We start from the raw sequence: 57671 nt of genomic DNA on the forward strand, positions 1-57671 counted from the left end.
GAGCAGGATGACGGCGGGGTTTCCTGGATTGCGTGCGCTCCATTCGCCTTCGCAACGCAGGTAATCGATAGCTTCCTGGCCGTCGCGCGCCACGATCACTTCGTTGGCAAGCTGGCTTTTGCCGAGCGCCACGAGGGTCAGTTCGAGATCGCTGGGATTGTCTTCGACAAGCAAAATGGGTTTCAGCATGGTCCGGGATGACGGGGTGAAATAAAAGGCCGCGAGATCAGTCACTCGGCGACCAGTTGGTGAAACGCTGGGTCAGCAGTCAAGCATGGCACATTCAGTTCCGAGGTGACGGCGTCCCCGGCTTACGCAGTTTGCTGACGCCGGTTTCGGTGGCGGCGGACTCGGTCCTGAACACCTTGGGCAGGGAAAAGTGGAACGCGGCGCCCTCGCCTTCGCGGCCTTCGGCCCAGGTCCTGCCGTCGTGCCGCTCGATAATGCGACGCACGTTCGCCAGGCCAATGCCGGTGCCGTCGAACTCCTCCGCGCGATGCAGCCGCTGGAACACGCCGAACAACTTGTTCACGTACTTCATGTTGAAACCGACGCCATTATCCCGCACGCTGATTATGTACTCATCGGCTGTCGAATTTACCAATAACTCGATTTTCGCCGTGTCCCGTGTACGCGTATATTTCACCGCGTTCGAGAACAGGTTACGCAACGCGATCTGCAGGAACGCCGGATCGCCGGTCACCGTCGGCAGTTCCGGAATAATCCATTCCACCTTTCGGTTCGCTGTCTCGACGCTGAATTCCTGCGCGACTGATCGCACCAACTGATTCAAGTCGACGCTCACCGGGCGCAATGCGGCACGGCCCATTTGCGAAAACGTCAGCAAGTCGTCGACAAGGACGCCGGCGAAACGCGCCGACTCGAGCATGTTGTTCAGGAAGCGCTTGCTGCGCTCGGACAGCGTCTCGCCTTCGCTTTCCCGCAGCAAATCCCCATACCCGGCAATATGGCGCAGAGGCGCGCGCAAGTCGTGCGAAACGGAATACGAGAACGCCTCGAGCTCCTTGTTCGCACGGCGCAATTCATCCGCGAGTCCCGCCAGTTCTTCAGCACGGCGCAGCACGATGTTGAGCATGCCCAAGCGGAATTCGCCCGCAATTTCGAGTTCCACCGGATGCCAGCGCAGCGACCGGTTGCGCACGGTTTCGAGCCACGGCGCAAAGTCCTTTCGCGGCGCAATGCTGCCGCCCTGATCCGACACGCGTTTGACCGGCTCGCCCGCCCACGTGATCGTGCGCGTGGTTTCTGGACGGAACCAGATCACGTAGTTGCGAAAAATCTGCGAGATAGGCACGGTCAGGATGCCGCTCGCGGTGTTCGTGTGACGAGACGCCCGCGGCCATGCTTGCGAAAGTGAATCGGTGGCGTAGACGCCCGACGTGCTCGACGCGAGCCATTGCGCGAGCGCGAGCACGGTTTCTGTGTCCGGCGTGGAACCCACCAGCGTAGCCTTGCCATCCACCACGATCGCGGCACCGGTCGAGCCGGCGAAACACAGCAAATCGTCCGGCGCCGATTTGAGAACCGACAGATAGTCGTCCTGCTCCGCCAGCGCGGCCATGAGCTGCGACATCGTGCGTCGAAGGCTCAGCAGATAGGCCGTCTCCGCGCGTTCTTCCTTCGCCTCGATCTGCAGCGACAGGAGCTGCCCAAGATGCTCGATCGCGACACGCACCTCGAAGGGCACGAGGCGTGCGTCGTGGTCGTGGCAGGAAATCAGGCCCCAGAGCCGTCCGCGCACGACCAGCGACACCGACATCGATGCATGCGTACCCATGTTGCGCATGTACTCGAGATGGATCGGCGAGAAGCTGCGCAGCGCCGCATAAGTGAGGTCGGTCGCGCGGCCAGTCGCGGGGTTCACAGGCGGCACGAGCCGCGCGGCTTTCGCGTCCACGTTCGCCACGAGCCGCACGCGCTGTTTCACATATAACGCGCGTGCCTGACTCGGAATGTCCGAGGCGGGAAACAGCTGGTTCAGGAACGACGTGTAGCCGTCCTCGATGTGCTCCGCCAGCACGTGGCTGCGGCCCTCGTCATCGAATTTGTAGATCAGCACGCGGCCGAAACCTGTCATCGCGCGCACTTCGCGCACGGCAAGGTCCACGAGTTCGGTCAAGGTCGCCACGTCCTGCAAGCTGCGCGTGAAGGTGCGCACCAGCGGATACATCGATGCAAACACGTCCGCAGTCGGATGGCGCGCCACTTCGAGTTCGACGATCAGGTTGCCGTCGTGCCGGTGCATCGTGATGTCGAGTTCAGGACCGTCCGTTGCCGTGGACAGGTGCTCCCGTGCGGCTTCACGCGGACTGAAGAGCGGGTTGTCGATCACGCCGAGATAGAGCGGCGCTTCGTCGAGCATCGCCGTGGCGGCAGCATGGGCGACCCGCGCCGCAGCAGCCGCGCCAATGACCACGTCCAGCGGCTCCCCCAGCAGTTGCTCCACTGGACTGCCCACGAGCGCCGCGACATTCTCGCTGGCCTGCACGATGGCAAGCGCGCTGGAGAGGCACAGCAGATAACCGTGCGGCTGAATACCGCCAGGAATGTGGATGGGTTCGGCGTCGCACTGCGCATTCGTCGCGCCCGCGCTCTCTGCCGTGAGTGTCCGGTAGGCCGGCTCTGCGCCGGATATCGCTTCCCCATCCGCAGGCGTGGTTCCGTCCAAACCCGGACTCGACACGTCGCGATCATCCTGCACGCGCATGGCCGCCGTATCCGGCGACACTGGCTTTGGCCCACTGCTCATGCCGTTGCCCCCGATTGCGTGCGGACCTCGCCGAGCCAGACGTGCAACCCGTCGAACGTGACGATCGCGGCATTCACCGCCTCGTCGTACTGCTCAGGCGGCACGTTCGCACTCGCAGTTTCGCGAAACGCATTCCACATGCTGCCCGTGCGCAATCCATAACCTTCGAAATAAGCGTTGCCAAAGCCGCTTCGCAGACCGAACAAAGTCGCGACGTGCGGCGCGATGAAACGCCCTCCGAGCGAAGAGCCTTCCATCACGTACATGGAGCCGAACATGCGGCCGATACTGTCCATCGAAGGCAGCAGTTCGATCTTCGTCACGCTGTTCGCGCGGTTGTTATCGCCGGTCAGGAGCGCCAGGTCCGACGCAAGCAGCGACGCCTTGCGACGCCCTTCGAAAAAGTCGCACAGATGCGCGGGCATGGAGGCCGCCGCCGCATCCTCCCACGGTGCGACGTATCCGTAAAAGCCTTCGAGCAAGGCCACATAGCTCTCTCGAGGCCAGTCGAGGCGCATCAGGTCCAGTGCGTTTTCCAGCCTCGCATGACACTCGGCAGTTTCGTTTTTCAGACGGGACAGGAGATCGTATTGCATGATCCATTCAATAGGTTTGCCGCAGGTTTGCCGCGATGTTGACCCGGATGCCAGATACCGGATGCCGGGTAACCATCGTGGACCCGGCGTGCGGTGTTGCGGCAGTTCAGGTGCTACGGCGTGGACCGGCATGTGAGCGTCGCCGGCGCGGAATGGAACGCTCCTGGCCCGCCGCCTTGCGCTCCGCACCGGTTCGGCATCGATTACCGACACGCAGGTCGGCGCGTAGGCAAAAATGGTAGAAACAACTGCAGTAGGTAGGGGTGAATGCCAATCCCAGCTTGGCTCGCACGACGCCGTGCAAGTTCTCCGATATCGCGCGCCCATTCTACGCAAGAGGCGCTTTGTTGACCACGGGCAGCGACCGGCGGCACCGCATCACCGCTTGCGCTTGCTGCCCTGCTCCGTGTGCGCACCGGTTTGCGTGCGCTCCTGATACTCCGTGCCGCCGCGGCGATCCGTGTCCTGCAAGCCGCGCTCCAGATCCTCGTGCGCCTGCTCGCCAACCTCACGCGGTTCATCTTCCTGCTGCGACGCAGGACTCTGATCGCTCTCATGCGGCAGCGGCGCGACCGCGCCGTCATCGCGTTTTTGCTGCGTCGGATGCTTGCTTTCCAGTTCACGTCCGTCCTGCGCCGGACCTTGGCGCGTGGCGTTGGCGGCGGCGTCGTGCGATGTCTTGCCGTGTTGAGTCATTGCAACCTCGTCATGGTGATCTTTCCCTTCGTTCACTTGATATCGAGCCGCTTCTTCATGGAAGCGGTGATGCGTTGCCGTGTTTTCGCGTACTGGCTCCACGGATCTGTCTTGAGTGCGCGCAGGCGCTCATGCAAGTTGCCGATATTCCATTGATTGCCGCTCGTGGTGGCATCAAGTTCATCCCAGCCGATAGGAACCGACGCCCCCATGCCCGGCCGCGCGCGCAGCGAGAACGCCGCGACCGTGCTCGACCCCCGGTTGTTGCGCAAGTAGTCGACAAATATCTTGTCCCGGCGATTCTGCTTGCCCATTTTCGCGGAGAAATACTTCGGCAGCGTGCTGGCCATATGCTGCGCAACCGCTTGTGAGAACTCCTTTACTTCGTCCCAGCCAGCCTGTGGTGTAAGCGGGACGACCACATGGAAGCCCTTGCCGCCGCTCGTCTTGCAAAACGATTCAAGACCGAGTTCCGTCAGCAACTCATGCGTCAGGCGTGCGGCCTCCTGCATCCGGTCCCAGCTAAGGCCTTCGCCCGGATCAAGATCGAAGACCATCCGGTCGGGCTTCTCAAGCCTGGCCGCGAGCGCGTTCCAGGTGTGCATCTCGATCGTGCCCATTTGCGCCGCGCCCACCAGCGCGCCAACGTTCTCTATCGTGATGAGCGCCGGATGACCTGGATCGATGCCTGGATGCTGCTTGACGTTCGGGATGGTCAGCTTCTCGCTGTGTTTCTGAAAGAACAACTCGCCGCCGATATCCTCGGGCGCACGCACCAGCGACACCGGCCGGTCCTTGAGATGCGGCAGCATCCAGGCCGCCACGGACTCGTAGTAGAGGGCGAGATCGAGCTTCCGCGTGCCCGCCGATGGATCGATCACCCGATCGGGATGGCTGATCTTCACGCCTGCAACAAGCTCGCTACCAACGGGACTGCGGGCGGTTTTTTTAGCGGCTGTTTTCGTTGCGCTCTTGGCTGAAGCCGTCGTGGATTTGGTGGTCGGTTTCGCTGTATCGGTGGTCTTCGCCGAGGTTTTTTTCGTCGGCGCTTTTCCCGCACGAGTCGCTTTGGCTACGCTCTTGGCCGCTGTTTTCTTTGCGGGCTTTTTTTCCTCATCGTTGTCATCGTCCAACGCAACCTCCTTCGTCGATTTCGGCACTTCCTTGACGATCTCACGCGCCGCCTTGTCATCCCTCAGGCTGACAAACGATGCTTGCCGCACGATCCGCTCCGATGTCCATTCAGCGAAATTGCATTCAGCGACCAGTTCCGGCTTGACCCAATGCACCGGTGTGCGGCTGCGCTCTTTCGGCGCGCTGACGAACGGCATGGTCTTGACCTCACGCGCATCGAGTTGCTTTTTGACGGCGCGCAGAGTCGATGCGTCGAAGCCGCTGCCCACCCGCCCCGCGTATTGCAGCTTGCCGTTCGTGTCATAAACGCCGAGCAATAACGCGCCGAACTGCCCGCGGCTGCCCGTCGGCTCCGAATACCCGCCGATCACAAACTCCTGCCGGCGCCGGCATTTGAGCTTGATCCATGCGTTGCTTCGCCCCGACGTATAAGTGCTGTCGCGCCGCTTGCCGATAATCCCCTCCAGCGCCATGTCGCAAGCGCTCTTGAGCAGATCATCGACGCTGAATTCGAAGTCAGCGGAGAAGCGTAGCGCGTCGTCATCGACCGGTTCCAGCAGCGCCTTCAGGATCGCTCGCCGCTGCACCAGCGGCACGCCACGCAGGTCGTAACCGTTCAGGTAGGGGAGATCGAAGAAATAGACGGCGATATCTTGCGGACGATTCGCGTCGAAGGCGTTCTGCAGTTTCTGGAAGCTGGGCAGGTCGTTGTCGTCGAGCACGACCGCCTCGCCGTCGAGCCACGCGCTGTCCACATCGAGCTGGCCAAGTGCCTTGACCTGACGGCTGAACTTGTCGGTCCAGTCGTGACCGTTGCGCGTGAAGATCTGCGTGGATTTCGCTTTCGATGCAGCCTCGCGATCGATGCGCACGAGGACACGATAACCATCAAATTTGATTTCATAGGACCAGTCGTCGCTCGATGGTGCGGTGTCCACGAGGGTCGCGAGTTGCGGCTTCAAGGTTGCAGGGAGCTTCGCGCGTATTGCGTCCTGGATCGCTGGATTGTCGGCGAGCGTGCGCAGCGATTCCCCGCTCCGGTTCGCCACGATATCCGGCCGCGGCCGCTCCGGGCTCTTGCCTTGATCCTTCACGGCAGGCCGCTTCGGCGGTGGTGCGGGCTTCGTGGTCTTGCTGGTCTTGGCAGCCGTCTTACGCTCGGTCCGTTCGCGCACTTCACCGCTTTTCGAACGTGCGCCGAGCGAGTCGCTCATCACGCTGCCGGGCTGTTTGAGCAGCACGTCATAGTCGGCCTCGTTGCGGGCTTCGTCGTCGCGTTCCTTGATCAGCAGCCATTGCTCTTTGTCGCTATTGCCGCGCATGTTGCTGCGTACGAGCGTCCAGCCGCCGTGCAGCTTTTCGCCGTGCAGAACGAACTTGAGCTTGCCCTTCGCGTACGTTTCACGAGCTTCGTCGATGCTGCCAGCCTGCGGCTCCCACGTCCCGCGGTCCCACACGATCACACTGCCCGCGCCGTAATTTCCCTCTGGGATATCGCCTTCGAACGAGCCGTAATCGATCGGATGATCTTCCACATGCACGGCCAGCCGTTTCACCGATGGATCGAGACTCGGCCCTTTCGGTACGGCCCAGGACTTCAACGTGCCGTCGAGTTCGAGACGAAAATCGTAATGAAGACGCCGGGCATCGTGCTCCTGGATGACGAACGAAAGCGCGCTCGCCTGAGCCTTTTTCGACGCACGCCTGGCCTTGGCCTTGTCAGCCGCCTGACCGGATGGCTCTGGCGTCTGGTTGAAACGCCTCATGCGCTGATAGGTTTCCAGTTTATCGGCCATTGGCGGATCGCTTTTCGTGGTGCGTGTAGATGGATGGTCTAACGCGTAACTAAACGCATGACTCGGCGCGCGACAACGGACTTACCGCGCGCGTTCAAGCGCGTTTGCGGCGCGTGGTTGTCTTGCGTGCGGGTTTAGCCGCCGGTTCCGCTGCTTCAGCATCAGCCGTGTCGTCCTCGGTGCTGCCGGCACTTTTAGCTCCGCGTCTCGCCGGCTTCTCCTTCTTCAAACTGCGCTTCAACAGCTCGGACAAGTCGAGGATCTCCGCGGACGCCTTGCTCGGCGCGCCCTCTTCGACCTCCGACACCTCCTCCGTCTTCCCTTCCTTAACCTTCTTGTTGACGAGCGCCATGATGTCTTCGCGGAACGTGTCGTGATAGTCCTGCGGGTTCCACGTATCGCTCATGTCATCGATTAATCGCTGCGCCATCTCCAGTTCTTTCGGCGATACGCCCGCCTTCTTCGAGTTTTCGTCCGGGAACTTGAAGTCATCGAATTCGCGCACTTCATCCGCCCAGCGCAACGTGTTAAGCGCCAGCGCAGGACCCACCGGGATCAGCGCGGCCAGATGCTGCTTGTTGTGCAGCACCACGTTCGCTATCCCGACTTTTCCCGACGCCTTCAAGGCGTCGCGCAGCAACGCATACACCTTCTCGCCCTTGCGATCGGGAGCGAGGTAGTAAGGGGTGTCGAGGGAGAGAAACGAGATTTCAGGGGCTTCGACGAATGCGAGGATGTCCACGGTCTGCGTCGATTCCGGATTGGCCGAGCGAATCTCTGCGTCGCTCATCACGACGTATTTGCCCTTCTCATACTCAAAGCCGCGCACGATGTTGTCACGCGTGACGTCCTTACCCGTGTTCTTGTTGAACTGCTTATAGCCGATGGGGTCCATCGAGCGCTTGTCGAGCAGGTTGAAGCCGACCTTCTCCGACTGCGTCGCCGGATAAAGCTGCACGGGGACGTGGACCAGCCCGAAGCTGATTGCGCCTTTCCAGATCATGTGTGGCATCGCGAATGGCCTTTCCGAAAGCCGCTCTGACGGCGTGACGGGATGAACGCGCTTGAAAACGCTAACAACGATTAACACGCGCCGATAGACGCATGGCAGTTATCGCGTTGCAGAAAACGTGCCAGATGGGAAACCGATGGAATAAGCGCTCGCCGGCTTGGGCGCGTTCGATCAACTCAGCCAGCGCGGTCTCGACCGTGAAGTAGGAAACGCCTGGCCCGCGCGGCGAGAAGCTACTTGCGGCTCGCGCTGATCGTGAGTTTGGTGCCGTCGCTAAGCGTGATGTTCTTGTCGGTGCCGCCGGTGGGCATCGTGAAATGGACTAGCTGGCTGAAGAAGTTATCGGTGGGACATTGAAGCTTCTTGCCGCCCACGGTAACGGCGGCGGCCGGTCGCGGCGCATGGCCCTGGAAGCCCAACTGGACGTCGGCGTCCCCGCTATTCGCGACCACCGCGGCGAAACGGATCTTCACCTGACGCACCGTGGTGCCGCTTGCGTTGCGGATGGAGTCCACGTCCGGACATGCATCGGGAATGTTCTGCGAACCGCCGGCAGGCTTGCTTTGCCAGGTGAAGTCATCGGTCTGGCCCGAGCGGATCGTTCGCGTTTCCTGCGCGCTGCCCCAGTTCTTCGACGCCATCTTCACCGTATATTTGATCGGTCCGTCGTAAGCAACTTCCGACAGCACCTTGATGCTGGGCGTCGCATGAGCTGCCGGTTCAACCACGCAAGCCAGCAGCGCCAACACAGCGCCTGCAATCACACGACGTGGCGAAGACCCGCCAAGCTGAACAAAACCCGAACGATCGATCATGCGAAAACCCCTCCGTGTGCAGCCGTCACGCCGGGCAAACTGCAACGGCGCCGGGGTGGCCGCGCCGCGCGTGTGGCGCGATCAGTCTAGCGCGACGCGCGCCACGGGCTTCTCATGGGAAACCCGGGGCACGCGTGCAGCGTGCAACGAATTGGCTGATACAAACACCGGGTGAATCAGAAGCCCGTCAACACCAGTTTGCCGATCGCTCGGCCTTCTTCCAGAAGGCGGTGCGCTTCGCGCAGATTCGCCGCGTTGATCTTGCCGAGGTCTCGGCCAAGCGTCGTCTTGATCGTGCCTGCGTCGATCAGTCGCGCCACTTCGGTCAGCAGCTTGTGTTGTTCGAGCATGTCCGGCGTGCCGAACATCGAACGCGTGAACATGAACTCCCAATGAAACGCGGCGCTTTTCGCCTTCAGCAATTCGACCGCAATCGGCTTGCTGTTTTCGACGATCGTGCAGATGCCCCCTTGCGGTGCAATGACGGCGGCAGCGGCCGCGAAATGTTTGTCCGTGTCATTGAAGATCAGCACGTAGTCGACTTGCTCGAAACCCGCGTCCTTCAATTGTTTCGGCATGTCGCCGAAATGATCGACGATATGATCCGCGCCCAGTTCGGTCGCCCACTTCGCCGATTCCGGCCGCGACGCAGTCGCGATCACCTGCAGCTTCGCCACTTTCTTGGCGAGCTGGATGCCGATCGAACCCACGCCGCCGGCGCCGCCCACGATCAACACGGACTTGCCGGCGTCATGTCCTTCTGCCGATACCCCCAGCCGGTCGAACAGGGCTTCCCATGCGGTGATCGTCGTGAGCGGCAATGCCGCTGCGTGCGAGAAATCGAGCGAGGCAGGCTTCACGCCAACGATGCGTTCATCGACCAGATGGAACTCGCTGTTCGTACCCGGCCGGGTAATGCTGCCGGCATAAAAGACGGGGTCACCCACCTTGAACAGCGTCACGTCCGGGCCGACCGCTTCGACCACGCCCGATGCGTCCCAGCCGAGGACGCGCGGCGTTTCTTCGACCTTGTCCTTCGGCGCGCGCACTTTCGTATCGACGGGGTTCACGCCGATCGCTTCGACCTTCACCAGCAGGTCACGGCCGGCTGGCGCGGGTTTGTCGATCTCCACGTCCATCAAGGATTCCGGGTTGGAAATCGGCAGGTAATGGGTCAGGGCAATGGCTTTCATGAAAGAACTCCTTAAGGGGTTTCAAGCGTCGGATGTGCAATGCATGGACCCGATGTTAAGGGCTTTCAGCTTCTCGTGAAACCGTCATAATGGCTAAAACATTTTATTGATAATCAAGAAAATGACGATGATCAATTTGCAGGGTGAATTGCCGCAGAAAGCGCAGCTCGATTTGCTGGACGTCGCGCTTTTTGTCCGGGCGGCGGCTTTATCAAATCTGTCGGCGGCGGGGCGGGAATTCGGCTTGTCGGCCGCCGTCGCGAGCGCCCGACTCGCCCAGCTCGAACGCCAGCTTGGCACGCGGCTTTTACATCGGACGACGCGGCGCATCAGCGTTACGCAGGAAGGCGAAATTTTCGCCGAGCGTGCCCGCGCGTTACTCGACGCCGCCGATGCCGCGCGCGCCTCGGTCGGACGCGCGTTCGAACAACCGCAAGGGCGCTTGCGTGTGACCATGCCGTCCTCGCTCGGGCGTCAGCATGTCTCGCCGGTCATTCCTGAATTCCTGCGCCGCTATCCCGGCGTGAGCCTCGACTTGCGCCTGACCGACCAGATAGTCGATCTCGTCGATAAAGGTATTGATCTGGCGGTGCGTATTGGCGCGTTAAAGGATTCGACGCTCGTCGCGAGAAAACTTGCCAGCAATCGGCGGGTGCTGTGTGCATCGCCGGCTTATCTCGCTGAGCACGGCACGCCGCGCCACCCCGCCGATCTCGCGCAGCACGAGTGCGCGATTCTGTCAGGCCAACGAGACTGGGCGTTCGTCACGCCGAGCGGGACCATCGACGTGCGCGTGTCCGGCCGGCTCGAGACGGACAACGGGGAAGTCATTCGCGACGCGTTACTTGCCGGGTTCGGCATCGGGTTGAAATCGACGTGGAGCGTGGCGCCGTTTCTGCACAGTGGCGAATTGGTGACCGTGCTCGATAGCTATCCGCTCGCGGAAACGGTAGCCATCTGGGCGGTGTACCCGAGCCGAGCATTCGTGCCGCCGAAAACGACGGCATTCATCGATTTCCTGACCGGGCATTTCGGTGATCCGCCTTACTGGGACGTGGATCCGCAGAGAGTGATGCGGTAGTCGTCATCCCGTAAATGGAAATAGGAATTTACGTATTCTTAAATTTTTGTTGCGGCGGGAGTATCGAAATGCAATGACGAATTCGAGTCGGCGCGCTCAGTCATATGCATCCTTCGGCAAGTCAACTTGCTGTCCCTGAGTTGGCTGTTTTCCAGCCAACAACGCTTATAAATTTTGGGTGTACAAATAATCCTTGTACTCACTGTTTTTTGGGGGTACATTATTCATGGGCATTGCGTATAACGTCCAAAAGAGTGAAGCAAATATCCAGGAACGAGGCTTATCGTTCGAGGCAGTTCGCGACTTTGTCATGTCGAGTGCATTGATCGTCGAGGATTGTCGCAACATATATCTCGAACGCAGGTTTCAAGCCCTCGGTTTCATAGCCGATCGGCTACACATGCTGGTATTCACACCACGTGGCGACAAGATTCACGTTATTAGTTTACGGAAGGCGAACCTTCGCGAGGTAAAGCGGTATGAGCAAGAAGAACAAGGACGAAATTCTGGACGAGAACCCCGAATGGGGTGAGGCCGAATTCGCGCGGGCGCGACCTGCAGCAGAAGTTTTGCCGGAGCTTTACGGGCAGGAGCGAGCAACGGAAATCCTGCGCCCGCGCGGACGGCCGAAGCTCGAAAACCCGAAGTTGCCGATCAAATTGCGCATCGACCCGGACGTGGTCGACGCTTATAAAGCGCAAGGCGACGGCTGGCAAACGCGAATGAATGCCGCGTTGCGCGATTACGCAAAATCGCACGGATTGATGCTTTGAATCATGGGAGAGCAAGGGCGCGCCATTCAGGGCGCCCTCACCCCACTCTCACAGGCGCCTTCACAAATCCCCGAAACCGCGCCCGGGACGCGCGTACTGGCTCCCCCGCGAGTCCGTAATCCGGGAACCGCGCAATGAACCGCCCGATTGCAATTCGCGCCTCCAGCCGAGCCAGCGACAACCCCGCGCACTGGTGAATTCCGAACCCAAAAGCAAGATGCCGATTCGGCTCACGAGCGATATCGAACTGATCCGCCGCCTCGAACTGCTCCGGGTCCCGATTCGCCGCCCCGATGCACAGCGTCACCGGCGTCCCACTTGCCACCGGTATCCCGGCAATATGCGTATCCGCCGTCGTGATCCGGTTGCCAAGCTGATTCGAGCTTTCGTAGCGCAAACACTCCTCGACTGCACTGTCGATCAACGCCGGATCGGCCAGTAACCGCGCGCGCTGCTCCGGCCATTGAGCCAGCAGCACGATGCCGTTGCCGATCAGATTCGTAGTCGTCTCGTGCCCCGCGTTCAGGATGAAAATACAGTTGTGCAGCAGTTCGGCTTCGTCCAGGCGCTCACCGTCTGCTTCGCTTTGAATCAGCCGCGTCAGCACGTCATGCTGCGGATCGCCCGGATGCACCCGACGGCGGGCCACGAGCGTCACCAGATAATCGATGAAATCCGCTACCGCCCGATTACCCCGCGCTTCCTGCTCCGGGTTGAGCGCAGGTTCCAGTGCGCCGAGAATCGCGAGCGACCAGTCACGCAAGGGTGCGCGTTCATCGTGCGGCACATCGAGCAGATTGCCGATCACTTCAACCGGAATCGCCGAAGCGAAATCATCGATTAAATCGATCTCACCGCGTGTTGCAGCCTGATCGAGGAGATCGTCGATGAGATGCACCAGACCGGGTTCCATCGCCGCGATCGCACGCGCGGTCAGCGCCCCCGCGATCAGTTTGCGCACGCGCGTGTGGCGTGGCGGATCGTTGAAGACGAGGCTCGTCGTGTGATGCGCGAACAACGCAGTATGAGCGCCATACTTCGGGCCGAATTCCACCGTCTTGTCCGAACTGAAGATTTTCGGATCGCGATACACGGCTTGCACGTCCCTGTATCGCGTGAGAAACAGCGAGCCATCGGGCATTGCCTTGATCGGCTCCGTGGTGCGCAGCGCGCCGTAGACCGGATACGGATCAGCGTAAAACGCGGCGTCGAGCTTGCGCAGATCGAAGGCGAGCGCGCGTTCGGTCGGGGTCATGCGGATCTCCGTCGTTTTATCGGCAGCCATCATAGCGGCGCGGCACGCACGTCCGCCATCGGTCCGGACCATTACAATGACGGATCTCGATTGTTCCCACCGCTATTTTTCTCGCACATCGTCCGTCATGAACCTTGTCATCCAAAGCCTCGATCCAATCGCCGATACCCATCTGAAACCGCTCACCGCCCTCGCCCGCGCGCAGCATGCCGAACGCGCCGACGCCGGCCGGGTGTTGCGGCTGCGCGGCGCCGATCCTCTGCAGCGCCCGGATATCGATGCGTATTGCGGCGCGCATCGGCTGGATTACGCGTTCATCGACCCCTCCCTGCGCCTGAGCAATTTCGGCCTCGTGGCAATGGACATGGATTCGACGCTGATCACTATCGAGTGTATTGACGAGATCGCCGATTTTTGCGGGTTGAAGGCAGAGGTTGCGGCCATCACTGAAGCGTCGATGCGCGGTGAGATCAAGGACTTCAACGAGAGCCTGACGCGGCGTGTCGCGCTGCTAAAGGGCCTCGACGCAAGCGCGCTGGAACGGGTTTATGAGGAACGGCTGCGCTTGTCGCCGGGCGCGGAAATCATGCTCGCGGGTGCGAAGGCGGCGGGACTGAAAACCCTGCTGGTATCGGGCGGTTTCACGTTCTTCACCGAGAAGCTGAAGGCACGGTTAGGGCTTGATTTCACGCACGCAAATACGCTTGAAATAGTCGATGGCAAACTGACCGGGAAGGTCACCGGCGAGATCGTCAATGCCGACGTCAAAGCGCGCACGTTGCGTGAAACCTGCGCGCAACTCGGCATTGATCCAAAGCGCTCGATCGCCATGGGCGACGGTTCGAACGACCTGAAGATGATGGCGGAAGCGGGGTTGTCGGTGGCGTTTCGCGCGAAGCCGGTGGTGCGCGAAGCGGCCGGACTGGCGTTGAACTTCGTGGGACTGGACGGGTTGCTGCGGCTGTTTTGAGTAGGCGCGTATCGCTGCAAGAAGGGCTGAGCCACAGACCCAGCCCTTCTTGTATCAATCAATCGACGTCTTCAGGCTTCCAACCCCGCCAGCGCCCGTTCCAGATCCGCCCGCAGATCCGCCTCATCTTCCAGCCCGATATAAAACCGCACCAGCACGCCCTCATGCGGCCACACACCGGCCGTGCGCATCGACTTGATGTCGTACGGCATGGCGAGGCTATTCGCACCGCCCCAACTCCAGCCGATCGCGAAATATTCCAGCGCCTCGACGAAGGTATCGATTTGCGCCGGGCTGTAGCGTTTGTCGAAGACCGCGGAGAACAGTCCACCCGCTCCCGTGAAATCGCGTTTGAAGAATTCATGGCCCGGGCAATCCGCCAACGCCGGATGGAGCACCGCCGAAATTTCCGGTCGCGTCTTCAGCCAGTGAGCCAGGGAAAGCGCCGTCCGGTCGTGAGCGTCGAAACGAACTTGCATGGTGGGCAAACTGCGCAGCACGAGCGAACAGTCGTCCGAAGACACGCCAATTCCCATACGCATCCGCGCACTCTTCAATTTCATGTGGATGGCTTTGTCGGCGGTAATCGTCGCGCCCATCAGGATATCGCTCGCGCCGGACTGGTACTTCGTCAGCGCCTGCACCGAGATATCGACGCCATGCTCGAACGGCTTGAATGCGAGACCAGCCGAATAGGTATTGTCGATAGCCGTCAGGATCTTGTGCGCCCGCGCGACCTTCGTGATCGCCGGCACGTCCTGCACTTCCATGGTCACCGAACCCGGCGCTTCGAGCCAGATCAGCCTGGTGTTCGGCCGGATCAGCGCTTCAATGCCCGCACCGATCAGCGGATCGTAGTACGTCACTTCCAGTCCGAAATCCGCCACAAGCCAGTCGGCATGGTCGCGGTTCGGTGAATACGCGTTGTCGGGAATCATCACGTGATCGCCGGTCTTCACCAAACCAAAGTACACGTTCGATATGGACGATAAACCCGAAGGCTGCAGCAACGCATGCTTGCCACCCTCGATCACCGCCAGCCGCTGCGCCAGCGCAAGCGACGTCGGCGTTGCATGAAGGCCGTATCGCCATTGACTGTCGTCGCTCCAGACGAGCGCGCGCATGGTGGCGAGATCCGGAAATACCACGGTCGACGCCCGTGTAACCGGCATCGAGAACGAATCAAAACCGGGGGTAAGCTGATCCTCCGGATGAACGATGCGGGTCTGCAAGCTGCGCGCGCTGGACGAGTTGCTGGAATCGGTCATGAGTGCCCTGCTTGTTCGAGGCTATAAGAAAAAAGCGTCATCGCCCGAAGCCGATGACGCCGTGTTACATCGGACGGCGCGATCGTGTGACATCGCGTGAAATCGCGTAAGACCCCGTTTCACTCGCCGATAGTCACGTTGCTGGTCCCGCCCAACGCGTGGCCCGTAGCCGGAGGAGCGGGTTCCAGCGAAGGCGCAGCCGATTGTGGCGCTTTCGGCGCGACCGTACCTGCGGCAGGCGCAGGGGCCGCACCCGATACGGACCCAACCGGCTTGAGCTCAAAGGGCACTGGATTGGAATCGTCGGCATTCATGCGTTCACCAGACACGCTGCCATCGGCTGCAAACTTCCCAACCCAGTTGCCTGTGATGTGCGTGCCGTCATTCGACTCTTCGATCTCGAGCGTATCGCCGTCACGGTCCCCCGCAACCAGAATTACCGTCGACGCCCCCGCGATCCGATATTCGCCGTGCACGCCCGTGCGCTCATCCGTTTTTGCGCCAAGCTTCATTTCGATCTGCTTATCGCCGAGCGTTCCGACATAAGTCGGGAAACGCGCATACGCCGGATTCGGCGTCAGCGGTTTGGCGGGCGGAAGCGCCAGCGTTTCAATGGCTTCGGCGGTACCCGGCGCTTGCAGGCCCAGATCGCCTGGCGTGGCCGCTGCGCGTGCCGCCGACACGGCCCGGGAACCGTCGGGCGACATGGCCGAATTGCAGCCGGCGAGCAACAATGCTGCCGCCACCGCCGCCACTTTCATTTGCGTCATCGAATAGATTCCTGTCCTTGCGCGGCTCATACGCGTTCAAAAATTGCCGCAATGCCCTGCCCGCCGCCAATGCACATTGTCACCAGCGCATAACGCCCGCCCACGCGCTGCAGTTCGTACAACGCCTTCACGGTAATCAACGCGCCGGTTGCGCCAATCGGATGGCCAAGCGAGATGCCCGAACCGTTCGGATTGACCTTCGCGGGGTCCAGCTCCAGTTCCTTCGATACCGCGCACGCCTGCGCCGCAAACGCTTCATTGGCTTCGATCACATCGAGATCGCCAACGCTTAAGCCCGCGCGCTCCAACGCCTTTCGCGTGGCCGGAATCGGACCAATGCCCATGTATTTGGGATCGACGCCCGCGTGCGCATACGAGACCAACCGCGCGAGCGGCTTCAGGCCACGCGCTTCGGCCGCGCCGCGTTCCATCAGCACGACGGCGGCGGCCGCGTCGTTGATGCCCGACGCATTGCCCGCGGTTACCGTCCCGTTTTCCTTGGCAAACACGGGCTTGAGCTTCGAAAAATCCTGGAGCGTGGCGTTCAGACGGACGTGCTCGTCGGTATCGAAGACGATGTCGCCCTTCTTCGATGCTTGCGTGACTGCAAGAATCTGTTCCTTAAAATATCCCGCTTCCATAGCCCGCGCCGCACGCCGATGCGATTCAAGGGCAAGTTCGTCCTGCATCTCGCGCGAAATACCGTATTTGGCGGCGACGTTTTCCGCCGTGACGCCCATGTGGATCGTATCGAAGGGATCGTGCAGCGCACCGAGCATCATGTCGATGAGACGCGCGTCGCCCATGCGTTGTCCGAAGCGCACCGATGGCGCTAGATACGGCGCGCGGCTCATGCTTTCCGCGCCTGCGCCGATGGCGACATCGGTGTCACCAAGCAGAATGGATTGAGCGGCCGAGATGATTGCCTGCAGGCCAGAACCGCACAGGCGGTTGACGGTCAGCGCGGGCGCGTGCTGCGCGACGCCGCCGTTCAACGCGGCGACTCGCGCCAGATACATGTCCTTGGGTTCGGTCTGGATTACGTTGCCGAACACCACATGGCCGACATCCTCGCCCGACACGTTCGCTCGCGACAAAACCTCCCGCACTACGCGCGCGCCGAGATCCGTCGGGCTGAAGTCCTTCAGCGCACCGCCGAAATCGCCAATTGCGGTCCGCACGCCGCTGACCACCACCACTTCACGTTGTGCCATGAAAGCTCCTTCGTCTCGAGTTGTTTTGTGCTTCGTGTAAACCGTCGCGCCGAGAGTGAAATCACAACCAGACGCTCAGACTTCGCCCCACAGGTCGTGACCATCGGCGCCGGTGATTTTCACCGACACGAAATCGCCCGCCTTGTAACGCTTCGATGCCTTCTTTGCCGGCTCGATATACACCACGCCGTCGATCTCCGGCGCATCTGCCGCGGTCCGGCCGACACCGCCTTCGTTGCTCAGTTCATCGACGAGCACTTTCAGCGTCTTGCCGACCTTGCGTTTCATGCGTTCCGCCGACAGTTCTTCGGCCAGTTCCATGAAACGTGCGCGACGGTCCTCGCGCACTTCATCCGGCAGCGCGCCGTCGAGTTCGTTCGCCGTTGCGCCTTCGACAGGCGAATAAGCGAAACATCCGACCCGATCCAGATCGGCTATGCGAATGAAATCCAGCAGCGTCTGGAACTGCTCTTCCGTTTCACCCGGGAAGCCCGCAATAAACGTGCTCCGGATCGTCAGGTCCGGGCACATCGCGCGCCATTTCTGTACGCGTTCGAGCACCTTCTCGGCGTTCGCCGGGCGCTTCATGCGCTTGAGCACTTCGGGATGCGCGTGCTGGAACGGCACATCCAGATACGGCAGCACGTGGCCCTTCAACGGACCTTCGGCCATCATCGGAATGACTTCGTCCACGCTCGGGTAGGGATACACGTAATGCAAGCGGACCCACGCGCCGTATTGCACGGCGAGTTCACCTAACGCGCCGACCAAATCCGTCATGCGCGTCTTCACCGGCTTGCCGTTCCAGAAACCGGTGCGATATTTCACATCGACGCCATACGCGCTCGTGTCCTGCGAAATCACGAGCAGTTCCTTGACGCCGGATTTGAACAGGTTCTCGGCTTCTAGCATCACGTCGGCCACGGGCCTCGACACCAGGTCGCCGCGCATGGACGGGATGATGCAGAACGTGCACCGGTGATTACAGCCTTCCGATATCTTCAGATACGCGTAATGGCGCGGCGTCAGCTTGATGCCGGCAGGCGGCACGAGATCGATGAACGGATCGTGCGGTTTGGGCAAATGCAGATGCACGTGGCTCATGACTTCAGCGGTCGCGTGCGGGCCGGTCACGGCCAGTACCTTCGGATGTACCTCCTCGATAAGCCCCGTTCCGCTCGCGCTTTTCTTCGCACCGAGACAACCGGTCACAATCACCTTACCGTTCTCGTGGAGCGCCTCGCCGATGGCGTCGAGACTTTCCTGCACGGCTTCATCGATGAAACCGCAGGTGTTGACCACAACGAGATCGGCGCCGTCGTAGGAGCCGGAGATCTCGTAACCTTCCGCGCGCAGTTGGGTGATGATCTGCTCGGAATCGACGAGCGCTTTCGGACATCCGAGGCTTACGAACCCGACTTTGGGGGCCGAAAGGGTCGGCACGGCGGGGGAAATGGTCTGCGACATAGGGTGAGTCCGGCGTATAGCGGTGACGATGGCGACAAATGGGGACGGTGCGGCAAGGCCAGGGGATCCGATGTCCATAAGGACCACAGCCCGGACAGCGCCCTGCGCACGCAACCGTTTATTGTACCGCGCTGGCGACAGTGCAGCCGGTCAAGCGGCGAGGCGTTGCCGGGACGAGCGGGACGAGGGTCGCGCGATGGCGTTCCGGCATCAGGCTGTTGAATGCCGGAGCGCGCTCGATCACTTCAAGAATTTCGCTCGGATCATGCAGGCGCCGGATGGCTGCATGGAGTTCGGCAGCCTCCGGCCAGGTCCGCTTAAGATAGCTGAGCCACATTTTGACGCGTCCATGTTCATGACGGGACGCGACACGGAGTTGCAGCTTTGTCAGGTAATCGGCAAGTTGACCCAGCACGGCCGACCATTCCTCGCCCGAAGGCGTCGGGTCCATCAGTCCGCGGATGCGTAAAGCCAGGAACGGGTCCGAGACGGCGCCGCGCCCGATCATCACGTCCGCGCAGCCGCTGACCGCCCGGCACCGCTCCCAATCGGCCACTGTCCAGACTTCTCCGTTGGCCACGACCGGCACGTCCACGGCAGCGTCGATACGCGCGATCCACTCCCAGTGGGCCGGCGGCCGGTAGCCATGGTCACGCGTCCTGGCATGCACGACAAGGGAGGCGGCGCCGCCTTCCGCCAGCGCCGTGGCGCAGTCGATCGCGAGCGAAGTATCGGACACGCCAAGCCGCATTTTTGCGGTCACGGGGATGCCGGCAGGCACCGCTGCACGAACGGACGAAACGATCCGGTTCAGCTGTTCAGGGTGCGCCAGTAGCATCGCGCCGCCGCCGTGCCGGTTGACGACTTTGGCGGGGCAGCCGAAATTCAGATCGATGCCATGCGGCGACAGACTGGCGGCCTGGGCTGCGTTGAGCGCCATCCATTCGGGATCGCTGCCGAGCAGTTGGATCACCATCGGCGTACCGCCGGGTGTATGGCCTCCGTAAAGGACTTCGGGCGTGTCCCTCTCGTAGGCACTTCGGGGAAGCACAGAGCCCGTCACCCGGACAAATTCGGACACGCAGCCGTCGAATCCGCCTGTGCTGGTCAGCACGTCGCGCAGCACGTAGTCCGCAAGCCCTTCCATGGGCGCAAGAAACAACTGGCTCATGCGAGAACGGCGCCTAAGCTGCTTTTGCGGATTTTTCGGTTATCGGAGCGAAACAAAGCCGACTTTCGATGTGGCCGGCGTAGTGATGTAGGTCATGTTGTGGTCTGCGATGTGAGTGCCGGGCGGCGAATCAAGATATTGTACCGTGCGCCACGCGCGAGATTGCCCTGCGCCAAAGCCTCAACCGGGACGGGTTTGGAGCCGCCACTTGCCCTGTAAGGCTTGCGGGGCGCAAAACTGCGCGCAGGAGCCCTGCTTACGCGCAATTCCCGACTTATGCTCTTCGAGCAGCGCTTACTTGTTGGCTCGGAAAGGTTCTCGAATCAACACCTCGGCTGGAATATGCAACCCCTCGTGCAAGCGCCGAATCATTGCCAGGCTCAATGCGCGTTTGCCCGCCAAGACCTCATACACGCGGTTTGCTCCGCCAATGTACTCCTGCATATCTGCAATCGACAGTTGCTCCTGCTCCATCCGAAACTTGATTGCTTCGATCGGATCGGGACGCTCCAGCGGGAAATGCTCATCCTCGTAACGTCCGACAAGGACCCCGAGTACCTCCAGACGATCGCCTTCCGGCGTGTTGGCTTCAGGATCAATGTCGACGAGTGCCGACACTTCCGCCAACGCGGCTCGATAATCTTCCTCATTGTGTAGCAGTCGAATATCCATATTATTTACTCCGTTTCCACAGTTTCCGCGTCGACCTTGTCGTATTCAGCGTGCGTTCCGATGAACTTGATGTAGACCGCGCCAATCCTGTACGCGACCGCCACGATTAATCGATACTCGTTGCCCTTCAGGTTGAACACCACTCGATTTCGACCGACGAAGCTCGCAGAGGCGTAACGGTTCTTGATGTCCTGCGTGTTCGTCCACTTGGCTTTCGCCACTTCATCGTGCCACGTTAGGGCTTGCTGTTTTGCCGAGGGGTGCTTTTGGCAGAACGTCAGGATGGTTCGTCTGGCGAGAATTTGCATAACCAAGCATAGTCCCAATTTGGGACTATGTAAAGACGCAAGCAATCGTTACGTTACGTCGGGCGCGACGGCGCCTGACCAGCAATACAAGCGTTGCCGCTTGCACAAAGGAATGGATAAGGAAATGGAGCAATTCCAAGCGGACTTGTTGAAATCTGTCCGCGATATGAAATCTGGACGTGCTGGACGCACCACCAAAGTTGCGCCTACAACCGCGTCATTGGCCCGCGCTAAGGTAGGACTTTCGCAGAGCGCATTTGCCGCTCTGCTCGGTGTATCGACGCGTACATTGCAAGATTGGGAGCAAGGTCGACGGGAACCGACCGGGGCCGCACAAACCCTGCTGCGTGTCGCCGCTCTTCATCCGGACGCACTGCGAGACCTGCAAACGATGTGATGCGGAAATACGGAGCCGGGTCGGCTTAAAAGCCAGGACACCGATATATCGGCGTTTCCTTCGGATATCCGAAGGAAACAAAGCTGTCCTTCCACGCGCCTGGATACCGCGCGACCTTCCAGGCCGTCGCAAGTGTGGTTCAAACCAAACCCCGCGTGATCCCCGCTTACTTCTTCTCCGGCGTGCCGCCCGGCGGAGTCGTAGCCGTAGTAGCAGTCGGCGTCCCGGCCGCAGCCGTAGCCGTAGCCCCAGCCGTCCCCGGCGTAGGGAACGGGAACGTGTTGAACATTGACTTCGCCTGGGTCTGCATCTGCTCCTGCATCTGCACGAACATGTTCTTCGATTGCTCGATATAGCTCGTCATCATCCCCTGCATCATGGGCGCCTGCATGTTCATGAACTGCGACCAGACTTCAGGATTGAGCGGCACCGCATTACCGTCGATCAGCCCTTTCGACTGGTCGGTGAGCTTGTGCTGGATGTCGATGAACGCCTGGATATTCTTCTCCAGATACGTGCCCATCATGCCCTGCATCGCGTTGCCGTAGAAGCGGATGATCTGCGAAAGCATGACCGATGAAAACATCGGCAGGCCGCCGCTCTCTTCTTCCAGAATGATCTGCAGCAAGATACTGCGCGTCAGGTCCTCGGCGGACTTGGCGTCCATCACCTTGAACTCTTCCTGGTCGAGCACAAGCTGTTTGACGTCGGAAAGCGTGATGTAGGTGCTGGTTTCGGTATCGTAGAGCCGGCGATTCGGATATTTTTTTATGAGTCGTTCGGCGGATTTCTTTGTAGTGGTCATGTAACGCCTTTAAACGCAAAACTCAAACTGTGCCGACGGACTCCGCGTAATTGAAAGCGACGCAAGCCGCCGGTTCGTAGTCGGTGCCGGCGAACCGGCATCCAGTCGTAACGCCCCGCTCCGACGCGGGACGCGCGGCGCGCACAACCTGATGGCGCGCCGCTTGAAACACCCTCACCCCATGTGCAAGCCGCCATTCAGCGAGAAGTCAGCACCCGTGGAAAAGCCCGATTCCTCCGATGCCAGCCACGCCACGATCGAACCAATTTCCTCCGGCCGCCCAAGCCGGCGAACCGGAATGGTCGCGACAATCTTCTCGAGCACGTCCGGGCGAATCGACTTCACCATATCCGTCCCGATGTACCCCGGCGAAATGGTGTTGACCGTCACGCCCTTGGTCGCCACTTCCTGCGCGAGCGCCATCGTGAAGCCGTGAATGCCGGCCTTCGCAGTGGAATAGTTGGTCTGGCCGAACTGCCCTTTCTGACCATTCACCGACGAAATATTGATCACACGCCCGAAACCACGCTCGACCATGCCGTCGATCACCTGCTTCGTCACGTTGAACAGGCTCGTCAGGTTGGTATCGATGACCGCGGTCCAGTCTTCGTGCGTCATCTTCCGGAACACGACGTCGCGCGTGATACCCGCGTTGTTCACCAGGATATCGACTTCGCCGACTTCGGCCTTGACCTTGTCGAAGGCAAGCTTGGTCGACTCCCAGTCGCCCACGTTGCCTTCAGAAGCAATGACGTCATACCCCAGCGCCTTTTGCTCTTCGAGCCATTTGACCCGGCGCGGCGAATTCGGCCCACAGCCCGCGACGACCGTGTAGCCGTCCTTATGCAGCCGCTGGCAGATACTCGTACCAATGCCGCCCATGCCGCCCGTCACATACGCTACTCGTTTCGTCATTGCTCGCTCCATTTATCGTTATGCGCGCTCGCGGCGTGCCGGGCGTACTGCCGACCCGAACCGCGGCGCGCGGTGCTTGTCGCACACTGTCTCCCTACGGCCGCTCGACAGCGAGCGCCACGCCCATACCGCCGCCGATGCACAGCGACGCCAGTCCCTTCTTCGCATCGCGTTTCTGCATTTCATGCAGCAGCGTGACCAGAATCCGGCAGCCGGACGCACCAATCGGATGACCGATCGCGATTGCCCCGCCGTTCACGTTGATCTTCGACGTGTCCCAGCCCATCTGCTGATGCACGGCCAGCGCCTGCGCTGCAAATGCTTCGTTGATTTCCATCAGGTCGAGGTCCGACGCGGACCAGCCGGCGCGTTCCAGGCAGCGCTTCGATGCCGGGACCGGACCTATGCCCATCACTTTCGGATCGACGCCCGCGTTCGCGTACGCCTTGATGCGCGCGATCGGCGTGAGACCCAGCGCCTCGGCTTTTTTCGCCGACATCACGATTACGCCCGCGGCGCCATCGTTAAGACCCGAGGCGTTTGCCGCAGTCACGGTGCCTTCCTTCGAGAACGCCGGCTTAAGGCCGGACAGCGATTCGGCTGTCACGCCATGGCGCACGAATTCGTCGGTGGCAAAACGCAGCGGCTCGCCTTTGCGCTGGGGAATTTCAACGGGCACGATTTCATCGTTGAAACGGCCCGACTTCTGCGCCGCTTCTGCCTTGTTTTGCGACAGCGCCGCGAATTCATCCTGCGCGGCGCGCGTGATGCCGTATTCCTTCGCGACGTTTTCCGCCGTAATGCCCATGTGGATCGAGTTGAACGCGTCCCACAAGCCGTCCACGATCATCGAATCGATCAGCTTTGCGTCGCCCATGCGGAAACCGTCGCGTGAGCCCGGCAACACGTGCGGGGCCGCGCTCATGTTTTCCTGGCCGCCCGCGATCACGATGTCGGCATCGCCCGCGATAATCGCGTTTGCCGCCAGCATCACGGCCTTCAGGCCCGATCCGCATACCTTGTTGATGGTCATGCCCGGCACCGAGCTGGGCAAGCCTGCCTTGATCAGCGACTGGCGTGCCGGATTCTGTCCCGAACCCGCCGTCAAAACCTGACCGAGGATCACTTCGCTGATCTGCTCAGGCTTCAGGTTCGAACGCTCGAGCAAAGCCCGAATCACGATTGCGCCCAGATCGGGCGCGGCAATCTTCGCCAGCGACCCGCCGAATTTGCCGACGGCCGTCCGTGCGGCCGATACGATCACTACGTCTGTCATTTCAGTTTCCTTTGAGAATCGAAAGTGCTAGCCCGGTTTTAGCCGGCTGACTGCATGGCCGGCTGGATGCGTATTCGCGCTTGCCCCTTGTTTGCCTGCGCCGTTTTCAAAAGGTGCAGGTGACGCTCTCAACAGCGCTGGCTCATGATTACAACAGCGGTTACATCAGCTTTATCAGGGTTTAGCAGCTGCAATAAAACGCTAAGTTAAAACGCTAAGTCAACACGCTAAGTAAGCGATACGTCGGTTACTGTCGACCGGTCACGCGTGAAATGCAATCGGGTCCGTTCCGCATGACCCGCCCTGGCCGTCACTCAAAAGTCATTAGGTCGTGCGGATCACGCAGAATATATTACTGGTCCCGCTGCAGGACATAACGTCCCGGCGCCGGCTCGATCACCGGAAAATCCTCAGACCCCAGGGTTGCCTTTGGCTTCACTTTCTTGCCGGCGTGACCATCGAGCCAATTCGTCCACGTCGGCCACCAGCTACCCGGATGTTCGGTCGCGCCTTCGAACCATGCATCGGGATCTTCGGGCAGGGTTTTATCGGCGTTATCGAGCAGCCAGAAACTGCGCTTGTTCTTCGATGGCGGATTGATCACGCCCGCAATGTGTCCCGATGCCCCGAGCACAAACGTCTGCGGCCCGGTCAGCAAAGGTGCGGACGCATACGCCGCCGTCCACGGCACGATGTGATCGTCGCGCGAACCATACAAAAACGTCGGCACATCGATCTTCGACAAATCCACCGGCTCACCACACACAGTCAGTTCGCCCGGATTGCGCAGGCGATTCTCCAGATACGTGTTTCGGATATACCAGACGAACATCGGGCCTGGCAGATTGGTCGAATCGCTGTTCCAGTAAAGCAGATCGAACGCCTGCGGCGTACGGCCCTTCAGGTAGTTGTCCACCACGTAGTTCCACACCAGATCGTTCGGGCGCAGATACGAGAACGTGTTGGCGAACTCGACACCGCGCATCAGCGCAGGCGCTTTGCCGCCTTTCCCGCCAATGGTCTGCTCGCGCATCTGCACGTGCTGCTCATCGATAAACACATCGAGCACGCCCGTGTCGGAAAAGTCGAGCATGGCGGTCAGCAACGTCATGGATGCAACGGGATGTTCACCCCGCGCGGCCAGCACGGCCAGAGCGCTTGCGAGCATCGTGCCGCCGACGCAAAAGCCCAGCGTGTTGATCTGTTCGCGCCCACTGATCTGTTTGACTATATCGATAGGCGTGAGCACGCCTTCCTCGATGTAATTGTCCCAGGTCTTGTGCGCGATCGATGCGTCCGCATTGCGCCACGAGATCATGAAAACCTGATGGCCGGCGTCGAGCGCATGGGCGACCAGCGAGCCTTCCGGTTGCAGGTCAAGAATGTAGAACTTGTTGATGCACGGTGGCACGATCAACAGCGGCCGCTCTCTCACGGTCGCCGTGCGCGGCGTGTACTGGATCAGTTGCAGCAGATCGTTCTCGAACACGACCGAGCCTTGCGTGGTCGCAATATTTTTGCCGACCAGGAAACCCGATTCATCGCTTTGCTGGATCTTGCCGCGCTGCATGTCGGCGAGCAGGTTCAGCATGCCTTTTTGCAGACTCTCGCCACGGCTTTCGATCAGCGCCTTCTGCGCATCCGGATTCAACGCAATGTAATTGCTCGGCGATGCCGCTGCCGCCCACTGCTGTACGGCGAACCTGATTCGCTCGCGGGTCTTGTGATCGCCTTCGACAGATTCTGCAAGCTCCTGCAGATAACGCGCGTTCAGCACGTACCAGGCAGCGGCGAATGCGAAACCGGGCGCGGATTGCCACGCGGCGCCGCTGAACCGGCGGTCTTTCAGCGTCGCCAGGTCGATGCTTTGCTCACCGGCCTGCTTGATGAGTTCCATGGCGTCGCGCGAGAAACTGGACTGCAGTTCCTGCAAGCGCTGGGGCGCGATAGCGGCAGTCGGAATATTCGGCATCGCGGACATCGCAAACGGCAACTGGCTGCTAGCGCTGCTACCGCCATTGCCACCACCAATCCCCGGAAATCCAGGAAACCCCGGGAAACCGCCCAGCGCCGCAAACGGATTAGCCGATGCTGATCCAACCGATTCCGCCTGTGCCGGATTCGCCTGGGCGGCAAGCTTTTGCCACTCGGCCGGGTCGGCTACCGCACGCCATGTGTTGAGCCACTGTTCGAACAGCTTTTGCACTGCCGCTGGATCTGCAGAAGGCATTCCAGCAAGCATCCCGGAAGGTATTCCAAAAGGCGCACCCGGTGCGCCAGGCGTTGCCTTGGCATCGGATGGAGGTGATGAACCGGGTGACGATAAAGATGAAGATCTGGAGGCAGCCATATCCGCGTTTGACCTAAGCGTCCCGAGAGACTGAGTTGCTGATGCAGGCGTGACGTGGGCCGCGTCGTCGTGATCGTCGCGCCGGGCTGCTAGACACCCGACCGCGATGATGTGACCTTGCCACGCCGTGCGCTTTTGTGAAACATTCTTGCTCCACGGTGCAAGGCGTGTCAATGCGTCGCCATGATTTTGACGCAGTGCGATATTTTTTTCATCATCGTTTTCCCGATGTGACGGGGTGATGAATGTCAGAAATTGTTGCGCAACATAAACGGCAATTGGCGCGGCCAGCCACGTTTTAGTCACGCAGCAAAAAACGTGCGCCGATCGCATAGGCGAACATCAGGTCATATGCGGTTTGAGTGGCGTCTATGCCGGTCTGGTACGGGTTTAGTCCGCCAGCCAGATCATCGCGGCCATGCGCCCTGTTGTCCGGTCCCGTCGATACGAATAGAACCGCTCCGCGTCAGTCATCGTGCAAAACGTTCCGCCTTGGACATTCCCGGACGGCACACCAGCCCGTTCCAGGCGCAAACGGGCGAGCGCATAGAGATTGGCGAGGTATTTGTGTTTCTCTTCACGCTTGGCGAAAGCGGCAACGGTCACATCGCGAAGTGCGGGATCAGCCGCAGCGACGAACGCGTCGAGCACATCCTCACCCACTTCGAACGCTGCCGGGCCAATCGCCGGACCAAGCCACGCGTGCAACGTGCCGGCCGGGGCGCCAGCAAGATGCGCGACCCGCTCCGCCGTCTTTTCCACGATTCCAGCCGCCAGTCCACGCCAGCCCGCGTGCGCTGCGCCGACGGCCCGCCCGGCCGCATCGCAGAAAAGTACCGGCAAGCAGTCCGCAATCATCACAACGCACACGACTCCCGCGCGATCCGTCACCGCTGCGTCCGCCTTGGTCACCGATGTGGGAGAACCGGCGCAGCGGTCGATCACCGCACCTGCATCCTCGATCTCGGCGCCATGCACCTGCTCGAGCCAGGCAACTGGAGCGCCAGTGAGTTCCACCACGCGCCGGCGGTTTTCCATCACTGCGTCGGGTACATCGCCGGTATGCAGGCCGAGGTTGAGGCCGCCACGGCTGTTCGCACCGCCATACGGCGCGGCGCTGACGCCGCCATTGCGCGTGGTTGCGAACGCTTTCACGCGAGGCGAAACCGCATCGGGACGGCTGGCCCAGCCGGGCCACAGGCAATCGTCGCTGCGAAACGGCTGATAACCCGCAAATTTCGTGGCGAAGTCAGCCTCGAATTCGGGCCCGGATGGCGTCACCATTGGCGTCATTCCTCGTCGTCATCCTCGTCATATTCGATTGGCTGCGACTCGTCCCAGCCGCCGCGCACCTGAGCGCCCCCATCGTCTTCATCGATGAAATCCGCATCCTCCGGATCGAGATCCGTCGCTTCGTCGCGACCCAGTCCCAGCTCCGCCGCGAGGGCTTCAATATCCTCCGGCACATCCGCGCGCCAGCTGATCTCGCGGCCCGTGGTCGGATGAATCAGCCCTAGCCGCCAAGCATGCAGCGCCTGTCGATTGAACCCATCGGGCAGCGGCTGCACCGAACGTTTGCCACGTGCATGGCCGTAGATGGGGTCCCCCAGCAACGGATGGCGGATATGCGCGCAATGCACGCGGATCTGGTGTGTGCGGCCGGTATCGAGATCGCAGTGAACCGCGGACACCGGCTGGTTGTTCCACATCGCGCGGTCGATGGTGCGGTAGTGCGTACGCGCGTATTTCCCCGATGCGCTCTCCACCACCGCCATGCGCGTGCGGTCGCGCGGATCGCGGCCAATGGGGGCGTCGATAGTGCCTTCGTCCGGCATCGTCCCCCACACCAGCGCGACATAGCGGCGCTTCACCGTGCGTGCCTGCAACTGCCGCGTCAGGACCGTCTGCGCTTCGAGCGTGCGTGCAACCACCATCAACCCGGACGTCTCCTTGTCCAGCCGATGCACGATACCCGCACGCGGCAAGCCGGCGGCGGCATCGCCGTACCGGTACAGCAAGCCGTTGAGCAGCGTGCCGCTCCAGTTGCCCGCGGCCGGATGCACGACCATGCCCGCAGGCTTGTTGATGACCACGAGCGCATCGTCTTCATAGACGATCTCAAGCGGCACCGGTTCCGGCGTGAACGCAAGCTGTTCCGGCAGCAAATCGGGAATCAGCGTAATGGTCGCTCCGAGCGGCACCGGCTGCCGGATCTTCGCGGGCGCGCCGTCCACCACCACGCGTTGCGCATCAATCCAGGTCTGCAGGCGGCTGCGCGAAAACTCGGGAAACAAGCGCGCCATGACCTTGTCGAGGCGCTCGCCGGCATACTCGTCGGGCACGAGGATCGTGCGTGGCGTTTCGGCGTCGGCGCGGCGCTCGTGCAGGTTGGTGGGCACGGGTTTGCCGTGAATCTCGCCTGCCGCGTCCGGCGCAGCGGCCGGTTCGGTCAAATCGTCCGGACGTGCGTCGTCGGCCGATGCGCTTGGGCTATAATCTTTGCTGCGATCTTTGGTACGACTTGTACTTGAGCGGGTCATTAGACTGAAAAGCTGGGAATTAGCCAGAAAGGCATGAGCTAGAAAATGCAAGCACTGATGCGAGCCGTGAATCAAGCTTTGAGAACCGTTTTGAACCCTGTCCGTCAACTGGTCCGACTATCGTCGAACACGTCTGTCAAGGTCATGGCGCTGGCTGCGAGTGCCGTCATTGTTGCGGGCTGTCATGGTTTGCCCGAGAAAACCGACGAAACGGCAACGTGGAATAACGGCAAATTATACTCGGAGGCGCAGGATGCGCTGACCGGCGGTGACTTCGGTAAATGTGCGAAGTATTTCGAGAACCTTGAAGGTCGCGACCCGTTCGGTCATTTTGCGCAACAAGCGCAGATCAATGTGGCCTACTGCAACTGGAAGGACAGTGAAACCGCTTCCGCAGATTCGGCCATCGACCGGTTCATCAAGCTGCACCCGGATCACCCGGACATTGCCTACGCGTACTACCTGAAAGGCATGATCCACTTCAACGACGATCTTGGTCTGTTCGGCCGCTTCTCCGGCCAGGACATGAGCGAGCGCGATCCTGTCTCGCTGCGCGAATCGTACGACGCATTCAAGGTCGTGGTCGACAAATATCCGCAAAGCAAGTATGCCCCCGATGCCGCGCAACGCATGCGCTACATTGTGAACGCGCTGGCTTCGCACGAGGTGCACGCAGCAGATTATTACTATCGGCGTGGCGCTTATGTGGCGGCCATCAACCGTGCGCAGCTCGCGATCCGTGAATACCGGAACGCGCCTGCAACGGAAGACGCGTTGCATATCATGATGCTGTCGTACGGCAAGCTTGATCAGCCACAACTGGAAGGTGATACGAAGCGCGTGCTGGCCGCTACGTTCCCTGACAGCCCGTACGTCACCGGCAAGTCGCGCCCGGGTAAGGAAAATAAATCGTGGTGGCAAATCTGGTAAGCGGTTTTTCACGCTGACCATTGCGACGAAACACCCGTTGGAAACCATCAAGCAATTCGGTTAAGTCTATAAAAATGCCGCGCTCATTCGGAGCGCGGCATTTTTTTCGGACTCCATTCTCGCAGGCCAGGCCGGGTTCCAGTCGTGCCAATTTCCCCCTCAAAGAGATGCCGCATTGAGCTTCATGATGTGAAGGGGAAGTGTGCTCGACCGGCAATTACACTCGGGTGACCGCGGGACATTACACACTGTTTGCGGGTGCGACCGAAACCTCTGTCATGTCCCGTTACACAAACAAGGAAAAATGTCCGCGGAATTCATACAATTATGAATAGCCGGTCCTGATTCGGGACAGCCTGCCCTGTGCAAGATCCGGCCAGGCGAATCAAATCTGAAATTGCACGGACAGTTGAGGTGATCATCATGAACGGGCGTAGAGCGTGCCAGCTATTGCTGGTGTTGGCGGCCCTGGGCGCAAGCGGCGCAGCCACGGCCGGGGGCTACTATCACGGTGGTTGCTGCGGCGGCGGATCAGTCGGGATCTATTTTGGCCCGGGGTTCGTCGGTGGCTACCCGTACCCCTACTACTCAGGATATTACCCAGGTTACTACCCGGGCTACTACCCTTATGGGCCTGTGCCGGTCGGTGACCCCGCATTGCCGGCGCAGTATGTCGAGCAAGGGCAAACGGAAACAGCCGGCGGCGGTGGCGGCGCATCGCAAACGGGCTACTGGTATTACTGCGGGAGGCCTGAAGGTTATTACCCGTACGTCAAGAACTGCCCCGCAGGTTGGCAGAAGGTGCCGGCCCAACCGCCCGGCAGCTGATCGCGCAGCGCAGCGTGCTCATTCGTCTTCCTGATCCACCACCGCTTGCCGGTCGGAGAAGAAAGCGCGCACCACTTCCAGTTCACGCGTGCGCGTGAACGGCGGCAGGCTTTGCCAGATGCGCCGGCCGTAGGGTTTATCGACGAGACGGGTATCGCAGATCATCAGCACGCCACGATCCGTTTCCGCGCGTATCAACCGGCCCGCGCCCTGCTTGAGCGTAATCACCGCCTGCGGCAACTGATGCACGGCGAACGGGCTCAAGCCCTTCTTGGTCAACGCATCCAGTCTTGCCGATAACACCGGGTCATCGGGCGGCGCAAACGGCAACTTGTCGATCACCACCAGCGACAGCGCATCACCCCGCACGTCCACGCCTTCCCAGAAGCTCTGGCTGCCCACGAGTATCGCGTTGCCATGGGAACGGAAACGGTCGAGCAACTCGGTGCGGCTGGCATCGCCCTGTACCAGCAACGGATAATCCCAGCCGCGCTGCTCGATCGTGTCACGCAGTCGCATCGCAATCCGATCCACCGCGCGCAACGTCGTGCAAAGGAAAAACACGCCGCCCTTCGATGCCTCGATCACAGGCAGCGCGCCATCGAACACGGCGTCGGTGAAATTCGGCGACGACGGTTGCGGCAAGTTACGCGGCACGTACAACAAGCCTTGCGTCGGGTAATCGAAGGGACTGGGCAGCGTCATTGAACGACGCGCGTTCAGGCCCATTTGCGCCGCGTAATGCGTGAAATCCCCCCGCACCGACAAGGTTGCCGATGTGAAGATCCACGCCCGCGGCACACCGGCGCGCTGCTTCGAGAAAATCGGCGCGACGGAAAGCGGCGTCTCGTGTAACTGCACCGTATGCGAAAACACTTCTATCCAACGGACCATCTCGTTGGGATCGGCTTTCGCCGCCGCTTCAGTTTCCTGCGCTACCGCCTTTTCGACAGAGGTCGGCGGCGCCGTCCAGCCACCCAGCAAGCCCTGCAATTCGCGCGCACGGCGCAACAGCACCCCAAGTGACTCGGCCCGCTCAGCGTGCTCGCCAAGCGCCTTGGTGAGTGCGTCGAGATGCTCTTCAAGCGTATCAAGCGCGTCGAATAGCGGATGGTCGTCGGCAAGCTGACCAAGCGACATACGCACCGATTCTTCTTTAAATGCCAGCCGCACGTCGCGCGCCGCACGTTCCAGTGCAGCGCCGAGTTTCGTCCAGTCCGAGAAATCGCGGGCGTGGCTCAAACCTTCTGCTACAGCGTCGCGAGCCAGTTCGAGAAACTGCGTGGTGGATACCGTTTCACCGAAAAACAGCGTCGCGGTTTCGGGCAACTGATGCGCTTCGTCGAAGATGACGGTGTTCGCCGTCGGCAGCAACTCGGCCATGCCGGTGTCGCGCAACATGACATCGGCGAAAAACAGGTGGTGATTCACCACGACGATATCCGCCTGCTGCGCCTCGCGCCGCGCCTGCATCACGAAACACTCTTTGTACTGTGGGCATTCCTGCCCGAGGCAGTTGTCACGTGTGGACGTGACCATCGGCCAGACGGGCGAATTCTCGGGCACGCTCGCGAGTTCGGCTTTGTCGCCGGTGCGCGTGATCTTGGCGAAACGGATGATTTCCTGCAGATGCGACGTGTCCTGACGCGTGGGCAAACGGCCGCTGTCGGCCGTGCGCTGCAGGTAGTAGTGACACAGGTAATTCGCGCGCCCTTTGAGCATGGCGACCGATACCGGCACGGCGAGCGCGTCGCGCACGGTAGGAATGTCGCGCTGGAATAGCTGGTCCTGCAAGTGCTTCGTGCCGGTCGAGACGATCACCTTGCCGCCCCACAGCATGGCCGGCACGAGATACGCGAAGGTCTTGCCCGTCCCCGTACCCGCTTCCACGATCAGCGTGTTCTCGCCGCCGTCGATTCCCGTCGATACCATCGCCACACCCAGCTCGTCCGTACCTTCCTCATGAACGACAGGCGCATCCGATGGCCCGAGCTTGCGCGCGGGACGGCGTTGCGTGTCGAACATCGCGGGTTCCGGCATGGCACGCCCGGACGCCTCCATGGCAGCCGCAACGGCGCGCGCCATGTCGACTTGAGAAGCGCGCGAGCGATAACCATCGATTTGCCGCGCCAGCAGACCCTCTGCGGCAAAAATCGCATCGAGTTCAGTGCGGCGCTTCGGTGCCAGCGTGAGCGAAAGCGTGGTGTCGGCGACACCCGCCTTCGCGGCCGGCTTCAGCACGGCTTCCGCGTTTTCTGTGGGGGCATTGTCGGGCGAATTCAAAGGGACGTTCCTGCTTGTGTTCCGGCTTATGTTCCGGCTTGTGGCCCGATCTATGACTCGGGTCATGACTTGGGTCAATAAGCGAGACTTGTTCTACCCTTGCCAACGAGGCGTCAAGGGCGGCTGGCGTAAAGTTTTTCCGGGCCGCGCGTGCATCGAATGTGCATCATGTGCACGTCAAGGATTCAAGCGCATGTCCGGTTCCAACTGCAATTGCAGCAGGATGATTGTGTCCTTGACCTTGAGCTTGCGCTTCTTGAGGCGCCTGATCTCGAGGTCGTTGATGCCGGGAACCTCAGCCATCTTGCCGATAAGACAATCCAGGCCGTGATGCTCCGCTTCCAGCTGCCCGATCCGTTCCCGGATCGTGCCTGTGTCGACTGCTGCTGCAGGATATGCATGCATATTCGCCTCCCCTGGTCGCGGCGGACCGCTTCAGATTGCCGGCGGCATCGCCCGAGGTTGCTGTACGGCCCCGGCTTACTTGGATTGCTGCTGTTGTTGCTGCTGCTGTTGCTTGAGTTCTGCCTGATGCGCCTGGTCTGCCGCGTCCTGCTGTGCACGCTGTTGCTGCTTGGCGGCCGCTTCCTTCTGCCGGGACTGGACTTCCGTCTGATGCTCGGCAGCGTCACGTTGCTTGGCCGCAAAGCGCTCCGCCTTGTCCTCGCGGTCTTTTGCGTCCTGCACACCGCGCGCGGCGGCATCGGCCAGTTTTTTCTGGTAATCCGCCTGCTTGCGATCGTAATCGGCCTGGTTCGCCGCACGCTGCGGCGCTTCCGCGTTTCGCTGCGCCGCCGACAACTCGTTCTGGCGCTGCTTCTCTGCAAACGATTCTTCGCTCGCCTTCTCGGTCGCCGCGCGCTGCGGCGCCTCGGACACGTACTGCGCGCGTTTGATCGCCGTTTGCTGGTCACGCTGCTGCGCGTGTTGCAGACGCTGTTCGTCGTCGAGCGCCAGTTGTTCCTTGCGAATTTGCTGAGCTACCGCACGCTTGGCGTCACGCGCTTTGTCCAGGCAGTGATTGACGAAGAAATCGCTGTAGCAATCGTGCTGCTTGACCCCATAGCGATAGTTGTTCTCCGCGCTGCGAACGTCCAACGCCTTTTGTCGAGCGGAGAAACCATTTGGATCGGCAGTGTCTTGCGCTTCGCCGGCATCGATTGCACCATTTGCGCCGATCTGACCCGACGCCCGGCTTGCCGGCACGCCCGATGCCGCTTGCGCAGCAGTGCCTTGCGCGCCGCTTTCATCGAGCGGCGTTTGCGTGACCGAGGTACCCGGATTGATGGGCTTAGGTGTCTGCGCCATTGCAGCCGTGCCGACACCCGCGCAAGCTAGCGCGAACAATAATGCCGCAACGGGCCGCGCGAACTGCAAGGCCTGCCGCGACAATCCAGCCAGCGGAACGACCGACAGCACGGCTGGTCGCGCGATGGCAACACCGCCGCCCGATGCGGCCTGACCGGTCGAGGCGAACGAATCGACTGGAGCAGTCGGCAAAGCGGGCGAAAGGCGGGAAGTCGGCAACGTGATAGCCAGCGTGAAGGACAAGAAAACGGACAAGGAGACTAACAATGGCGTGAAAAAGCATCTTCTACGATGCCGAAATTCTATCACCGCGCGCCGGGGCCCTCCGGCATTTATGGCAAAATGCCCCGCTTCACCAACCCGGCAAACGTGTTCGCGCGGCTTACAGTGAAATGCGAGTGAAATTCGAGTGAAGCGCACGGTACGAAAAGCCCTTGATGAGCCAGCAGGCTGACGCAGACCCCCATGACGGAAACCGTAGCACTCAAGATTGTCCAGCGCATCGCCTCCGAGTTGAATGTGCAGCCGCGGCAGGTCGCCGCGACCGTGCAGCTTCTCGATGAAGGCGCAACAGTTCCGTTTATCGCCCGATATAGAAAGGAAATCACGGGCAATCTCGACGACACGCAATTGCGCAATCTCGAGGAACGGCTCATCTATATTCGCGAGCTGGAAGACCGGCGCGCGACGATTGTCCAGAGCATCGAAGAGCAGGGCAAGCTCACGCCCGAGCTGCGCGCAGCCGTCGAAGGCGCCGACAGCAAACAGGTGCTTGAAGACCTGTATCTCCCTTACAAACCGAAGCGCCGCACACGTGCGCAGATCGCCCGTGAAGCCGGCCTGCAGCCGCTCGCGGATGCCCTCCTCGCCGATCCGACGCTCGATCCGCAAACGCAAGCCGCGCATTACATCGACGCCGAAAAAGGAGTCGCCGATATCAAGGCCGCGCTCGATGGCGCCCGCGACATCCTCTCGGAGCAGTTCGGCGAAACGGCGGAAATTCTGGGTAAGGTTCGCGATTACCTGTTCAAGCAAGGCAGCGTGATTTCGACCGTCGTGCTGGGCAAAGAAACCGAGGAAGGCGAGAAATTCCGCGACTACTACGACTACTCGGAAACCATCCGTACGGTCCCGTCGCACCGGGCGTTAGCTCTTTTTCGCGGGCGCAATGCCGGCGTATTGATGGTCAAACTGGGCCTGGGCGAAGAGCTCGACGCACAAGTGCCGCATCCTGGCGAAGCGCTGATCGCTCGCCACGTGGGTATCGCGAATCAGGGCCGGCCAGCCGATAAATGGCTCTCGGACGTGTGCCGCTGGTGCTGGCGCGTGAAGGTGCAACCGAATATCGAAAATGACCTGCTGACGAATTTGCGCGAAGAAGCCGAAGCCGAGGCCATTCGGGTATTTGCACGCAACCTGAAGGACCTTTTGCTCGCCGCTCCGGCAGGTCCGAAAGCCGTGATCGGCCTCGATCCCGGCATGCGTACCGGTGTAAAAGTGGCCGTGGTCGATCGCACCGGCAAGCTGCTCGCCACCGATGTGATCTATCCGCACGAACCACGTCGCGACTGGGACGGTTCGCTCGCCAAGCTCGCGCGGATCGCCGCGCAGACGCAGGCCGAGTTGATCAGTATTGGCAATGGCACGGCGTCGCGCGAGACCGACAAGCTCGCGAGCGAATTGATCGCGAAACATCCGGAACTGAAGCTGCAGAAGATCGTGGTGTCCGAAGCCGGAGCATCGATTTATTCGGCGTCCGAACTGGCATCGAAGGAATTTCCTGATCTCGATGTCACGCTGCGTGGGGCAGTATCCATCGCGCGGCGGCTGCAGGATCCGCTCGCGGAACTCGTCAAGATCGATCCGAAAGCGATCGGTGTGGGCCAGTATCAGCACGACGTCAATCAACGCGATCTCGCGCGGTCGCTCGACGCAGTGGTGGAAGATTGCGTGAACGCGGTCGGCGTGGACGCGAACACCGCATCGGTTGCGCTGCTTGCACGCGTGTCGGGATTGAACGCTACATTGGCGCGCAATATCGTCGATTTCCGTGATGCCAACGGCCCGTTTGCATCACGTGATCAATTGAAGAAAGTGCCCCGTCTCGGCGATAAAACCTTCGAGCAAGCCGCCGGATTCCTGCGCATCAACAACGGTGTGAATCCGCTGGACCGCTCGTCGGTGCACCCGGAAGCGTATCCGGTCGTCGAACGTATCCTGGCGAAGATCAAGAAGCACGCCGCCGATGTCATGGGCAAGCGCGAAGCGTTGGCGGGCCTCTCGCCGGCCGAATTCGTAGATGAACGGTTCGGTCTGCCGACTGTGCGCGACATCCTCGCTGAACTCGAAAAGCCGGGCCGCGATCCGCGTCCGGAGTTCAAGACGGCCACGTTCCGCGATGGCGTCGAGAAGCTCTCCGACCTCACGCCGGGCATGATCCTGGAAGGCGTGGTCACGAATGTGGCGGCGTTTGGTGCGTTCGTGGATATCGGCGTGCATCAGGATGGACTGGTGCATGTATCGGCGATGTCGACGAAGTTCATCAAGGACCCGCACGAGGTCGTGAAAGCGGGTCAGGTGGTGAAAGTGAAAGTGGTGGAGACGGACGTGAAGCGCCAGCGGATCGCGCTGACCATGCGTCTGGACGATGACTTCGCCGCTGACGGCGCGGCACCACAACAACAGCAACGCGGCGCGCAAGACCGCCGTGGTGGCTCGGGCGGCGGCGGCAGTGCCCGCGATGTCCGGGGTAATAGCGGCGGCAAGCGTGAACCGGAGGCGGGCAGCGCGATGGCGGCGGCGTTTGCCAAGCTGAAGAAGTAAACGAGCGATATGGCTCGATGAAAACGAAAACGGCCCGTCGCAAGAACGGGCCGTTTTCCTTGTAGCTGCTGTAACTCATCAAATCGGGCAGCGTGTGCGTCATCCTCTCAGACACGCACACCCGCGGTCAAATCTCGATCTTCGTCCCCAACTCGACCACCCGGTTCGCGGGAATACTAAAGAAGTCGGTCGGCTTGGCGGCATTCTGATGCATCCACGCAAACACCCGTTCGCGCCATACCGACATGCCCGGCAACTGCGTCGGCACCACCGTTTCCCGCGCCATGAAGAACGACGTATCCATGAGTTCGAACGTCATGTCGTGGGTGCGCCCAATCTCGTTCAACACCGCCTTCACGTCGGGGGTTTCGTTGAACCCATACTGCGCTTTCACGAGAAAGAGCCCACCGCCCGCGTCCTTCACTTCCACACGCTTGTCGTCATCGACATAAGGCACATCGCGCGTAACAAAATTCAGAAAGATCGTCCGTTCATGCAGGACCTTGTTGTGCTTCAGGTTGTGCAACAGGCTAACGGGCACGAGCGTGTCATTACCGGTCAGATAGATTGCGGTGCCCGACACGCGATGCGGCGGGTGCGCGAGCAGTCCCTTCAGGAACGGCATCAACGGAATACCGTCGGCGGCGGTCCGGTCCTTCACGATCATGCGGCCCTTGAACCACGTCATCAGCAGGAAAAACAGCACGCCGCCAATACCCAGCGGCAGCCAGCCGCCCTGCTCGATCTTGAGCAAGCTGGCGCCAAAGAACCCGACATCGACGATAAAAAACACGCTGATGATCGCGCCCACCAGAAACTTGTTCCAGCCCCACAGCTTGGTCATCACGACCGACGCGAGAATGGTCGTGACAAGCATGGTCGCGGTGACGGCAAGCCCGTATGCGGCCGCGAGATTCTCGGAGCTTTTGAAGCCGATCACGATGCACAGGATCACGAACAGCAACAGCCAGTTCACGACCGGAATATAGATCTGCCCGATCGCCAGATCCGACGTATGCAGGATCTTCATGCGTGGCACGTAGCCAAGCTGGATTGCCTGGCTCGTCAGCGAATACGCGCCCGAAATGACGGCCTGGGATGCAATCACTGTCGCTACAGTCGACAGGATCACCAGAGGCAAGAGCGCCCATTCAGGCGCCAGGAGAAAGAACGGACTTTCGGCGGCTTCCGGCGAGTGCATCAGCAACGCACCCTGGCCGAAATAATTGAGCACCAGCGACGGCATGACGAGCCCGTACCACGCGTAGCGAATGGGCTTGGCGCCGAAGTGCCCCATATCGGCGTACAGCGCTTCTGCACCGGTCAGCACCAGCACGACCGACCCGAGCACGATATACGCCTGCAGCACGTGGGCAGCCATGAACGAAAACGCGTAATACGGATTCAACGCGATCAGCACGCGAGGCATTTGCACAATGTGATAAAGCCCAAGCACGGCCAGTGTCAGGAACCACAGCACCATGATCGGGCCGAAGAGCTTGCCGACCACCGACGTACCGCGGCGCTGGATCCAGAACAGCAACACGAGAATGACGATGGTGATGGGGATCACCCCTTCAGCAAGCGCCGGCGAGACAATCTCCAGCCCTTCCACTGCGGATATCACCGACATGGCCGGTGTTATCACAGCGTCGCCGTAAAACATGCATGCGCCGAAAATGCCGAGCATCATCAGCACGCCGGTTGCACGTCCAGACCCCTTCAATGTGCGTAACGCAAGCGTCATCAGCGCGAGAACGCCGCCTTCGCCGTTGTTGTCGGCGCGCATCACGAAGAGCACGTATTTGATGGAGACCACGATCATGATCGCCCAGAACAACAGCGAGATGACCCCGAGGATGGAGGCTTCGCTCAGTTCAATGCCGTGCGATTTGCTGAAGGCCTCTTTCAACGCATACAGTGGGCTGGTGCCGATATCGCCGAACACTACGCCGATTGCGGCAAGTGCCAGGGCAGGTAGCGGCTGTTTGCGCTCGTGCGCGTGAGTCATTGTGTTCATAAACGCGGGAAGCCGTCCGAAGCGGAAAAAACGAACGCCATTCTAACGTTGCGTGCGGCGCCCGACCGGCCTGTTGTGATACTGCTACGACCGGAGCGAGACGGCAGTTTAGCATTGCGGCAAGACCGCGAAGGTGCATGTAAGGTGCTTTCCGGCTTTAACCGGCGATAAGCAAAAAAACGCCGTTCAATCGCACCGGATAGGCGAATTGAACGGCGTTTCGTTTCAGTTTGGTTCTAGTGCGTGACTACTTGCGGCTCACGCGCCCGACTTGAACACGCTCAGGATTTGAATCAGCTGCGCTCGTCCTGGACACCGCGCTTGATCCACGCACCGAGGTTGTGCGGCCGGACCGTGTCCCATTCTTCGAATGGCTGATGAATCCACGGGTTCGTTTCGAGAAACTGCACATGGTAGTCGGGCTTCACTTTGGAGCAGCCCTTGTACCAAAGCACGGCGGAACGCACCCACGTGACCGCAGGATAACGGTCTTTCAGGTGCTGCTGCACGCGCGAAAGCGTCACGCCGGAGTCGACCAGGTCATCCACGAGCAGCACGTTGCCGGACAGCTCGCCGCGCGTCATGGTGATGTATTGCCCGATATCGAGCGTGCCCTGCTCCGTGCCGGCCGCCTCGCGATACGAGCTCGTCGCCAGGATGGCAAGCGGCAAGTCATAGATGCGCGAAAGCTGGTCGCCGACCCGCAGGCCGCCGCGTGCGAGGCACAGGATATTGTCGAACTTCCAGCCCGAGTCATGCACGGCGAGCGCGAGCAGTTCGATCAGCCGGTGATATTCGTCCCAGCCTACCCACAGGTTCCGGTCGTCGTTGCGCGGATCTTTCATCGCGATCATGGTGAAACTCTTTTCAATATGTACAGCTATGTACGTCTGTTGAATATGCAAAAGTGGCCGCTGATTCGCGGCCACTCTGGTCGATGCTACCCGTTTAGGTTACTTAAACCTTGAACGGATGACGCAGCAGGATGGTTTCGTCGCGATCCGGACCGGTCGACACCATGTCGATAGGTACGCCCGCCACTTCCTGGATACGCGAGAGATAGTCGCGCGCATTGGCCGGCAAGCTGTCCCATTGCGTGATGCCGATGGTGCTTTCCTTCCAGCCGCCGAACGTTTCGTACACCGGCTCGCAACGCGCGACTTCCGACGCACCGCGCGGCAGGATATCGACATCCTTGCCATCGAGCTTGTAGCCCACGCACAGCTTCACCTCTTCCAGACCGTCGAGCACGTCGAGCTTCGTCATGCACAAGCCCGAGATGCCGTTGATCTGGATCGAGCGGCGCAGCGCGGCGGCGTCAAGCCAGCCGGTGCGGCGCGGACGGCCGGTCACCGAACCGAATTCCTTGCCGACGGTCGCGAGCGTCAGGCCAACCTGCTCCTGGCGACTGGCGTTATCGGCGTCATACAACTCGCTCGGGAACGGACCTGCGCCCACGCGCGTGCAATACGCTTTCGTGATACCGAGGATGTAGTTGAGCTTTTGCGGACCCACGCCCGCACCGGCCGTTGCCGCGCCAGCGACGCAATTGCTCGACGTAACGTACGGGTAGGTGCCGTGATCGACGTCCAGCAGCGTGCCTTGCGCACCTTCAAACAGCAGGTTGCGGCCAGCGTGGTTTTCGTCGTAAAGACGGCGCGAGACGTCGGTCACCATGGGCGCGAGGCGCTCGGCGTAGCCGAACATGGTGTCGAGCGTTTCCTGGTAGTCCACCGCAGCGGCGCCCAGATAACCGGTCAGCACGAAATTGTGGAAATCGAGGGTTTCGCGCAGACGCTCAGCGAACACTTCGCGGTCGTACAGGTCCTGTACGCGCAAGCCGCGGCGGCCAACCTTGTCTTCATACGCCGGGCCGATGCCGCGTCCGGTCGTACCGATCTTCGCCGCGCCGCGCCGCGCTTCGCGGGCCTGGTCGATAGCGATGTGATACGGAAGGATCAGGTTGGCGGCTTCGGAGATGAACAGACGCTTCTGGACGTCGACACCCGCCGATTCCAGTTCGCCGATTTCCTTGAACAGCGCTTCCGGCGACAACACGACGCCATTGCCAATGTAGCAAGCGGTGCCGGCGCGCATGATGCCCGACGGAATCAGTCGAAGGATGGTTTTCTTGCCGCCGATAATCAGCGTGTGGCCGGCGTTGTGGCCGCCCTGGAAGCGCACGACGCCCTGGGCGTGGTCCGTCAACCAGTCGACGATCTTGCCCTTGCCTTCATCACCCCACTGGGTGCCGACCACGACGACGTTGCGCCCCGGGTTCACATTCACTGCGCTGGCAGACATGTCAATTTGATAGCTGGTTAAAAAAGCATTTTACCTATGTTCGCGAAAGGTTCCGAGTTTTTCCCGGTATTTGCGAACGCGTATCGATTTTGCATCGATCGGATCTGCCCGAAGTTTTCCGCAAAACCGCTAGGAACGGGCCTCTACAACCCACTTTCCATCCCGTTCGACCAGTACCCGATCGAACGCGAACTCGTCGAGATCATGGTCGTGGCCGGGCAACGCCTGAATCACCACTTCGCCCGCATCGCGCAATTGCGCGACTGCCTTGAGCAGCGGTTCGTCATGCTTCCAGGGGGCAAGGACCGCGCTGCCGCGGGCATCGACGGGAGAGATACGGGCGACTTCGCGCAGGTCGAGCGAAAAACCCGTCGCCGGGCGCGCACGGCCGTAGGCTTGGCCGACATCGTCGTAACGACCGCCTCGCGCCACCGCGTTCGGCACGCCGTCAACGTACGCCGAGAACATCACGCCGCTGTGGTACGCGTAACCGCGCAGATCGGCGAGATCGATCATCAGCTCGGCGCCGTTCGCCTGGGCCGCGAGGAACGCGAGATCGTCCAGCGCCCGGCCGATCACCGGAAGATTCGGCAGCCGGGCGCGCGCTTCGTCGAGTACGGAAGCATCGCCATACAGCGATGGCAACGCGCGCAACGCGTCCCGGGTGACATCGCCGAGCTTGGCCGTGAGTTCGTTCAGGCGCGGCACGTCCTTAGCGCCGAGCGCGTCGAACAGCGCTTCACCGAGCGCCGCCGCAGCCGGTTCCAGCTCCAGCAGCGCAGACAAAACACCGGCGTGGCACAGGTCGAGGCGCACTTTATCGAGGCCGCTCAGACGCAGCGAGTCCAGCATCAGTTGCTGGATCTCGAGATCCGCTTCCAGTCCCGCGTGGCCGTAGATTTCCGCACCGATCTGGATCTGCTCGCGCGTGGCATGCAGACCGCGCGGGCGCGTATGCAGCACATTGCCCGCATAACAAAGGCGCGTCACACCCTGCCGATTCAGCAAATGCGCGTCGATACGCGAGACCTGCGGCGTAATGTCAGCACGCAGGCCGAGCGTGCGGCCGGATAATTGATCGACGAGCTTGAACGTGCGCAGGTTCAGGTCGCTGCCGCCGCTGGTGAGCAACGACTCGATGTACTCGAGCATGGGCGGCATGACAAGTTCGTAGCCGTACGAACGAAAACGGTCGAGCAGCCGACGGCGCAATTCTTCAATCTTGCGAGCCTCGGACGGCAGGACGTCGGCGATATTCTCGGGAAGTAACCAGGTGGACATCAGTGCGTTTCCTACGGAGCGTTCGAGCGCGGCGGGGATGATTGCCGCGGATGAGCGCAAGCTTTGAGTCTATGGGCGACTGGGGACTACTCGTCGACCCGCTTTGAATTTTGAGGTTGCAAGCGTCACGTAGCGATAATCAGCAGGATAACGCCAAGCACCATGGCGATCAGCCCGCCAATCCGAATCTGGTGCGGCGGCCGTTGTGCGATCCGGCGGAACGTGTCGCGCCAGGAGTTTGGGAAGACGAACGGAAACATCCCCTCGATAATCAGCATCAACGCAATCGCGAGCAGTAACGATGCAGCCATATCCATTCGATAAAAGGCGTCGCGGCTCGCACCGCGACGCTTGGGCGTTCAGCGCTTGCGCGCGAGCGCCGGGGTGGTCGCATCGGTTCCGCTCGGCGCAGCGCCATTCGGGCTGCGCATGAAGCGGAAGAAATCGCTGCTCGGATCGACAACCATCACGTCGCCGGCATTGAACGTCTTTTTATACGCTTCGAGGCTTTGATAGAACTGGTAGAACTGCGGATCGACGCCGTATGCATCGGCGGCAATGGACGCAGCTCGGCCGTCACCCTCACCCTTGATGGTCTGCGCTTCCTTGTAGGCATCGGCAAGAATGGATTCCTGCTGGCGCTCCGCGGCCGCTTTCAGCGCATCGGCGTCCGCCGTCCCCTTCGCGCGCTCCTCGGCCGCCGCTTGCTGGCGCGCCGCGATCATGCGTTTGTAGACCGAATCGGCCACCGCTGGCGGAAAGTCGATGCGTGTCAGTTGCAGGTCGACGAGTTCCACACCGAACGCCGCTGCCGGCTGCTCGATCGCCTTCTGCGCTTCGCCTGCAATAGCCTGCTGCTCACCGAGCACATCCGTCAGCGAACGTTTCGTGAACGACGACGTCAACGCCGTGCGCGTAAGCGCGGCCAGCCGGTCCTGCGCCGTCTGCGTGTTCTTCTCGTCGCTTTCGAACAGCTTGAGCGGATCGGCCACACGATACTTGATGACCGTATTCACGATCACCTCATTCTTGTCCGACGTATTGAAGCGGTCCGAGCCTGCTTCGTCGAGCGTCAGCGTACGGGTGTCGATCAGCGTCAGGGTTTGGAACGGTGGCGGCAGCTTGAAATGCAGGCCGGGCGTGACCAGCGTGGGCGTGCCGCCGCCATGCGCGGACACGACGCCCGCATGGCGTTCGTCAACCACGAACATCATGGACGAGCCGACGAACAACACGACAACCACGGCAACGACGAGCGCAATAATTCGATTCATGATCGCGCCCCTCATTGCGTGTCGTCTTCGCGCGAACGCGAACGGAACGCATCGCGCGAGCGCGATGCGTCACCCGACGACTGCGCGGCGGCGCCCGACGCAGCAGCAGATGCTGCAGCGCTGGCGGGAGCGGCGGACTGCGCAGTCACGGCCGAAGCCGCCGATGCGCTTTCGGCGCGTGCATCCTGCGTGATCGACCCTCCGATCACGCCGGCAGGCGCGGCGCCGACCGGTTGATTCGCGCCCGCAGGCGCCGTCCCTGCAGCAACACCCGACGCGCCCGTAGGCACCGTCCCTACAGCGGCTGCGTTCGCGTTCTGCCGGTTTGCCTCGACAAGCTTGTCGAGCGGCAGGTACACCACGTTGTTCGAGCTCTTGCTGTCGACGAACACCTTCGTCGCACGCGAATAGATCTGCTGCATTGTGTCCAGATACATGCGTTGACGAATCACTGCCGGCGCCTTCGAATATTCTGCGTAGACCTGCTTGAAGCGCTCGGCATTGCCTTGCGCCTGTGAAACGACCCGGTTGCTATAGCCCTTCGCGTCGTCGATCATGCGTGCCGCATCAGTCTTCGCGCGCGGCAACAGTTGATCTGCGTAGGCTTTTGCAGTGTCGACCGCGCGCTCGTTGTCCTGGCGCACCTTCGCGGCATCTTCGAACGCCGGCTGAACTTGCGACGGAACCTGCACGCTCTCGATAGTCACGCCGGTCACCTGCAAGCCCGTCTTGTACAAATCGAGCGATGCCTGGATGGTGTCGAGAAGCTTCGCGCGCAATGCTTCGCGATCCTTGAAAAGCAGGTCGTCTGTGCTGTGCTTACCCGCGATCTCACGAATCGCGGCTTGCGCCGATTCCGTCACGTTCTGATCAGGATCGACATTGCGGAACAGATAGTCGGTCGCCGACTTGATCTGATACTGCACGGCAAACCGCACGTCGATGATATCCGCGTCGTGCGTCAGCAGCGATGCATCGCGAACGTTGGCTTGCGTCACGGTGTTGTTGCGCCCGATTTCGACCGAGCGAATCTGCGACGTATTGACGATCTCCTGCGACTCGAACGGATACGGAAGACGCCAGTGGATGCCCGCGTCGGCCGACTCTTCATACTTTCCGAAGCGCGACACAACACCCACATTGCCGTCCTGTACGACGAATACGCCGCTGCCCAGGTAGATCGCGATCAGCACGCCGATAACAATGCCCATGCCGATCTTGGCGCCGCGGCCGTTGTCGGCACGCGGACCGCCGCCTGCCGGTTTCTTGCCGAACAAGCCCGCGAGCTTCTTGTTGAAGTCGCGCCACATTTCGTCGAGATCCGGCGGGCCTTCACCATCCTTGTCCTTCGATGGGCGCTTTTGATCCTGCGGACGCTTCTGCTCCTGGCTTTTACCGTCGCCATTGCCGTCGCCCCGCCCCCAGCGCGGATCGTTGATCGAAAAGACGGCATGCGAAAGCTGCCGGTTACTCCGCTCGTTGTAGTCGTTCACTCGGTGATTCACCATTAGACAGCCGGGTCAATGCAAATCGGAACAGATCAGTGCCCGTGCTCGGGGACCTTGCGGTCATCACTTTCGTCGGCTGACCGGTGGTCTTCCGGTAGCGCGGTTCCGTCGTCGGATGTGCTATCCATGGACTCCGGCACGATTGTGCCGTCCGGAAGTTCCGTGTACTCGTTGTTATCTTTGGGTTCGGAAGCCGCGAATTCGGCGATTGCCGCGCGCAGCGCGTCGAGTCCCTGACCCGTTCGCGCGCTTAAAAAGACGCGCAAAATATTACCATACTCGTCCCTTTCGACTGGATCGTTACGGGCCGCGAGTTCAGGCACCGCATCGATCTTGTTGAAAACGAGGATCTGCGGAATGCCGTCGGCGCCAATGCTGCTCAGCACCTTATTGACTTCTTCGATCTGGTCGAGCCTCACCATGCTCGACGCATCGACCACGTGCAACAGCAAGTCGGCCTGAACGGTTTCTTCAAGCGTCGCACGAAAAGCCGCGACCAACTGGTGAGGCAGGTCGCGAATGAAGCCGACCGTATCCGACACCACCGCCTGCCCAGCTTCCTCGCTGAGATAAACGCGGCGCGAGGTGGTGTCCAGCGTGGCGAACAACTGGTCCGCCGTGTAGGCCTGCGCTTTCGTCAACGCGTTGAACAACGTCGACTTGCCCGCGTTCGTATATCCGACGAGCGACACCGACGTAGTCCGGTTGCGATCGCGCTGACGACGCTGCGTGCCGTGCTGACGCTGCAACTTCTTCAGCCGCGCCTTCAGTGCCTTGATCCGCTCGCCGATCAGCCGGCGGTCAGTTTCAAGCTGCGTTTCACCCGGGCCGCGCAAACCAATACCGCCCTTCTGCCGCTCAAGGTGAGTCCATGCGCGAACCAGTCTTGTGGACAAGTAAGTCAGCTGTGCAAGTTCGACCTGCAGCTTGCCTTCATGACTGCGGGCACGCTGCGCGAAAATATCGAGGATGAGACTGGTCCGGTCAATCACGCGCCGATCCAGCGCCGTTTCCAGATTGCGCTGCTGCGCGGGCGCGAGGGCGTGATTAAAAATGACAAGTTCCACGTCGTTGGCTTCGCATGCGAGGCGCAGCTCTTCGACTTTGCCGCTGCCGACGAACATCTTGGCATCGGGGCTGGAACGGCGACCGGTCAGGGTGACGGCGGGATGAGCACCCGCACTTTGTGCGAGCAGACTGAGTTCTTCGAGACTGGCATCGAAATCGATTTTTCCGAAGTCGACACCGACAAGCGCTGCGTTGATCAAATCAATATTTTCATTTTGAAGCGACCGGTGAATTAGCACGTTCATTCATGCCATGACACCGGGCGCAACGAGGTTTAGGGCGTCTCTGCATCCGGGTGGAAATTCACCGGACGCGCCGGCACGACCGTGGAAATGGCGTGCTTATAGACCATCTGGGTAACCGTATTCCGGAGCAACACGACGTACTGGTCGAACGATTCAATATTGCCTTGCAGCTTGATGCCGTTGACCAGGTAGATCGATACAGGCACATGCTCTTTTCGCAGTGCGTTCAAAAACGGGTCTTGTAACAATTGCCCTTTGTTGCTCATAGCAAACTCCGTATTATTTTTGCAGGTTGACGTGATTGCGACGAAGAAAAAGAGATCCGCCGTCAATCGCTACACTATAGCCGATTTTCATTTTCGCACCAGCGCGCCACGGCTGTGTAAAACCCGCCGAAACGCTTGATGCACGCGGGATTCAGCCTTTGTCCGCGTAAGGGTTCGCGCTTGAACGGAACTCTATGCGCAATGGAGTCCCAACCAGCCCAAAAGTTTCCCTGAAGCGGCCTTCGAGGTAACGTTTATAAGTGTCGGTGATCGCGTCGAGGGCATTTCCGTGCACGACGATGATCGGCGGATTTTGTCCACCCTGGTGCGCATAACGAAGCTTCGGACGAATCGGCCCGCGTCGGCGCGGCTGCTGGAATTCAACCGCGTCGATCAGCGCGCGCGTGAGCTTCGGCGTAGGTAACTTGGCCATGGCGGCGGCGTAGGCGTCATCCACCGATTTCATGAGTTGGCTGATGCCCGTCTTTTCCAGCGCCGACACGTAGTGAAATTTAGCAAAGTCCAAAAACTTGAGCTTGCGCGTCAGATCGGCCTTGGTGCGCTCGCGCACATGCGAGTCGAGTCCGTCCCACTTATTGACCCCCACTACCAGCGCCCGTCCCTGCTCGACCACGAAGCCCGCGATATGCGCATCCTGGTCCGAGATGTCCTGCTGTGCATCGAGCAGCAGAATCACCACGTTAGCGTCGGAAATGGACTGTAACGTCTTCACCACCGAAAACTTCTCCACCGCTTCGAACACCTTGCCGCGACGGCGCAACCCAGCCGTATCGATCAGGGTGTATTTGCGGCCGCTTCGCTCGAAATCAACATAGATGGAATCGCGCGTGGTGCCCGGCATGTCGAACGCGATGACCCGTTCCTCACCGACCAACGCATTGATCAGCGTCGACTTGCCAACGTTCGGGCGGCCCACAATGGCGATTTTTACGCCCCGCGCCGCTTTTTCTTCTGGATCCTCTTCCGGCTGTCCGGCATACGCTATCTCGAGCGCGTCACCGATCATTTCCGTGACGCCGTCGCCGTGCGCGGCAGAGATTGCACGCGGGTCGCCGAGGCCCAGTTCGTAGAAGTCGGCGGCGACCGCGCTGTACTTCATGCCCTCGGCTTTGTTGACTACGAGGAACAGCGGCCGTCCGGTCTTGCGCAGATAGTCCGCAATCGCCTTGTCCTGCGGCGCCAATCCGTTGCGGCCGTCGGTGATGAAGACGACCACGTCGGCCTCCTCCACCGCCTGGCGCGTCTGGCGAGCCATTTCGTGCAGGATGCCGTCTTTCGCGACCGGTTCGAAACCGCCGGTGTCGACCACTAGGTACGGCCGGTCGCCGACCCGGCCTTCGCCATAGTGGCGGTCACGGGTAAGGCCGGGCAAGTCGGCGACAAGTGCGTCGCGCGAACGGGTCAGGCGGTTGAAAAGCGTCGATTTCCCCACATTGGGGCGCCCCACGAGGGCAATTACGGGTTTCATCAGATGGTGTTCACAGTTGAACGCAAGGCGGATGATTCCGGCCCGGCGCGCGCCGGATAAAAGTCCGGAAACGGCGAGCCGCGAGTGTGCGTGGCCCGGCGATGTGTCGAAAATTAGCACGGTTTCCGCGGAGACCGCAGCGTGCAGCGATGTTCCACGTTCATGGCGTTTGAAGCGCATGTGGAACGCGCTGAGCGCTCCGCCAAACGACATGATCGATCGGGCAACGTCACCCGAAGGTGTGGACCCGCTTGCACAATCCTGCTGCCGGAATCCCGATGCCTGGTGTTGCCTATGGTTGCTTCTACTGCTTGGATACCACCTTAATGCTACTTGTGCGCTTATTTGCCGCACGATGATCCTTCACGCGCGGCCTTGATGAATCGATTCTATTCGCACGGCGCGGACTCAAAAAACAAAAAAGTCCGGAAAAACGCGAACGGCCGGCAAAGCCGGCACGTTCGTCAGAACGCTAGATCAACTCAAACCGTCACATCAGCGTGGACGGAAACCGTACAAGCCGCCGTCGTGCGTCTGGATAACCAGGGTATCGCCCGCCAACACAGGCGCAGCAGTGATTGCACTGCCATCGGTCTTAGCCCGGCCGACGAATTGTCCATTTGCCGTCGAAAGGAAATGCACGTAACCCTCGAAGTCGCCAAGCACGACCGCGCGGCCCAGGATAAACGGCACGCTGACCATGCGATTCTTCAGCTTGTCGTTCTTCCAGAGCGGTGCGCCGTCGATCCCGCTAAACGCGTTGACGATCGACCAGTCGTCGCCGGCAGCGACCATTTCGTTGTCCTGCGCCAGGCCGCTGTCGCTCGAGAACGCCTTTTCCCATTGCGGACGGCCCGAATTCGCATCGAAACATCCAATGCGGCCCTGGAACGTCACCGCGCACGTTTCCGATCCCACCAGAGTAGGCGCACCGGTGACGTCGTTGATACGCTCGACTTCAGTCACGCCCTTCGGGAACGACACCGGCGTCTGCCAGTAGGCGTCGCCGGTTTGCAGATTGATTGCTGCGAAGGTACCGCCCGGGAAGCCCGCCAGCACCGCCTGCGAAGCGGCGAACGTCATGCCCGCAGCCACACGCAGGTTGAGCGGCACGGCGCGCGCCTGGAATATCCACTTCTGTTCGCCGGTTTGGGCGTTGAACGCAATAACCTTGCCGTCGATCGTCCGTACGACGACGACGTCATTGCCGACCAGCGGCGGCGAGATGATTTCGCCCGGTGCGGTTGCCGTCCAGAGTTGCTTGCCGTCCGGTCCGAGCACGTAGACGTTGCCTTTCAGGCCACCGACCGCGGTCAGGTTGCCGTCGCTGCCCACGCCCGCCGACAGATCGTCTTTGAGCTTGATGCGCCATACGTCCTGACCGGTCTTGGCATCGATCTTCGCCACCGTGCCGTTCGCGCCAGCCGCGTAGACGAAGTCACCAATTGCCACCGGCGAGAACAGGTAACGTCCGGCCTTGCCGACACTCGCCTTCCAGGCCTGCTCCACGGTCAGGACCGGCTTGATGTCTACAAGCGGAGTCGGTATGCGGCGTTCGTCCTTAGTCGCGCAGGCGGTGAGCATAACCGTCATCGCGCAAGCGAGCGGAAGAGCGTAGCGTTTCAGAAAGGTCATCGGTGGACGCAACATGAATAAGTGAAATCGGTTGATCGGTGTGCGGCGTGGTGCTCGCTAAGGTTGCAATCACCGCTGCAAACCGGTGACTTTAACCTAGTGAGCGACGCGCCTGCATAAGGACGAGGTCGGCTGACAGGCCTCAAGGCGGCCGTCGGCGCTAGCCGCCGAGTGCGTCCAGCTTGAACTGGACCAGTTGACGAGCGGACGTATCGGATTTCGGCAGCGTGTCGAGCGCAACCTTGTAAGCGGCGCGCGCGTCATCGCGCTTGCCTTCGGCCGCCAGCAGGTCACCGCGACGGTCCGACACCACACCCTTGAACGCGTCGAGCGGCGCGTCAGCGAGCACCTTCAGGCCAGCGTCATAGGCTTTTTCATCGAGCAGCAACAAAGACAGCCGCAATTTCGCGATCTGTTTGTATTCATCGTCCTTCGCGTGGTCGGCGGCCCATTGCAGTTGCGTTTTAGCCCCTGCACTGTCCCCTGCGGTGTATAGCGATTTGGCGGCGGCCAGCGCCGTCATCTGCGCGTACGCGGTGCCGCCGAACTTGTCTTCCATGTCCGTCGCGGCCCGTGTGACCATTGCCTTGTCACTCGATGCCACCGCTTGCTGCACCTGGTCGTAGAGCACGGCAGCTTCGGCCGCCTGCCTGCGCTGCCAGAAATTCCAGCCGTTCCAGCCCGCCGCGACGACGAGCACAGCAAGGACGATCCAGGTCGTGGAGTTGCCCCATTTCGCCCACCAGGCTTTCAGATTTTCAAGTGACTCTTGTTCTTCGTGATAGCTCATGCCCTGCGTATTCCTTGACTGCTTTTGTATTCGCGCGCAACGCTGCACGCCGTTGTTTCGACCCGCTGCACGGCTTTGCCCGCGCGGCGCCGCCCGACAAATCAGTCGGCGCTATCGTCGGCGGTTGCCACCATCGCATTGATTAGAAATTCGGTCAAGTCTTCCACCGGCACCGTGGCTTGCTCGTTCTTTTGCCCCGTCGACTCGACCGATGCACTGCGCAGCGGCTTCACGCCGACCATGCCCTGCGCCAGTTCGTTCTCGCCCAGCACCACGGCAAAAGCCGCACCGCTGGCATCGGCCTTTTTCATCTGCGACTTGAAGCTCGCCGGCGTGCCGTCCGGGCTGCAATGCAGGATCACGTCCAGGCCGGTGTCGCGCAGCCGCTCGGCGATGATGAACGCCTGCTCCGCCGCCGCTTCACCCTGGTGCACCACGTAGATGTCGGTGCCTTCCGGCGCCGGCACCAGATCTTCTTCTTTCAGCAACTCAAGAATGCGCTCGACGCCCATCGCCCAGCCGCACGCCGCCGTCGGCTTGCCGCCCAGTTGCTCGATCAGCGGATCGTAGCGGCCGCCGCCCGCCACCGTTCCCTGCGCGCCGAGCTTGTCGGTCACCCATTCGAACACGGTGAGATTGTAGTAATCGAGACCACGAACCAGACGCGGATTGATCTTGAACGGGATGTTGTTCGTCTTAAGCAAACGCTGAACACCGTCGAAGTGCGCGAGCGATTCGGCCCCAAGGAAATCAACGAGCTTCGGCGCGTTGGTCGCAATCTCCTGCATCGCCGGATTCTTGGTGTCCAGCACGCGCAACGGATTGGTGTAGAGACGGCGCTTCGATTCTTCGTCGAGTGCATCAACATGCTGCTCGAGATACGCGATCAGTTCCTTGCGATGCGCCGCACGCTCTTCCGGCTGGCCGAGCGAGTTCAGTTCGAGCCGAATGCCGGAGAGTCCGAGATCGTCCCACAAGCGCTGGCACATCATGATGATTTCAGCGTCGGTGTCCGGTCCGGCGAAGCCAAGCGCTTCCACGCCGACTTGATAAAATTGCCGGTACCGCCCGCGCTGCGGACGCTCGTGACGGAACATGGGACCGATGTACCACAGCCGCTTCGGGCCGTCGTAGAGCAGATTGTGTTCGATCGACGCACGCACCACAGCCGCCGTATTCTCCGGGCGCATGGTGAGTTGCTCGCCGTTGAGGGCGTCGGTGAAGCTGTACATTTCCTTCTCGACGATATCCGTCACTTCGCCAATGCCGCGCGTGAACAACTGCGTGGGCTCGACGATCGGCGTGCGGATCTGCTGATAGCCGTATGCGCGCAGCATCGACTTGACGGTGCTTTCGAAGAATTCCCACAACGCGGCATCCTGCGGGAGGATGTCGTTCATGCCCTTCACGCCGCTCAGTTTCTCGAGCTTTTTCTTCTGTTCAGTCATCTGTCTTTAAAGTGTTTCTGCCTGCGCGGTTTCGCGCTTGCCGTAGGTCCGCGTCACGTACTCGCTGACGATTTGCTGGAAATCCTCGGCGATATGCTCGCCGCGCAGCGTCTTGACCTTCACGCCGTCGATAAACACCGGCGCCGCCGGATTCTCGCCCGACCCCGGCAAGCTGATGCCGATATTCGCCTGCTTCGACTCGCCCGGTCCATTCACGATGCAACCCATGACCGCGACGTGCATTTTCTCGACGCCTGGGAACTGATCGCGCCATTCGGGCATTGAGTTGCGCAGATACGCCTGGATCTGCGACGCCAATTCCTGGAACAACGTGCTGGTGGTGCGTCCGCAACCCGGGCATGCAATCACCATCGGGGTGAACGAACGCAGGCCCATGGTCTGCAGGATTTCCTGGCCGACGATCACTTCGCCGGTCCGCGCGCCGCCGGGTTCCGGGGTGAGCGAGATGCGGATCGTGTCGCCGATTCCTTCCTGCAGCAGCACCGACAACGCTGCCGTCGACGCTACGATGCCCTTCGATCCCATGCCCGCTTCGGTCAGGCCGAGGTGCAACGCGAAGCTGCAGCGCTTGGCCAATTCGCGATACACGGCAATCAGGTCCTGCACGCCGCTTACCTTGCACGACAGGATGATCTTGTCGCGCCCCAGGCCCAGTTCGACCGCACGTTCCGCCGACCCGATCGCCGATTGAATCAGCGCTTCATACATCACGCTTTGCGCTTCCCACGGGGTGGAACGGGCCGCGTTTTCGTCCATCATCCGCGCGAGCAGATCCTGGTCGAGGCTGCCCCAGTTCACGCCGATCCGGACCGGCTTGTCATAGCGCGCAGCCGCTTCGATCATCTGGGCGAACTGCGTGTCGCGTTTGGCGCCCGCGCCCACGTTGCCCGGATTGATCCGGTACTTCGATAATGCTTCGGCGCAAGCCGGATAGTCGCGCAACAGCGTATGACCGTTGTAATGAAAGTCTCCGACGAGCGGCACGGTCACGCCCATCCGGTCAAGCTGTTCGCGTACCGCGGGCACTGCTGCTGCGGCTTCGGGCGTGTTCACCGTGATCCGCACCAGTTCCGATCCGGCTTGCGCCAGTTCCTTGACCTGGATTGCCGTGCCGATGGCGTCGGCGGTATCGGTATTCGTCATCGACTGGACGCGCACGGGCGCATCGCCGCCGATTGTCACGAGCTGACCGCCCCAGCGGACGTCGACGGCATGCGATGAGCGCCGTTTCCACGATCCGCCGAAGACGGGCTCCGACGAACAAATCTTGCTTTCAATAAGGGGTTGTTGAGCTTCGGATTGCATCGAAAGACCCTTTGCGCCGCCGGCTATCACACGGTGACGCGTATCTGGACATGAATGAGACTCGAGGACATAAAAACGGCGCCGCCACCTTTGCGACGCCTTGATGAAATCTTCGCACAACTCCGTGTCAAGGCTGAGAACCGGTCTCAAAGCCCCTCACGCTGTGTGGCGTAATTCTTTCAAGCCCGCGTTGTCTAACAACGCGGACTCAACCTCACGCGAGCACGCGCGCGGCCGAACTCAAGGCAGCGAAAAGCGGGCGACGTTGCCCTTCGCAGGACCGAATTTAGCTGCATCGACGGGTTGTCCGTCGAACATCAACGATTCAAGGCCCGCACGATTTCCGACCGTGATCTTGAACGGCGCGTCGCCTGCCACCTGTTGCACGCTGCCGGCTTTGACCAGACCCGAAAACACTTCCTTGCCATCCTTCTGGCGCACGCTGAACCAGCTATCGCTTGCCACCTTCAATTCAAGTTGGTTCGCGCCAGTGCCGACCGAAGCAACCGCTGATGCAGTAACAGCCGCACCCGCCTTTACTGCATTCGCCAACGGCGCCGTGACCGGTGCGCTCGCGCTTTGTGGATGCGCGGCGGCGCCCTGAACGGCCGTAATGGTGGATGAAGACGCGGGAAGCGCGTTCGTACCTAGCGGGCTCGGCATAGGCTGGGCACCTGCCTGCGCGGCAGCCTGAGTTCCCGCCTGAGCCTCGGCTCCATTCGCCTGCGCTTCCGTAACGGCGTCACCCGACGCGACCGAACCCGTATTAGCCGTCGCTTCGTCGGTAGCCGCCGCCGACGAACTCGCACTGGTGTCGCTGTTCGTTGCCTGGGTTGCACTGCTGGCGCTGGCCTTCAGCCGGGCAAACCATGCGGCAGAATCCCCGCCCGTGTGCCACATCGCGAGCGCAATCACGGCCACGATCACAGCAGCAACGCCCCACAACCAGGACCGGCGTCGCGGCGAACTGCCCAGCGGGACCGACACGCGGCCACGCGGCAAACCTGCACCGGACGATGCCGGCAACGATAAATTCTGCTCGAGGGGGCCGTTAGCGTGACGCAACGCGGCCGTGAAGGGAGCCGGGTCGGCACCCATGATTTTCGCGTAGCTGCGCACAATGCCCGTCGCGAAATTCCGGTCCGGGAAAAGGCTGAGATCACCGCTCTCGAGCGCACGCAGTTTCTGCGGCGATACCTTCAGCCGCGCGGATACGTCGTCCAAAGACCAGTTCTTCGCTTCGCGAAGTTGCGTAAGTCGCACACCCACCGCGGCGACTGAATCAAGACTCGCTGCCTGCTGAATGCCGCCCGGCGCGGTATTGGCGGCGCTCGCGGCGTTCTCGGGCTGACTTCCGGGCAAAGCACCGGACTGACTGCCTGATTGGCCAGCTTTATGAGCGCCGAAAGGCGTCGGGTGCTGCGGCTCACTCATCCCAAATTCCTCGCATTGATTCTTTTTTGTCGCTGTTCAGCTTCGTTGCTGACCTTAGCGCCACCGCACGACACAGCCGAGTCGGCGTTGCAGACGGCTTTATAACAAAATGCACGGCATTGTGTGCCGCCTTCTGGCATTTATTGCCGGATTTTCCAGTTTTTCCGCCGAATGAGGCGCCGCAGGCCGGCAGCGCAACTATCCCGCCGGGAACTCAGACAGCACGAACCTCGATGACCTTCGCCGGCTTGCCCATGCGCTGCGCCAGCCGCGTACGATCCTGGACCGCGCCTGCCAACTGCCCGCATGCCGCGTCGATGTCGTCGCCGCGCGTCTTGCGCACGGTGGTCACGACGCCGGCGTCCATCAGCACTTGCGCGAACCGCTTGATCTGTTCGTTGCTCGAGCGCATCAGACCGGACTCGGGGAACGGATTGAACGGGATCAGGTTGAATTTGCACGGCACGTCGCGCGTGAGCGCAACCAACTCGCGCGCGTGCGCTTCGGTGTCGTTCACGCCGTCGAGCATGCAATATTCGAATGTGACGAAATCACGCGGCGCGACCTTCAGGTAACGCTGGCAGGCGGCCATCAATTCCCGCAACGGATATTTCTTGTTGAGCGGCACGAGCATGTCGCGAAGCGAGTCGATGGGCGCGTGCAGCGACACGGCAAGCGCGACCGGCAGATCCGCGCCGAGACGGTCCATCATGGGCACGACGCCCGAAGTGGACAACGTCACGCGGCGACGCGACAGTCCGTACGCGTTGTCGTCGAGCATCAGCCGCATGGCCGGCACGACCGCGTCGTAGTTGAGCAGGGGCTCGCCCATGCCCATCATTACGACGTTGGTCACCACGCGATCGGCCTTGCCGTTATTCGGCGCGCCGTCACTACCGCTTTTCGAAGCCCGCAGCGCAAACTCGGCCATGCGCAACTGGCCGATGATCTCGCCCGTGCTCAGGTTGCGCGAAAAGCCCTGCTTGCCGGTGGAGCAAAACCGGCAATTCACGGCGCAGCCCGCTTGCGACGAAACGCAGAGCGTGCCGCGATTTTCTTCCGGGATGTACACGGTTTCGACCGCGTTGCTGTTACCCACGTCGATCAGCCACTTGCGAGTGCCGTCGGTGGACACGTGATCGCGGACGATAGCGGGCATGTCCAGGCTTGCCCGCCCTTTCAGTTTTTCACGCAGCGATTTCGCCAGATCCGTCATGCCGTCGAAGTCGTCGACACCGAACTGGTGAATCCAGCGTTGCAATTGCTTGGCGCGAAACGGCTTCTCGCCCAGGCTGTCGCAATAAGCGACGAGCCCGGCGGCATCGAGGTCCAGAAGGTTGACTGTTGCAGCTGTCATTTCGATTCTGCCATTTCCTTGCTGAGCGAAAAATGGAACACGTTCTGAGCCGCGCTCCAGCTATTTCGCGCCAATTCCAGCGATAAATCTACTCCCGAATCAACGCGAATAGACGTTCACTTCGGGGAAGAAGAAAGCGATTTCCTGACGTGCGGTTTCAGCAGCGTCCGAACCGTGCACGGCATTAGCGTCGATGCTGTCGGCGAAATCCGCGCGGATCGTGCCTTTGTCAGCCTTCTTCGGGTCGGTCGCGCCCATCAGGTCACGATTCGTCAGGATGGCGTTCTCGCCTTCCAGCGCCTGGATCATCACGGGGCCGGAGATCATGAATTCGACCAGGTCCTTGAAGAACGGGCGTGCAGCGTGAACCGCGTAGAACTTTTCCGCGTCAGCGCGCGACAGGTGGACCATGCGAGCTGCGATGACCTTGAGGCCAGCTTGCTCAAAACGGCTGTAGATCTGGCCGATCACATTCTTTGCCACTGCATCCGGTTTAATAATCGACAGGGTGCGCTCGATCGCCATGAAAAACTCCAAAAAATGAACGGGTTACGAAAATAAATGAATCGACAATTGTAGCACGAAGCGTTGTATGATTGCGATGGAAACCTTACGACTTCGTAAGCATCAAAGCATAGGTGAAACGTGGTTCGGAATTGCAGTGCGAACCGCAACGTGGGTATGAAACGCGCGGTAATTTTAGCGGTCTTGCTGCTGCGCCGCAGCATCGTTGATTTCGGTGCAAGATGGGCCCATATTTTGTGTTGAAACGGCCTTCGGGCCCGCAGCGTACAATGCAGCCAAAGGGTG

The 57671-nt window shown here is 60.8% G+C and carries 50 protein-coding genes (1 of these 50 only partly in view); 8 read left to right on the plus strand and 42 right to left on the minus strand.

Translation table 11 applies throughout. The annotated features are described in order from the left end of the window. From FH08_RS0100245 to FH08_RS0100285, 8 genes are all read right to left on the minus strand, one after another. Window positions 1-189, minus strand: partial view of a response regulator gene (locus FH08_RS0100245; protein ID WP_031356381.1) — the 5' end (the start) only. 276 nt of this gene lie to the left of the window's left edge; only the first 189 of its 465 coding nucleotides appear in the window; its start codon is at window positions 187-189; its stop codon lies beyond the left edge, outside the window. Window positions 190-283: 94 nt separating this feature from the next. After that, a complete protein-coding gene (locus tag FH08_RS0100250) occupies window positions 284-2770 on the minus strand; it encodes an ATP-binding protein (protein ID WP_235210239.1) in 2487 nt (828 codons plus the stop codon). Further along, window positions 2767-3366: a biliverdin-producing heme oxygenase gene (locus FH08_RS0100255; protein WP_051887575.1), complete on the minus strand. Its 600-nt coding sequence runs from the start codon at window positions 3364-3366 to the stop codon at window positions 2767-2769. The genes FH08_RS0100250 and FH08_RS0100255 overlap by 4 nt, the downstream gene beginning before the upstream one ends. A 378-nt stretch (window positions 3367-3744) precedes the next feature. Further along, complete coding sequence (locus tag FH08_RS48065) at window positions 3745-4062, minus strand: hypothetical protein (RefSeq protein ID WP_235210240.1); 318 nt, start codon at window positions 4060-4062, stop codon at window positions 3745-3747. Window positions 4063-4094: 32 nt separating this feature from the next. After that, on the minus strand, window positions 4095-6992 hold the full coding sequence (gene ligD, locus FH08_RS0100265; protein ID WP_031356385.1) for a DNA ligase D: 2898 nt from the start codon (window positions 6990-6992) through the stop codon (window positions 4095-4097). A 94-nt stretch (window positions 6993-7086) separates the two neighbouring features. Beyond that, window positions 7087-8004 (minus strand): Ku protein, encoded by a 918-nt coding sequence (locus tag FH08_RS0100270; RefSeq protein ID WP_031356386.1) that lies wholly within the window; start codon window positions 8002-8004, stop codon window positions 7087-7089. Window positions 8005-8237: 233 nt separating this feature from the next. Next, the gene (locus tag FH08_RS0100280; RefSeq protein ID WP_051887579.1) at window positions 8238-8819 is read right to left on the minus strand and encodes a DUF6013 family protein; all 582 of its coding nucleotides are present in this window, start codon (window positions 8817-8819) and stop codon (window positions 8238-8240) included. Window positions 8820-8995: 176 nt separating this feature from the next. Continuing rightward, window positions 8996-10012, minus strand: a complete 1017-nt coding sequence (locus tag FH08_RS0100285; protein WP_031356388.1) for a zinc-binding alcohol dehydrogenase family protein — start codon at window positions 10010-10012, stop codon at window positions 8996-8998. Between the two features lie 127 nt (window positions 10013-10139). Between FH08_RS0100285 and FH08_RS0100295 the strand changes: the two genes are divergently transcribed. From FH08_RS0100295 to FH08_RS0100300, 3 genes are all read left to right on the plus strand, one after another. Continuing rightward, complete coding sequence (locus FH08_RS0100295; protein WP_035564969.1) at window positions 10140-11093, plus strand: LysR family transcriptional regulator; 954 nt, start codon at window positions 10140-10142, stop codon at window positions 11091-11093. A 226-nt stretch (window positions 11094-11319) separates the two neighbouring features. Further along, window positions 11320-11625 carry a BrnT family toxin gene (locus FH08_RS50145; protein WP_075583271.1) on the plus strand — a complete coding sequence of 102 codons (306 nt, stop codon included), beginning with the start codon at window positions 11320-11322 and terminating at the stop codon, window positions 11623-11625. Then, window positions 11573-11866 carry a BrnA antitoxin family protein gene (locus tag FH08_RS0100300; RefSeq protein ID WP_031356390.1) on the plus strand — a complete coding sequence of 98 codons (294 nt, stop codon included), beginning with the start codon at window positions 11573-11575 and terminating at the stop codon, window positions 11864-11866. The genes FH08_RS50145 and FH08_RS0100300 overlap by 53 nt, the downstream gene beginning before the upstream one ends. A 37-nt stretch (window positions 11867-11903) precedes the next feature. Here the strand turns inward: FH08_RS0100300 and FH08_RS0100305 are convergent, their stop codons facing one another. Continuing rightward, on the minus strand, window positions 11904-13121 hold the full coding sequence (locus tag FH08_RS0100305; protein ID WP_031356391.1) for a cytochrome P450: 1218 nt from the start codon (window positions 13119-13121) through the stop codon (window positions 11904-11906). 127 nt (window positions 13122-13248) lie between these two features. Here FH08_RS0100305 and serB point away from each other — a divergent pair, with 127 nt between their 5' ends. After that, a complete protein-coding gene (gene serB, locus FH08_RS0100310; RefSeq protein ID WP_031356392.1) occupies window positions 13249-14091 on the plus strand; it encodes a phosphoserine phosphatase SerB in 843 nt (280 codons plus the stop codon). Window positions 14092-14162: 71 nt separating this feature from the next. Here serB and FH08_RS0100315 read toward each other — a convergent pair whose 3' ends face one another. From FH08_RS0100315 to FH08_RS0100345, 7 genes are all read right to left on the minus strand, one after another. Then, a complete protein-coding gene (locus tag FH08_RS0100315; protein ID WP_031356393.1) occupies window positions 14163-15359 on the minus strand; it encodes a cystathionine beta-lyase in 1197 nt (398 codons plus the stop codon). Between the two features lie 119 nt (window positions 15360-15478). Beyond that, complete coding sequence (locus tag FH08_RS0100320; RefSeq protein WP_419177975.1) at window positions 15479-16138, minus strand: hypothetical protein; 660 nt, start codon at window positions 16136-16138, stop codon at window positions 15479-15481. 17 nt (window positions 16139-16155) lie between these two features. Continuing rightward, window positions 16156-17343, minus strand: a complete 1188-nt coding sequence (bktB, locus tag FH08_RS0100325; RefSeq protein WP_031356395.1) for a beta-ketothiolase BktB — start codon at window positions 17341-17343, stop codon at window positions 16156-16158. A gap of 75 nt (window positions 17344-17418) precedes the next feature. Beyond that, window positions 17419-18810: a 30S ribosomal protein S12 methylthiotransferase RimO gene (gene rimO / locus FH08_RS0100330; protein WP_035564935.1), complete on the minus strand. Its 1392-nt coding sequence runs from the start codon at window positions 18808-18810 to the stop codon at window positions 17419-17421. 118 nt (window positions 18811-18928) lie between these two features. Continuing rightward, window positions 18929-19981 carry a tRNA dihydrouridine synthase gene (locus FH08_RS0100335; protein ID WP_081889306.1) on the minus strand — a complete coding sequence of 351 codons (1053 nt, stop codon included), beginning with the start codon at window positions 19979-19981 and terminating at the stop codon, window positions 18929-18931. Window positions 19982-20275: 294 nt separating this feature from the next. Further along, window positions 20276-20653, minus strand: coding sequence for a helix-turn-helix domain-containing protein (locus tag FH08_RS0100340; RefSeq protein ID WP_031356398.1), 378 nt, complete (start codon window positions 20651-20653; stop codon window positions 20276-20278). Between the two features lie 5 nt (window positions 20654-20658). Next, window positions 20659-20961: a type II toxin-antitoxin system HigB family toxin gene (locus tag FH08_RS0100345; RefSeq protein WP_031356399.1), complete on the minus strand. Its 303-nt coding sequence runs from the start codon at window positions 20959-20961 to the stop codon at window positions 20659-20661. A gap of 112 nt (window positions 20962-21073) precedes the next feature. On the opposite strand from FH08_RS0100345, the gene FH08_RS0100350 reads away from it, so the two are divergent. Beyond that, window positions 21074-21358: a helix-turn-helix domain-containing protein gene (locus tag FH08_RS0100350; RefSeq protein WP_031356400.1), complete on the plus strand. Its 285-nt coding sequence runs from the start codon at window positions 21074-21076 to the stop codon at window positions 21356-21358. A 166-nt stretch (window positions 21359-21524) separates the two neighbouring features. Here the strand turns inward: FH08_RS0100350 and phaR are convergent, their stop codons facing one another. The 6 genes from phaR to FH08_RS0100385 form a co-directional block, all read right to left on the minus strand. After that, complete coding sequence (gene phaR, locus FH08_RS0100355) at window positions 21525-22163, minus strand: polyhydroxyalkanoate synthesis repressor PhaR (RefSeq protein ID WP_051887581.1); 639 nt, start codon at window positions 22161-22163, stop codon at window positions 21525-21527. Window positions 22164-22337: 174 nt separating this feature from the next. Continuing rightward, window positions 22338-23078, minus strand: a complete 741-nt coding sequence (locus FH08_RS0100365; RefSeq protein WP_031356402.1) for a 3-ketoacyl-ACP reductase — start codon at window positions 23076-23078, stop codon at window positions 22338-22340. Between the two features lie 94 nt (window positions 23079-23172). Further along, window positions 23173-24354 (minus strand): acetyl-CoA C-acetyltransferase, encoded by a 1182-nt coding sequence (locus tag FH08_RS0100370; RefSeq protein ID WP_031356403.1) that lies wholly within the window; start codon window positions 24352-24354, stop codon window positions 23173-23175. Between the two features lie 352 nt (window positions 24355-24706). Continuing rightward, window positions 24707-26584 (minus strand): class I poly(R)-hydroxyalkanoic acid synthase, encoded by a 1878-nt coding sequence (gene phaC, locus FH08_RS0100375; protein WP_235210241.1) that lies wholly within the window; start codon window positions 26582-26584, stop codon window positions 24707-24709. A 510-nt stretch (window positions 26585-27094) separates the two neighbouring features. Further along, the gene (gene pgeF, locus FH08_RS0100380) at window positions 27095-27988 is read right to left on the minus strand and encodes a peptidoglycan editing factor PgeF (RefSeq protein ID WP_081889307.1); all 894 of its coding nucleotides are present in this window, start codon (window positions 27986-27988) and stop codon (window positions 27095-27097) included. 5 nt (window positions 27989-27993) lie between these two features. Next, complete coding sequence (locus FH08_RS0100385; RefSeq protein WP_031356406.1) at window positions 27994-29244, minus strand: RluA family pseudouridine synthase; 1251 nt, start codon at window positions 29242-29244, stop codon at window positions 27994-27996. Between the two features lie 144 nt (window positions 29245-29388). On the opposite strand from FH08_RS0100385, the gene FH08_RS0100390 reads away from it, so the two are divergent. Continuing rightward, a complete protein-coding gene (locus FH08_RS0100390; protein WP_235210249.1) occupies window positions 29389-30174 on the plus strand; it encodes an outer membrane protein assembly factor BamD in 786 nt (261 codons plus the stop codon). Window positions 30175-30597: 423 nt separating this feature from the next. Next, complete coding sequence (locus FH08_RS0100395) at window positions 30598-31002, plus strand: hypothetical protein (RefSeq protein ID WP_031356408.1); 405 nt, start codon at window positions 30598-30600, stop codon at window positions 31000-31002. An 18-nt stretch (window positions 31003-31020) separates the two neighbouring features. On the opposite strand, the gene FH08_RS0100400 is transcribed toward FH08_RS0100395, so the two are convergent. The 3 genes from FH08_RS0100400 to FH08_RS0100410 form a co-directional block, all read right to left on the minus strand. Next, window positions 31021-33351 (minus strand): ATP-dependent DNA helicase, encoded by a 2331-nt coding sequence (locus FH08_RS0100400; protein ID WP_081889308.1) that lies wholly within the window; start codon window positions 33349-33351, stop codon window positions 31021-31023. Window positions 33352-33462: 111 nt separating this feature from the next. Beyond that, complete coding sequence (locus FH08_RS0100405; RefSeq protein WP_031356410.1) at window positions 33463-33690, minus strand: DUF465 domain-containing protein; 228 nt, start codon at window positions 33688-33690, stop codon at window positions 33463-33465. Window positions 33691-33765: 75 nt separating this feature from the next. Next, complete coding sequence (locus FH08_RS0100410) at window positions 33766-34812, minus strand: colicin transporter (protein WP_235210242.1); 1047 nt, start codon at window positions 34810-34812, stop codon at window positions 33766-33768. 246 nt (window positions 34813-35058) lie between these two features. Between FH08_RS0100410 and FH08_RS0100420 the strand changes: the two genes are divergently transcribed. Continuing rightward, entirely contained in the window at window positions 35059-37416 is a 2358-nt protein-coding gene (locus FH08_RS0100420) for a Tex family protein (RefSeq protein WP_031356412.1), read from the plus strand. A 127-nt stretch (window positions 37417-37543) separates the two neighbouring features. Here FH08_RS0100420 and FH08_RS0100425 read toward each other — a convergent pair whose 3' ends face one another. The 17 genes from FH08_RS0100425 to ndk all read right to left on the minus strand — a co-directional run bounded on the left by FH08_RS0100425 (window position 37544) and on the right by ndk (window position 57386). Then, the gene (locus FH08_RS0100425; protein WP_031356413.1) at window positions 37544-39436 is read right to left on the minus strand and encodes a potassium transporter Kup; all 1893 of its coding nucleotides are present in this window, start codon (window positions 39434-39436) and stop codon (window positions 37544-37546) included. A gap of 293 nt (window positions 39437-39729) precedes the next feature. Then, window positions 39730-40290, minus strand: a complete 561-nt coding sequence (locus tag FH08_RS0100430; RefSeq protein WP_031356414.1) for a phosphoribosyltransferase — start codon at window positions 40288-40290, stop codon at window positions 39730-39732. 103 nt (window positions 40291-40393) lie between these two features. Continuing rightward, window positions 40394-41740, minus strand: coding sequence for an adenylosuccinate synthase (locus tag FH08_RS0100435; protein WP_031356415.1), 1347 nt, complete (start codon window positions 41738-41740; stop codon window positions 40394-40396). 129 nt (window positions 41741-41869) lie between these two features. After that, on the minus strand, window positions 41870-43021 hold the full coding sequence (locus tag FH08_RS0100440) for an ATP phosphoribosyltransferase regulatory subunit (protein WP_031356416.1): 1152 nt from the start codon (window positions 43019-43021) through the stop codon (window positions 41870-41872). A 125-nt stretch (window positions 43022-43146) separates the two neighbouring features. After that, window positions 43147-43338 carry a DUF2065 domain-containing protein gene (locus FH08_RS0100445; RefSeq protein WP_031356417.1) on the minus strand — a complete coding sequence of 64 codons (192 nt, stop codon included), beginning with the start codon at window positions 43336-43338 and terminating at the stop codon, window positions 43147-43149. Window positions 43339-43380: 42 nt separating this feature from the next. Then, window positions 43381-44295 (minus strand): protease modulator HflC, encoded by a 915-nt coding sequence (gene hflC / locus FH08_RS0100450; protein ID WP_031356418.1) that lies wholly within the window; start codon window positions 44293-44295, stop codon window positions 43381-43383. An 11-nt stretch (window positions 44296-44306) separates the two neighbouring features. After that, entirely contained in the window at window positions 44307-45788 is a 1482-nt protein-coding gene (hflK, locus tag FH08_RS0100455; protein ID WP_031356419.1) for an FtsH protease activity modulator HflK, read from the minus strand. A 47-nt stretch (window positions 45789-45835) separates the two neighbouring features. Beyond that, complete coding sequence (gene hflX, locus FH08_RS0100460; protein WP_051887583.1) at window positions 45836-47116, minus strand: GTPase HflX; 1281 nt, start codon at window positions 47114-47116, stop codon at window positions 45836-45838. Between the two features lie 29 nt (window positions 47117-47145). Continuing rightward, window positions 47146-47382 carry an RNA chaperone Hfq gene (hfq, locus tag FH08_RS0100465; protein ID WP_031356421.1) on the minus strand — a complete coding sequence of 79 codons (237 nt, stop codon included), beginning with the start codon at window positions 47380-47382 and terminating at the stop codon, window positions 47146-47148. A gap of 151 nt (window positions 47383-47533) precedes the next feature. Continuing rightward, complete coding sequence (der, locus tag FH08_RS0100470; RefSeq protein WP_031356422.1) at window positions 47534-48871, minus strand: ribosome biogenesis GTPase Der; 1338 nt, start codon at window positions 48869-48871, stop codon at window positions 47534-47536. 495 nt (window positions 48872-49366) lie between these two features. Then, window positions 49367-50506: an outer membrane protein assembly factor BamB gene (bamB, locus tag FH08_RS0100475; protein WP_031356423.1), complete on the minus strand. Its 1140-nt coding sequence runs from the start codon at window positions 50504-50506 to the stop codon at window positions 49367-49369. Between the two features lie 160 nt (window positions 50507-50666). Beyond that, window positions 50667-51296: a YfgM family protein gene (locus FH08_RS0100480; RefSeq protein ID WP_031356424.1), complete on the minus strand. Its 630-nt coding sequence runs from the start codon at window positions 51294-51296 to the stop codon at window positions 50667-50669. Window positions 51297-51397: 101 nt separating this feature from the next. After that, window positions 51398-52744, minus strand: a complete 1347-nt coding sequence (hisS, locus tag FH08_RS0100485; RefSeq protein WP_031356425.1) for a histidine--tRNA ligase — start codon at window positions 52742-52744, stop codon at window positions 51398-51400. 6 nt (window positions 52745-52750) lie between these two features. Further along, complete coding sequence (ispG, locus tag FH08_RS0100490; protein WP_031356426.1) at window positions 52751-54070, minus strand: flavodoxin-dependent (E)-4-hydroxy-3-methylbut-2-enyl-diphosphate synthase; 1320 nt, start codon at window positions 54068-54070, stop codon at window positions 52751-52753. Window positions 54071-54310: 240 nt separating this feature from the next. Then, a complete protein-coding gene (locus FH08_RS0100495; RefSeq protein ID WP_031356427.1) occupies window positions 54311-55504 on the minus strand; it encodes a helix-turn-helix domain-containing protein in 1194 nt (397 codons plus the stop codon). Window positions 55505-55718: 214 nt separating this feature from the next. Beyond that, window positions 55719-56861, minus strand: coding sequence for a 23S rRNA (adenine(2503)-C(2))-methyltransferase RlmN (rlmN, locus tag FH08_RS0100500; protein ID WP_031356428.1), 1143 nt, complete (start codon window positions 56859-56861; stop codon window positions 55719-55721). Between the two features lie 99 nt (window positions 56862-56960). Next, the gene (gene ndk / locus FH08_RS0100505) at window positions 56961-57386 is read right to left on the minus strand and encodes a nucleoside-diphosphate kinase (protein WP_031356429.1); all 426 of its coding nucleotides are present in this window, start codon (window positions 57384-57386) and stop codon (window positions 56961-56963) included. Window positions 57387-57671: the final 285 nt, after the last annotated feature.

It is taken from the genome of Caballeronia sordidicola (genome assembly GCF_000729995.1).
GTDB classification, from domain to species: Bacteria; Pseudomonadota; Gammaproteobacteria; order Burkholderiales; family Burkholderiaceae; genus Caballeronia; species Caballeronia sordidicola_A.

Coding starts and splice junctions, on each gene's coding strand:
- FH08_RS0100385 (WP_031356406.1), bottom strand. CDS start 29,244: ATGACCCGCTCAAGTACAAGTCGTACCAAAGATCGCAGCAAAGATTAT.
- hfq (WP_031356421.1), bottom strand. CDS start 47,382: ATGAGCAACAAAGGGCAATTGTTACAAGACCCGTTTTTGAACGCACTG.
- FH08_RS0100365 (WP_031356402.1), bottom strand. CDS start 23,078: ATGACGAAACGAGTAGCGTATGTGACGGGCGGCATGGGCGGCATTGGT.
- ligD (WP_031356385.1), bottom strand. CDS start 6,992: ATGGCCGATAAACTGGAAACCTATCAGCGCATGAGGCGTTTCAACCAG.
- FH08_RS0100420 (WP_031356412.1), top strand. CDS start 35,059: ATGACGGAAACCGTAGCACTCAAGATTGTCCAGCGCATCGCCTCCGAG.
- FH08_RS0100255 (WP_051887575.1), bottom strand. CDS start 3,366: ATGCAATACGATCTCCTGTCCCGTCTGAAAAACGAAACTGCCGAGTGT.
- FH08_RS0100445 (WP_031356417.1), bottom strand. CDS start 43,338: ATGGATATGGCTGCATCGTTACTGCTCGCGATTGCGTTGATGCTGATT.
- FH08_RS0100440 (WP_031356416.1), bottom strand. CDS start 43,021: ATGTCCACCTGGTTACTTCCCGAGAATATCGCCGACGTCCTGCCGTCC.
- FH08_RS0100400 (WP_081889308.1), bottom strand. CDS start 33,351: ATGACCCGAGTCATAGATCGGGCCACAAGCCGGAACATAAGCCGGAAC.
- FH08_RS0100280 (WP_051887579.1), bottom strand. CDS start 8,819: ATGATCGATCGTTCGGGTTTTGTTCAGCTTGGCGGGTCTTCGCCACGT.
- bktB (WP_031356395.1), bottom strand. CDS start 17,343: ATGGCACAACGTGAAGTGGTGGTGGTCAGCGGCGTGCGGACCGCAATT.
- FH08_RS0100435 (WP_031356415.1), bottom strand. CDS start 41,740: ATGTCTGCCAGCGCAGTGAATGTGAACCCGGGGCGCAACGTCGTCGTG.
- FH08_RS0100425 (WP_031356413.1), bottom strand. CDS start 39,436: ATGAACACAATGACTCACGCGCACGAGCGCAAACAGCCGCTACCTGCC.
- ndk (WP_031356429.1), bottom strand. CDS start 57,386: ATGGCGATCGAGCGCACCCTGTCGATTATTAAACCGGATGCAGTGGCA.
- rimO (WP_035564935.1), bottom strand. CDS start 18,810: ATGTCGCAGACCATTTCCCCCGCCGTGCCGACCCTTTCGGCCCCCAAA.
- serB (WP_031356392.1), top strand. CDS start 13,249: ATGAACCTTGTCATCCAAAGCCTCGATCCAATCGCCGATACCCATCTG.
- FH08_RS0100250 (WP_235210239.1), bottom strand. CDS start 2,770: ATGAGCAGTGGGCCAAAGCCAGTGTCGCCGGATACGGCGGCCATGCGC.
- hflC (WP_031356418.1), bottom strand. CDS start 44,295: ATGAATCGAATTATTGCGCTCGTCGTTGCCGTGGTTGTCGTGTTGTTC.
- hisS (WP_031356425.1), bottom strand. CDS start 52,744: ATGACTGAACAGAAGAAAAAGCTCGAGAAACTGAGCGGCGTGAAGGGC.
- bamB (WP_031356423.1), bottom strand. CDS start 50,506: ATGACCTTTCTGAAACGCTACGCTCTTCCGCTCGCTTGCGCGATGACG.
- FH08_RS0100405 (WP_031356410.1), bottom strand. CDS start 33,690: ATGCATGCATATCCTGCAGCAGCAGTCGACACAGGCACGATCCGGGAA.
- FH08_RS0100350 (WP_031356400.1), top strand. CDS start 21,074: ATGGATAAGGAAATGGAGCAATTCCAAGCGGACTTGTTGAAATCTGTC.
- FH08_RS50145 (WP_075583271.1), top strand. CDS start 11,320: ATGGGCATTGCGTATAACGTCCAAAAGAGTGAAGCAAATATCCAGGAA.
- FH08_RS0100430 (WP_031356414.1), bottom strand. CDS start 40,290: ATGATCGCGATGAAAGATCCGCGCAACGACGACCGGAACCTGTGGGTA.
- FH08_RS0100395 (WP_031356408.1), top strand. CDS start 30,598: ATGAACGGGCGTAGAGCGTGCCAGCTATTGCTGGTGTTGGCGGCCCTG.
- FH08_RS0100495 (WP_031356427.1), bottom strand. CDS start 55,504: ATGAGTGAGCCGCAGCACCCGACGCCTTTCGGCGCTCATAAAGCTGGC.
- FH08_RS0100340 (WP_031356398.1), bottom strand. CDS start 20,653: ATGGATATTCGACTGCTACACAATGAGGAAGATTATCGAGCCGCGTTG.
- phaR (WP_051887581.1), bottom strand. CDS start 22,163: ATGACCACTACAAAGAAATCCGCCGAACGACTCATAAAAAAATATCCG.
- der (WP_031356422.1), bottom strand. CDS start 48,871: ATGAAACCCGTAATTGCCCTCGTGGGGCGCCCCAATGTGGGGAAATCG.
- FH08_RS0100295 (WP_035564969.1), top strand. CDS start 10,140: ATGATCAATTTGCAGGGTGAATTGCCGCAGAAAGCGCAGCTCGATTTG.
- FH08_RS0100305 (WP_031356391.1), bottom strand. CDS start 13,121: ATGACCCCGACCGAACGCGCGCTCGCCTTCGATCTGCGCAAGCTCGAC.
- phaC (WP_235210241.1), bottom strand. CDS start 26,584: ATGCCTTCTGCAGATCCAGCGGCAGTGCAAAAGCTGTTCGAACAGTGG.
- FH08_RS0100480 (WP_031356424.1), bottom strand. CDS start 51,296: ATGAGCTATCACGAAGAACAAGAGTCACTTGAAAATCTGAAAGCCTGG.
- FH08_RS0100285 (WP_031356388.1), bottom strand. CDS start 10,012: ATGAAAGCCATTGCCCTGACCCATTACCTGCCGATTTCCAACCCGGAA.
- FH08_RS0100315 (WP_031356393.1), bottom strand. CDS start 15,359: ATGACCGATTCCAGCAACTCGTCCAGCGCGCGCAGCTTGCAGACCCGC.
- pgeF (WP_081889307.1), bottom strand. CDS start 27,988: ATGGTGACGCCATCCGGGCCCGAATTCGAGGCTGACTTCGCCACGAAA.
- ispG (WP_031356426.1), bottom strand. CDS start 54,070: ATGCAATCCGAAGCTCAACAACCCCTTATTGAAAGCAAGATTTGTTCG.
- FH08_RS0100370 (WP_031356403.1), bottom strand. CDS start 24,354: ATGACAGACGTAGTGATCGTATCGGCCGCACGGACGGCCGTCGGCAAA.
- FH08_RS48065 (WP_235210240.1), bottom strand. CDS start 4,062: ATGACTCAACACGGCAAGACATCGCACGACGCCGCCGCCAACGCCACG.
- hflX (WP_051887583.1), bottom strand. CDS start 47,116: ATGAACGTGCTAATTCACCGGTCGCTTCAAAATGAAAATATTGATTTG.
- FH08_RS0100390 (WP_235210249.1), top strand. CDS start 29,389: ATGGCGCTGGCTGCGAGTGCCGTCATTGTTGCGGGCTGTCATGGTTTG.
- FH08_RS0100270 (WP_031356386.1), bottom strand. CDS start 8,004: ATGCCACACATGATCTGGAAAGGCGCAATCAGCTTCGGGCTGGTCCAC.
- FH08_RS0100335 (WP_081889306.1), bottom strand. CDS start 19,981: ATGAGCCAGTTGTTTCTTGCGCCCATGGAAGGGCTTGCGGACTACGTG.
- rlmN (WP_031356428.1), bottom strand. CDS start 56,861: ATGACAGCTGCAACAGTCAACCTTCTGGACCTCGATGCCGCCGGGCTC.
- FH08_RS0100345 (WP_031356399.1), bottom strand. CDS start 20,961: ATGCAAATTCTCGCCAGACGAACCATCCTGACGTTCTGCCAAAAGCAC.
- FH08_RS0100300 (WP_031356390.1), top strand. CDS start 11,573: ATGAGCAAGAAGAACAAGGACGAAATTCTGGACGAGAACCCCGAATGG.